Origin of the sequence: Sphingobacterium alimentarium (genome assembly GCF_004342685.1) — a bacterium.
GTDB lineage: Bacteria > Bacteroidota > Bacteroidia > Sphingobacteriales > Sphingobacteriaceae > Sphingobacterium > Sphingobacterium alimentarium.
Window position 1 is genome coordinate 1 of record NZ_SMBZ01000012.1, and the last position, 57671, is coordinate 57671.

The window sequence follows — 57671 nt, forward strand, 5'->3', positions numbered from 1 at the left end:
AAAGTAGCCTAAATAGGCACTTTTAAATGTTTTTTTCCAAAAAAAGGAAAATATATCAAATTCAGGAAATACTCAGGAAAGAAGCTGACGATTAACAAATAAAAAGCCGTATCTAACTTTTGATGTTTTGATACGGCCTCTTTAATTTTTTTAGGCCTCGCCTTTTGGATTAAAATCCAATGGATAAGGAAAATCTTTTGATACCGGCTCTGCATTTTGGTTGTGATTAGCCGCTGCCGCTTTTAATTGTGCTTCAAAACGGCTTAGATTATCTTGAAGCGCACCCAGCAAACGCGCTGCATGCTCTGGTGTAAGAATAATTCTTGATTTTACTTTCGCTTTTGGCACACCTGGTACTACACGGATAAAATCCAATACAAATTCAGTATTAGAATGTGTAATAATAGCTAAGTTTGAATAGATACCCTCTGCTACCTCTTCAGTTAACTCGATACTTAATTCGTTATTTTCCGGGATGTTTTGATTTTTTTCGCTCATCTCAATATCTATTTATTCTGTATTATTTTGTAAATGTTCTAAAATCTTGTCCGTCTTGGATGGTCAATAATGTCTCATAAATAAGACGAATCACATTGTCCACATCTTCTTTGTGAATCATCTCTACGGTGGTATGCATGTAGCGTAAAGGTAAAGAAATTAAAGCAGATGGCACACCGCCATTCGAATACGCAAAGGCATCTGTATCTGTTCCCGTAAATCTAGAAGAAGCCTGACGTTGGAATGGAATATTATTTTTCTGAGCCGTCTCAATGAGTTGTCTATTCAGATTAATTTGCACGGCTGGCGCATAAGACACCACTGGACCTCTACCACATGCCAAATCCCCCTGTGTGATCTTATTGATCATTGGAGTTTGTGTATCATGCGTGACATCCGTGACGATGGCTACATTAGGTTTGATGTAATTAGCAATCATCTCCGCACCGCGTAGACCTATCTCCTCTTGTACCGAATTCACTATATACAATCCAAAAGGAAGTTTCTTTTTATTCTCTTTTAATAAGCGCGCTACTTCAGCAATCATAAAACCTCCGGCACGGTTGTCGAGAGCACGACCGACATAATAACGGTCATTCAACACCATAAACTCATCCTCATAAGTCACTACCGAACCCACATGAATACCTAATTCTTCTACTTCTTCTTTAGATGTGCAACCGCAATCTAAGAAGATGTTTTTCAACGAAGGAGATTCTTCTTTCTCTCCCGAACGTGTATGTATAGCCGGCCATCCGAATACAGCTTTTACTGTCCCCTTATCCGTGTGTATATTTACACGCTTAGATGGAGCGATCTGATGATCAGAGCCGCCATTTCGGATAACATAAATAAGACCATCTTTCGTGATATAATTCACAAACCAAGAAATCTCATCAGCATGTGCTTCAATCACCACTTTATAAGGAGCCGAAGGATTAATAATGCCTACTGCTGTACCATAATTATCGATATAGGTTTCGTCTACAAAGGGTTTTAAATAATCCAACCATAATCGTTGGCCTTCCCACTCAAATCCCGTAGGCGAAGGATTATTAATATATTTCTCCAAGAATTTTAATGATTCTGGGGTAACGACAGCTTGATGATTTGCGTCTTTAGTACTCTTCTTTGCCATGACTCTTTTTGTTTCCCGCACAAAATAAAAAATAATTATTCTAATCCAAAAATTAAGGAGATTCTTATTAGCCGATAATGTATAAACAATTTTTAATTTTATCTTTACAACTCAATAATAATCACTTTATGGATTTTATCATTAATGTTATTCACTGGTCAGGAGCAGAAAATATATTTACTATTGGTTCCTTCGGTATTCGTTACTATTCCATGTGTTGGCTACTTGCTTTTGTTGTGTCTTATATCTTGATGTTGCAAGTCTTTAAGCGCGAAGGCAAAAGCCAAGAGGATCTAGATCAACTTACTCTTTATATATTTTTGGGAACAATATTAGGTGCCCGTCTTGGACATTGTTTATTTTATGAGTTCGATTATTATATACAACGTCCACTCGAAATGTTTTTGCCTTTCCGCAAAGGTAACGACGGATGGGAATTCACAGGATTTGCAGGACTTGCGTCGCATGGTGCCGCGATAGGTATTTTGACGGCTTTGTATTTGTACGCACGCAAAACCAAAACAAATTTTATCTGGATCGCAGATCGCCTTATTTTGGTTGTGCCTATTGCAGGGGCATTTGTACGGATAGGTAATTTCTTCAACTCCGAAATTATCGGAAAAGCAGCTGATCCTACCCTTCCTTGGGCTGTCGTATTCACGCAAGTAGATAATGTCCCCAGACATCCAGGACAGCTGTATGAAGCTGTAGGATACATTCTATTATTTATTCTATTATGGGTATTCTACCAAAAGAATCAACATCCAAAACCGGGATTATTATTTGGTATATTCCTTGTCTGTCTATTTGGGATTCGATTCTTTGTAGAATTTTATAAAGAGAATCAAGAAGCGTTCGAAAACAGTATGTTTATTAATATGGGACAATTGCTAAGTGTACCATTTATTCTCGCTGGATTGTATTTAATATTTCGACAAGCACCGACTAAAAAATTAAAATAAATAATCATATAAGCCTCTTAAAATTTTAAGAGGCTTTTTAAATGCTATGAAAACAGATACACGAATTATTCTGCTAATACTCGGTTTATTATCCGCTATTGGACCATTTTCTATTGATATGTACCTTCCTGCATTCGATACGATCGCCATAGATTTTGATACGAATATAGAAAAGGTACAGCTGTCACTAACCTCATTTTTCATCGGTATTGCTATTGGTCAGATGATCTACGGTCCACTATTGGACAAATATGGCCGTAAAAAGCCCTTGATCGTTGGTCTCTGCATCTATGCTGTGGCCTCTATCCTCTGCGTCTTAACCCGCAATGTCGATAGCCTTATCCTCCTGCGTTTTATCCAAGCTTTAGGCAGTTGTGCTGGAATGGTTGCCTCGCGTGCCATGATACAGGATTATTACCAAGGGAAAGAGGCAGCGCGTGTTTTTAGTCTGCTGATGCTGGTTATTGCCATCTCACCGATATTGGCACCTTCCGCAGGCGCGTTTTTGCTTGAGCATTTTGATTGGCATTACATATTTATCGCGCTCTTTAGCATCGGAACTATCATATTGCTTTTGACTATATTTATCCTGCCGGAAACTTATGCAGGGAACAAAAGTTTTTCTTTAGCGCCTAAAGCTATTATTTCGCAGTATTACCAAGTATTTACGCATAAGACCTTTATATTTTATTGCATGATTGCTTCTACAGCTTCTGCGGGATTATATGCCTACTTGGCAGGATCATCCTTCGTGCTGCAGGAGCTATATGGTCTCACACAAAAACAATACGGCTTAGCTTTTGCGTTTGTAGCCTCGGCTTTAATCCTATCAACCCAGTTGAATCGTCTATTTCTGAAAAGATGGACCATGCAGCAGATATGTATTATTGCTAATATAGGTCAGGTATTGGTTGGACTTTTAATGTTGATCAGCTTGTGGACCAACCAGATTTCCTTGACTGTCGTGCTTGGTCTTACGTTTGGTTATTTGATGTGTCAAGGTTTTATTTTTCCCAATGCCTCAGCTATGGCCATGTCACCGTTTAAAGTCCGGGCCGGCAGCGCTTCGGCTTTGCTGGGTTTCTTGCAGATGGGGTTAGGTGCTTTTAGTTCCGGATTAGTCAGTCTGTTTCACAATAACACAGCCCAACCTATGCTGCTGACTATGGCGATATGCGCCGTATTATCATTGATTCTGCACGTCATCAAACGCAGATTGATGGAAGAAAAAAAAGAGGCTTTTTCATAAAGCCTCTTTTGTATATTTTCGTTTATAATAAACTCTCGATTCCTAATCGATAACTATCCAGTCCAAAACCTAGGATTACACCTTTACAGTTTTTTGATAAAAATGAGTGATGTCTAAATGACTCGCGTTGGTGCACATTGGAAATATGTACTTCGACTACCGGCGTATTAATGGCAGCTATAGCATCAGCTATCGCAACGGAGGTATGTGTATAGGCTCCTGCATTCAATACTATCCCATCATAGCTAAATCCTACTTCATGCAGTTTGTCTATTATTGCTCCTTCGGCATTACTCTGAAAGTAGGAAAATTCAATATTTGGGTATTTCGCATGTAAAGTTTCGAAATATTCTTCGAAAGACTGCCCTCCATATATACTTTTTTCCCGCACGCCTAATAAGTTAAGGTTCGGCCCATTTAATATCAATATCTTCATCCCAATAGATTAACGAATAAATATAGATATTCAAATTTTAAATATCACCATAAAAATTGCGGAAACTTGAACGCAATCCAAAACTCACCACTCCGGATTTCTGTGTAGCGGCTCCCTCAATGGTTCTATAACGTTGGGTATATCCTAATTCTAATCTTAAATTGTATTTTGGATTAAGTACGTATGCCGCTCTGAAATCCGCATAGTACAAGTTATTCTTTACTCCTTGACCAATCGTATTACCATACATATTCGGGATAGTTGTATAAGATTGGAAAATATCGCCACCCATATTTGTATCCGAATCAGGATCCGTACCAAAATTGCTGTATAATGCCTTACTCGAGAAATCAAATCTTCTCCAACTGTAATTCAATATCCCAACAAACTCTTTAAAATTCGCTCCTTGTGGATGGGCCAAAGGCTCTCCATTATTGCTATAATTTGAAATAGAAGTAAAGTGCTGATAAGTATACGGTCGTACCCAGTTGTACTCACCCAAGAAATTAAGATTTTTGATGGCAAATATATCGAAACCTCTTAATCCCAATTGTGCCCCCCATTTATTATGCGCATATCCATTTCCCGCAAAAAATTCTTTAGCGGTAAATTCTCCCAATAGAAACTGTCCATACGCACTCATATTGTTTAGGACTTTATATCGTGCATTTAAGCCCAAAAACATTTTATCGGGTGATGTACGATTATTATTTTCAATAGGACGATATAACACGGCAGGATTAAGATAATTTAAATCAAAACCACGGTGACCTGCTCTATTTCTATTGGCCCATACCACGGATTGGAAAAATCCTACAGACAATCTGTTGGTAGCATTATAATCGATGTACTGAAAAGCACCGAATTTAATTCCATCACCATAGCGTCCACCCGAATTAAGGGAGTCTATTCTTGGATTTTTGGGATCATTCATATAAGCCCAAATAGAAGCATACTTCACATTACCGATTTCACCTGTAAATTTTAGATGCGTATAATTTGACGAAAAGTCGGACAATAATACAGAACGATAACCATCACCGATGTGATTTTTATCATATGCGGCCGTCACTTGGAAGTATGGACTGAAATCGTAAGTCAAACTTGCAGTGGCATACATCCAATCTTTTTTACGTTCTCTCGAATTTTTGGCTGAGGACTGTCCCGGCACGACACCATTTTTCGCAATATAATCGTCTAGATATGCAGGAAAAACAGCTTGGTTTTCAAAAAATGATGAATATAAAGTGAATTTATCTTTGATGGTGAGCCCTACTTGAATACCTCTAGTATTCATCCAGGTTTTGCGCTTATCCTCTCCCATTATTTCCGTACCAATCTGAAAATCGGGAAGAACATCCAAATAAAATGTATGATCCTCTTCCTCTACCCAAACCAAATGCTCATTGAATAGCTTGCGCATAATCCAATTATCGGAATCAACCATATTTGCAGATTCTAAGGAATCTTTACGGTCAAGCAATTCATTTTTAAATAAGAAAGGGCGGATTGAGGTATGAAAACGGGTTTTGGTGTTATAGATAATATCGCTATACTTATCGGACTGCTGGAAAGAATAGGTCTGACTTTCTATCTGCGCATAGACCGGCATGCTTGTAAACAAACATGCAAAAAGTATAAGTTGATTAATTTTATTCATAAGAAAAATAGATTGTCTGTACAATATTATGTATAATAATACATATTTGTATAAATTATTTTGATACAATAATTATACCGAGTGCGGAAATTTTTCTATTTGAAAGTTGAGATGTGTTCTTAGTAATATAGTTTACAAGCTCACTAAATCGTTTTATGAGAATGGGGAAAAAGTGCTAGAGGTATAAGTGTGAATTATAAATAACAGCACATTTTGCTAAAAGCAAAAGAGGGCTAACTAACAAAATATTTTCTTTTAAAGCAAATATTTGTATTTTTTTTATCTTCATAAGAGTCCTCCCTATTTAGCTCTCCCTTTGAGGATTCAAATGGCTTTAAAAAACAACACAACAAGCTTATTTACAGTAGTTTTGCAAAGAATTAAAACTATGTGAATTATTCGTTATAATACATTTGCACATCGGCAATTGTGAACTCACAAACTTGTCTGCGCGTTAGATTTACTTTTAGATCGTAAAATATTATCTGCTGAATTATTTAAAAAATCATGAAAGAAAAGCCATCTTTGCTATAGTAAATAGGAATTATTCCACATTGGAGCAACAACGAATGGAATAGTACTAAGTAGGAATATTTATGGATAAGCAAGGCCCTATTGGGATTTTTGATTCGGGTTACGGCGGACTGACCGTATTCAAGGAGATATATAAGAAATTACCGCAATACGATTATATCTATTTGGGTGATAATGCACGTGTGCCCTATGGTACGCGTTCGTTTGAAACGGTATACGAATTCACCAAAGAATGTGTGTTCAAACTTTTTGACTTGGGCTGCAACCTTGTAATACTGGCGTGTAATACAGCTTCAGCCAAAGCTTTGCGCAGCATTCAACAAAATGACCTGCCCGCAGGCAAGAAAGTTTTGGGAGTGATTCGTCCGACCACCGAATCTATACACGAATACACTAATACGAAAGCTGTAGGTGTCCTTGCGACGAAAGGGACCGTACTTTCTGAGTCATATTTGATTGAGATAAAAAAATTCAACCCCGAAATACAAGTTTACCAGCAAGCTTGTCCATTTTGGGTGCCCTTAGTAGAAAATAATGAGATTAATAGCGAGGGTGCACACTATTTTGTACAAAAAGACATCAATGAATTATTGGGCAAATCCCTAGATATTGATACAATTGTATTAGCGTGTACACACTACCCTATTTTGTATCCAATTATTCGAAAATACACACCGGACCATATACAGATTCTGGCGCAAGGCAAATTAGTAGCCGACAGCTTGGAAAATTATCTTCAACGACATCCGGAAGTGGAAGGAAAATGCAGTAATGGGGGAAATTTGGAATTTTACACCACGGATGATGCTACAGACTTTTCGCAAAAAGCGAAGATATTCTTCGGGAAAGAATTGATGGCCAAACATATAAAGGTAGATAAAAAATAGGCGGTCTTGGGAGAGGGCACTGAAAAAGTCCTCTCAAAAATTTGAGTATCAAACAAAGGGAAAAAGCACATATTTAACCCATTGAGAATCTCTTATTTGAAGAGTTGTTGCTAAATGCATTCAAATAAACAAAGGATAAGGGCTTATGAGTATAAAAATTCATAAGCCCTTTTTTAGTGGATAGTTTTTCAGTGCCCTCTCTTGGGACCGCCTATTTTTTATCTATTTTGCAGCGCTATAGCGTATAATTTCATTTGTTTTACCATGGATAATAAACCATTGGCACGGGTGGGCGATAAATGCTCTTTCAAGCCTATTTGGTCGATAAAGTATAAATCAGCGTCCACGATCTCTTTAGCAGTGTGTCCGGATAATACTTTAACCATCAAACTCACCAATCCCTTTGTGATGACTGCATCCGAATCGGCTTTGAAAAATAATTTTCCTTCGATTACTTCGGGATATAACCAGACTTTGGACTGACATCCTTTAATGATAAATTGATCGGTCTTATATTTTTCATCGATTAAAGGAACTTCTTTTCCCAATTGGATGATGTATTCATATTTTTCCATCCATTCGCCATAAAAAGCAAAATCCTCTATTAATTCGTCTTGTATTTCGTTTATTGTCATTTTATACTAACATATTAACCGCACGATTCAATCCGGCTATAAAATTATCTATATCTTCTTTTGTATTGTATACCGCCAAACTCGCACGCACGGTACCAGGAATGCCAAACTGATCCATCACGGGTTGGGCACAGTGATGTCCTGTACGTACAGCAATACCTAACTTATCCAAAATAACACCTATATCGTAAGGATGTACCCCATCCACCACAAAAGATAGCACAGAGGATTTTTGAGCAGCTTCTCCAATAAGTTGGACGCCTGGAATTTCTATAATTTTGTTGGTCGCATAAGCCAATAGCTCATCTTCATACGCTTTGATGTTGTCTATTCCTAATTCGTTGATGTAATCAATCGCTGCAGACAGACATATACCGGCCTCAATATTGGGTGTTCCAGCTTCAAACTTGAACGGCAATTCATTATATGTGGTTTTCTCAAAAGTAACCTCTTTGATCATATCACCGCCACCTTGGTAAGGGGGCATAGCATTAAGCAAGTCTTTTTTACCGTAAAGCACACCTACACCTGTAGGTGCATACATTTTGTGTCCGGAGAAAGCTAAGAAGTCTACGTCCAATTTTTGTACATCAATGGCCAAATGCTGAATTCCTTGTGCGGCATCTACCAAAACAGGAACATTTATAGCATGCGCTAAATCAATAATTTCCTTTATCGGATTAATGGTACCCAATGCGTTTGAAACATACGTCACGGATACAAGCTTGGTTTTTGCGGATAATAGATTAGCATAAGCACCCATATCCAACTCCCCTTTTGCATTCATGGGAATGACACGCAATACAGCTCCTTTTTCCTCACACAACATTTGCCAAGGCACAATATTCGAGTGGTGCTCCATCGCCGAGATAATGATTTCTTCACCTTCGTGAATGAATGCCTTACCATAACAAGTAGCCACAAGATTAATACTATCTGTGGTGCCTTTGGTAATAATCACTTCAAAATCTTCTTTTGCATTAATAAATTCCTGCACCTTACGGCGTGTCACTTCAAATGCATCGGTGGATATCTGACTTAAATAGTGTACACCACGGTGCACATTTGAATTCATGTCACTGTAATAGTTGGTGATAGCATCTATCACCACTTTTGGTTTCTGTGTCGTAGCGCCATTGTCCAGGTAAACCAAAGGTTTTCCGTTCACTTCTCTTCGCAGAAGAGGGAAATCAGCACGTACTTTTTGTATATCGATTTTTTCCAATTTCAGTTTCAAAAATATTGATACAAAGGTAACACATCTTCAAAACAAATAGATACTTTAAATGTATTCTTTAAGTAAAAGATTGCGCACTACGGAAGTGTTAAAGTTATCATAAATCGATTTTAGAGAATTTTTTCACAAAAGTATTTTAATATAATTTATTTATCTTTGTACTAATTATGCAAGAATTACCATTAAATATTCCGGAAGGATCACGGAAAGAAGTAATGACTTATTTGGAGCCTTATATGCTCAATGAAATGAGTGAGTACTTAAAACCCGTAGAAGAAATGTGGCAACCCGCTGATTTTCTTCCCGATTCTTCTAGAAGTACTTTCTTCGAAGAAGTGCGTGACTTACAAGAAAGTGCGAAAGAGCTTCCTTATGATCTTGTGGCAGTATTAATTGGTGACACCATTACCGAAGAAGCGCTCCCTACTTATGAGTCTTGGTTGACTATGGTAGAAGAAGTAGATAAAAATGAGCAAGGTGGGTGGATGAAATGGGTGCGTGCTTGGACAGCCGAAGAAAATAGACATGGCGACCTATTGAATAAATACCTTTATCTATCGGGCAGAATCAATATGCGTGAATTCGAAATGAGTACGCAATATTTGATTCAGGATGGTTTTGACATAGGTACAGGTGCAGATCCTTATCGCAATTTCATATACACATCCTTTCAAGAATTGGCGACGAATGTTTCCCATAGACGTGTAGCTGGTATTTCGAAAAAAAGCGGGGATAAATTATTAGCTAAAATGTGTGGTGTAATCGCAGCCGATGAAGCGCGTCACGCGAAGGCCTATATGTCCTTTATTTCTAAAGCCTTTGAAGTAGACCCGAGTGAGGTGATGCTAGCCTTTGAAGATATGATGCGTAAAAAAATAGTGATGCCTGCACATTTCTTGAGACAATCAGGAGAAGCACAAGGTGGTACATTTGCACATTTTTCCGATGCCGCACAACGTATGAATGTGTATACCGCATTGGATTACGTCGATATATTAAAAGAATTAATTGCCGAATGGCAAATAGACAAAGTATCCGGATTGAATGAGTCTGGCGAGAAAGCTAGAGATTATTTGATGCGACTACCAGATCGTCTAATCCGACTGGCCGATCGAATTAAAGTTCCGGAATTGGAATACAAATTCAAATGGATATACGGATAATACAAAAATGAAAATATACAGCGCTCTATCACAAAATGATGGAGCGTTTTATTTTCATAACCATCTCTCAGAAATTTTACTCAAAACTGACAACAAACTGTTCATTCCCGCTGTTAATTATTAAAAAATATTTGATCCTATATCGCAAAAGTGTACTATTTACACTAAGATATTGTTAATCAAACAACCAAAAATAGGCTGATAATCCTATTTTGGTGATTTTTAGATAATATAATGAATAAAGTATTGAAAAATTGTTATTGAAATATCTTATTTTTTTAGGATATTTGCATTCAATTTTAGAGAAAAATTAAACAAACTAGCGATATGTTATTGAATCGTTCTGAACGTTCTTTCCCTCGTGTTATCATAATTGGTGGCGGATTCGGAGGTGTTGAAGTAGCAAGAAAATTAAAGGATAAAGAAGTAGAAGTTTTGTTGATAGATCGTAACAACTTCCATACTTTCCAGCCGCTTATGTACCAAGTTGCTACAGGTACCCTTGCAGCGGATTCGATCTCCTTCCCTATTCGCAAGATGTTCAAAAATCAACACAATTTCAAATTCCGTCTAGCGGATGTGTTGCATATTGACAAGGATAAGAAAGAAGTACATACATCTGTCGGAACATATGAATATGACTATCTAGTAGTCGCTTCGGGAGCTACGAGCAACTTCTTCGGAAACCAAGAGGTAGAGAAAAACTCGCTACCGATGAAAAGCATACAAGAAGCATTGAATATCAGAAGCTATGTATTGCAAAATCTAGAAAAAGCAGTTTTATTGAAAAATGCTTCAGATCGTGCTCCATACTTAAATTTCGTAATTGTAGGTGGTGGTCCGACTGGTGTCGAACTTTCAGGCGCAATTGCTGAAATCCAACTTCATGTCTTGAAAAAAGACTATCCGGAGCTTTCGGTGAATGAAATGAAAGTGTACATCGTAGAAGGTACAGGAAAAGTGCTAGGTGCATTATCCGAAAAATCATCCCGCGACGCAGAGAAATATCTGAAAGAATTGGGTGTAACCGTACTAACAAATACACAAGTAACAGGGTACGATGGCGAAACGATCACTTTCAACAATGGCGAGAGCATCAAAACGAAAACAGTAATCTGGGGTGCAGGTGTAAAAGGCCAATTCCCTGGAGGTATTGATGCATCTATTATCGAAAGAGGTAACCGCATCCGTACAAATGGACAATGTCAAGTCGAAGGAATGGAAGGTGTGTATGCTATTGGTGACGTAGCTGCTATGATTACAGAAGACACTCCTAGAGGACTTCCAGGTGTGGCTCCTGCCGCGCAGCAGCAAGGAACTTACGTAGCGAAACATATCATCAACATTCTTTCTAACAAACCAAATACAGAGAATTTCAAATATTTCGACAAAGGTTCGATGGCGACAATCGGTCGTAACAGAGCTGTAGTGGATTTAGGTAAATTACACATGAATGGTTTCGTTGCTTGGATGGTGTGGATGTTTGTTCACTTAATGTCGATATTTGGTTTCCGTAATAAAATGGTAACATTTGTAAACTGGGCGATCAAATTCTGGACTAAAAACTCAGGTGTACGTCTTATCGTAGATAAATACGAGCGTCCTTCTGAAAAGAAACAAGAGCAAGCAATCCTATAAAAACAGCCTGTATTAAAACAAACAATAAATCGTAAATGTCGGTAATGAAAATTGCCGACATTTTTTTATTTAGTACTTTTGGTAATAAAACAATACGATTATGGATAATAAAGCGATAGCACGTGCATTCAAACTTTGTGGACAATTAATGGAATTATTTAATGAAAATCCATTTCGCACCAAAGCCATGGCCAGTGCCTCGTTCAAGATAGATAAGCTTCCTTTTGCGGCAGCTCATGCTTCTTTGGAAGAATTAAGCGCACAACAAGGGATTGGCAAAAGTACAGCCGAACGGATCAAACAGGTCATCAGCACTGGATCCTTTCCAGAATTGGATCAATTGATCGCCAAAACACCTGCTGGCATCTTAGAAATGCTAAAAATAAAAGGTCTCGGTCCTAAGAAAATACAGATTATCTGGAATGACTTAGAAATCGAATCTGTAGGTGAGCTTTATTACGCATGTAATGAAAATAGATTGGTAGAAGCCAAAGGCTTCGGATTGAAAACACAAGAAGACATTAAAAAAGCTATTGAGTTTGCCCTAGATAATCAAGGGTGGTTTCACTATGCCAAAGTACTTCCATTTGCTCAGCAAACTTTCGAAGCTCTGCTCCAGAACATCTCCCCTTTCCAACTCGAATATACCGGTGAATTTAGAAGAAAGTGCGAAGTATTACAACAGGTAGAACTTATTACCGATGCACCCTTGCCTGCATTAGAAAAAGCAATAAGGGATCTTAATTATGAATCCCAAATTGAAACCAGAGATAATCAGGTGTCATTCACCGATGCTAATGCTTGTCCGTTTGTCGTGTACAGTACGGAGCATTTTGCTCAAGACTTGCTGTTGACTACGGGATCTGCTCCGCATCTCGAGCTGTTACAACAAATCTCTTCTCCCCTTCCACATGGAACCGATGAAAAAGATATTTATGCGCAACTCGGATTAGCGTACATCGAAGCCGAACTACGCGAAGGTATGGATGAAGTCCAATTAGCAAAAGAAAACGCGTTGCCGCAGCTGATTACTTTCGAAGACTTAAAAGGCACTTTGCACAATCACTCCACGTATTCTGATGGTGTGCACACATTAGCCGAAATGGCGCGCTATTGTAAAGAAAATCTTGGATTAGAGTATCTGGGTATCTGTGATCACTCAAAAACCGCCGTGTACGCTAATGGATTAAGTATAGATCGCGTAGCTCAGCAATGGTCAGAAATTGACGCTTTAAATCAACAGCTGGCACCATTCAAAATATTTAAAGGAATTGAATCCGACATCATTTCGGACGGCTCATTGGATTATCCAGATGAAATACTAGCCCAATTTGATTTTGTGGTGGCGTCGGTCCATAGCAATCTCAAGATGGACGAACAGAAAGCCACTACACGGCTGATTAAAGCTATTGAAAATCCATATACTACTATTTTGGGCCACCCAACAGGACGTCTGCTGCTTTCCCGAGCAGGATACCCATTGGATTTCAAAAAAATCATTGATGCGTGTGCAGCCAACAAGGTAGTCATAGAGATCAATGCAAATCCACTGCGCTTGGATTTGGACTGGAGGTGGCACCGTTATGCTTTAGAAAAAGGTGTCTTACTTTCCATCAATCCCGATGCCCACCGTACGGAAGGATTACTCGATATGCATTATGGTGTTTTTGTGGGACGCAAAGGAGGTCTTTCTGCGGACAAATGTCTTAATGCCTTTTCATTAGAACAGATAACCGATTATTTCAATAGTAAATAATAAATTCAACGAACGATTGACCATGAAAGTATTTGTATCCCGAAATATCCCAACTGCGGCGATCGATGTATTAAAAGAATACGGTTTAGATGCACATATCAATGTAGATAATAAACATTTAACACAAGACCAACTCATTCAAGAATGTCAAGATGTAGATTTACTATTGAATGTTGGGCATGCAGATTTGGATAAGCATTTTCTCGAATCCTGTAAACACCTCAAAGGTATCGCTCTAGCCTCTGTGGGGTATGACCATGTCGACTTACAGACGGCTACTGCCCTGCGCATTCCAGTATCTAATACGCCCGGTGTGCTAAGTGGTGCCACGGCAGATGTCGCGTTCTTATTGATGCTAGCCGTATCCCGCAAAGCCTTCTCCCGCGCCCATGAAGTGCGTGAAGGCAAGTGGAAAGATTTTGAATTTATGCAGGATTTGGGAATCGAACTCAATGGCAAAACATTGGGAATATACGGACTAGGTCGTATCGGTCTGGAATTAGCGAAAAAGGCTAAGGCAGCGTACAATATGAATATCATATATTACAACCGTAGCCGCAATTTGGAAGCCGAAAAATTAGTAGATGCGCGCTATGTCAATTTTGATGATCTATTATCCCAATCGGATGTAATTTCGCTGCATACCAATCTTTCCGCTGAAACGCAATATAGATTCAATAAGGATGCCTTTAGACGAATGAAAAAATCGGCGATTTTAATCAATACGGCACGAGGAAAAGTAGTTCATGAGAAGGACTTGATAGAAGCCCTACAACTAGGCGAAATTTGGGGAGCAGGACTGGATGTAAGCAATCCCGAACCGATGTCACCAAGCAACCCTTTGTTGGACATGCCTAATGTATGCGTGCTTCCACATATCGGCTCAGCAACCATTGAGACTCGTACCCAGATGGCGGTCATGGCGGCCAATAATCTGATTGCAGCAAAAAATAGTAATCCGATGATGCAAATTGTAAATAAGGAAGTATATTTATAATACATATTTTAACTTTAAACCTTATCCCTTAGGATCCTAAACATTTTGCTGATATGAAGATTATAAATTATATCACTTTATTTCTTATTGTGCTCAACTGTAGCTGTACTTCGCAAAGCACCGAGCCTAATACCCTCTCCGAGAAGGAGAAAAATGACGGCTGGGATTTGTTATTCAACGGCAAAGATCTGAGTGGATGGCATTTGTACAACAGCGACGCTAACAAATCAGCATGGGTTGTCAGCAAGGGTAAACTGTACTGCGATCCCAATAGTGACGAAAATAGACGCGACCTGGTATCTAATGAAGAGTATGAGAATTATGAGCTGAATTTTGAATGGCAATTGGAGAAAGAAGGCAATAGTGGAATATTTATAAATGTAAAAGAAGATACCGCTATCGCACAGACCTATTTCAGTGGGCCTGAATACCAACTATTGGAGGATAGTCATATGGACTTTAATCTTCCTCTGAAAAAGTCGGGCTGTCTCTATAATTTCACACCGCAATTAAATGCTGTTCGCACAAAAATGCGTGGTGAATGGAATGAGTCACGTATAATCCAAAAAGATGGTGTTATCGAATTTTACTTGAATGGACATCAAACAGCGAAAATGGATTTGAAATCCAGCGCATGGAAAGATTTAGTTTCCAAATCGAACTTCAAGCAATATCCTGATTTTGGAAAATATACCAAAGGACATATTGCCTTGCAAGATTGGTCCCGGGGCGTATCCTTTAGGAATATTAAGATAAGAAAGTTGTAATCGTAAAAGCTTATTTTACTTGCGCAATGTATTATTAAAAAAGCTCATCGATATTCGATGAGCCTTTTAATATAAAATGTAAACAGACATTATTCTGTAATACTTGGTACGTTTACGACTTCGTTAGTATCTGCTTCGTAATTTACTTCTGGGAAGTTGAAACCGAATAAATGGAAGAATTCGTCACGGTATCCTTGGATATCTGAAATTTCTTCTAAGTTTTCTGTAGTCGCTTGAGTCCATAGTTTCGCTACTTCCTCTTGTACGTCTTCACGCATTTCCCAATCGTCAACACGGATACGGCCTTTTTCATCTACTGCTACTTGTCCATCTGCAGTGTACAAACGCTCAGCAAATAAACGTTGCATTTGCTCGATAGTACCTTCGTGAATACCTTTTTCTTTCATCACTTTATACAACAATGAAATGTATAAAGGCACTACAGGTATAGCCGATGAAGATTGAGTCACTAACGCCTTATTTACAGATACGTAAGAAACACCATTCAAGTCTTTCAATAATTCATTCAATGCTGGAACTGTTCCTTCCAAATCATCTTTTGCACGACCGATCGTACCATTACGGTAGATTGGGTATGTCAACTCAGGGCCAATATACGAATATGCTACAGTTTTCACACCGTCAGCTAATACACCTCCAGCTTTCAAATCTTCAATCCAGAATTTCCAATCTTCACCACCCATTACCGCCACTGTATTAGCGATATCTTCGTCCGATTCTACCGGATTGATAGAAATGTCCGAAACAACACCCGAGTGAAAATCTACAGTTTTATCCGTGAAAGGCTGACCAATAGGCTTCAATACCGAAGCATGTGCCACACCAGTTTTAGGGTGTGTACGACGTGGAGATGCCAACGAGTACACGACTAAGTCTACTTGACCTAAATCTTGTTTTATCAGTTCAATTGTCTTTGCTTTTACTTCATCAGAGAAAGCGTCACCATTGATACTTTTAGCATAAAGTCCTGCTGCCTGCGCTTCAGCTTCAAATGCTGCAGAATTGTACCAACCTGCAGTACCAGGTTTGCCTGGAGCAGCTGGTTTTTCGAAAAATACACCAATTGTAGCTGCATCAGAACCAAAAGCTGCTGAAATGCGAGATGCTAATCCGAATCCAGTAGATGCACCAATTACTAGCACTTTCTTAGGACCATTAGCAATTTTGCCTTTTGATTTTACATACTCGATTTGGTTTTTAATATTTTGAGCCGTTCCCTCTGGATGCGATGTCAAACATATAAAACCTCTTACACGTGGTTGAATAATCATATTATTTTGTTGTAAGGTTATTTACAATTTTATTAAGCTACAAATTAACGGAATTTTTAGTGGATATCGATATTTTAATTCAATACAAGATTTTATTTGTAAGCCTATTTACTTGGTTCAATGTTTCGAAGGAGAATGTCTTATCAGCATTAGCAGTACATATACAACAAGAGCTAGAAATTTTCTAGCTCTTAGTATTATTTTATTATGCCAAATGCGCTCGCAACATCCACGCTGTCTTTTCGTGCGCTTCCATGATACTGACCAAGAAATCTTCCGTTCCGGCATCACCTGTTTTCTCTATTTTATCAAAATCTTCACGAATGGAAATAATAATACTTTCGAAATCATTCAAAAGTGCTTTGATATAACTTTGGCTATCATTTTTGGCTGGCTTTGCTTCTGACAATTGCGTCAATTCTAAAAATTCTTTCATCGAACCTATAGCAAAATGCCCTATCGAACGAACTCGTTCAGCAATCTCATCGATGGTTTCAGCGAGTGCGTCATAAATGGTTTCGAAGAATAAGTGTTGTGCATGAAAATCCGGTCCCACTACATTCCAATGGGCATTTCTCGTTTTCACATACAATACGTTATGATCGGCTAACAATTTATTCAAAACCTCAGCTACCGCAGCTGTATCCTTATCTTTTAATCCAATGTTTGTTTTCATGTTATATTTATAGTTGTTAATATGAACTTGCGTTATTCAACTTTTGAATATCTTCTCTGCTTAACTTGATATTCATTGCATCCACAAATGCATGTATATGTTCAAATTTGGTCGCGCTTGCGATTGGTGCAGTAATACCAGGCTGAGCAGACAACCAATTAAGTGCAATTGCAGAAGCAGAAACATTATATTCATCGGCCAACTCGAGCTGTGACTTTACAATCATTCGCCCTCTATCATTCCAATATTTGTCTTTGATACCTTTGCCGCGAGTAGTTGAAAAATCTTCTTCGGATTGATATTTTCCACTCAAGAAGCCACTGGCTAATGAATAATACGGAATAACTGCTAATTGTTTTTCCAAGGCAAGTTTTTGGTATAAATTCTCAAATTTCTTCCGGTCAAATAGGTTGTATTCCGGTTGCAAGCTAATGTAAGCGGGAATATTTTTTTCCGCCGCTACATCCAAACTTTCAATTAAACGCGCAGGACTTATATTCGATGCGCCGATATAGCGCACTTTTCCTGCAGTAATCAAATCCTCATACGCGCGCAAGGTTTCCTCTATTTCTGTGTCTTGATCGTCGTAATGCGTTTGGTACACATCGATATAATCCGTCTTTAGACGTCGTAACGAATGTTCTACCTGTTCTTTGATATAAGGCCCTTTGGTATTGAATTTGGATTCATAATCGAATCGTCCGCCCACTTTGGTCATGATAATAAGCTTATCTCTCCCTCCTCGATTAGCAAGCCAATTTCCAATAATCGTTTCGGATTCTCCACCTTTATTTCCTGGTGCCCAGTGTGAATAGTTATTAGATGTATCTATAGCATTAAATCCTTTGTCCACAAAATCATCTAAAATATCAAAAGAAGCCTTTTCATCGAGGGTCCATCCAAACACATTTCCACCAAAAATTAGCGGCACCAACTGTATATCTGAATTTCCAAACTGTATTTTATCCATTGTTATAAGTCGTAAATTATAGTTCTAATTTACACAAAATCGAAGCCAAATCCAATTTAGCGCGACATAATAGTGTCATAATGAAAAGCACGTCAGCATAGCTACGCAATGGATTTTTCTTAGTAATTTTGTCGCTCAACAAGCGACGATAATGGCATCCGACATTCCATTTTTACATAGATTCCAACAAGAAATTTCAGCTATCGCAAAACCTGAAAAGTTTACTTTTCCCTTTTGCTATGATCCTCATCCGTTAAGCATCTTAGCTGCAGAAGAAGTACAGGATTATCTGCTGCATCAACAGGATTTCGAACATAACTTTGGATTAGTGGAAGGTCAAGAAGGATTGGTCATTGGAAAAATGTTTGGTGTCTTGGTGGTAGAAGATGCACAGGGCAAATTGGGCTACCTAGCCGCTTGCTCCGGAAAATTGGCTAGAACCAACCAACATCGCTATATTATTCCACCTATTTTTGATATGCTTGATCCAAATGGATTTTTCCTTCAAGAAGAAGCGACTATCAATGTCTTGAATCGGGAAATTGAAAATTTGGAAAGCAATCCAAGCATTCAACAATTAAAACAGCAAATAACATCCTGCAAAAAAAAGAATGAGCAGAACTTGTCGGAAGCACGGAGCTTGCACAAAAAAAATAAAGCTGAACGCAAGACCATCCGCACCGTACAAAAAGAAATTTTGAGTGCGGAAGATTATCAAGAATTAGAACAGGACTTGATAAAACAAAGTTACCGTGACCAGCACGAATATGATGTATTGAAAGCCGTGTGTAAACAAAGGCTAGATATACTTGAAAATAAGCTCAACGCTATCCTAGCGGAGATAGATAGCAAAAAAGAACTTCGGAAGAGTAAATCTTCCAACTTACAAAACAGACTATTCGACCAATATCATTTTTTGAATGCTGAAGGGGAAAAACGTGCTGTTTTGGATATTTTCGAAAAAGCCATTAATATGCTTCCGCCGGCAGGCGCAGGTGAATGTGCAGCGCCAAAACTGCTGCAATATGCATATCAACATGATTTAAAACCAATCTGTCTGGCAGAGTTTTGGTGGGGGGCTTCTCCATCTTCTGAAGTACGCAAACACAAATACTTCTACCCCTCTTGCCGTGGTAAATGCGAGCCGATTTTAGGACACATGTTACAAGGGTTGGCGGTAGACCCGAATCCCATGATGCAAAATCCGAATCCCGACGTGGATATCAAGATTATATACGAAGATCAAGACATTATTGTCGTCAATAAACCGGCCGAATTTCTTTCAGTTCCCGGTATCAATGTACAGGATAGCGTGCAGACACGGATGCTCACTAAGCGTCCTGAAATCACTGGACCTCTGATCATCCATCGCCTAGATATGTCTACTTCAGGTATCATAGTGCTAGCAAAAAACAAAGAAGCACATCAATTTATTCAAGACCAGTTTATTCGTCATACGGTGCAAAAACGCTACACCGCACTACTCGATGGAGCGCTGACTGAAAAAGAAGGGATTATCGATCTACCATTACGTGTGGATTTAGAGGATAGACCCCGTCAAGTGGTATGCTATCAATATGGTAAACCAGCACAAACAAAATTTAAAGTGCTGGCTATCGAAAATGGCAAAACCCGTATTCATTACTATCCATTGACAGGGCGAACACATCAATTGCGTGTACATTCTGCGCACAGCAAAGGACTAAATACGCCTATCGTGGGTGATGATCTGTACGGTAAGCGCGCAGACAGACTGCATTTGCACGCGGGCTACATTCAGTTTGTGCATCCTACGACTAAGCAATTGATGGAATTTGATGTTGCTGATCCGTTTTAAATTCTCCTAATAATTATTAACTTGCTTGGTAATAATTATATACTTATTTATGGAGGTCCTGAAATACGCTTATCAACATCCTTTATTTGAGTCAAAAGACTACGATTTAATTACAGACGCACATCAAAAAATTCAAAAAAGCAAAGGGGAATTTCTTCTGGAGAAAGGGAAAGTAGAAGATGAATATTACATTGTGGAATCAGGATTGATACGCACCTATGTGTATGACTACGATGGTAATGAAATAACTACCGATTTCAAAGGAAATAATGAGGTGGTTATTGACGTAGCTTCCATTTTTCCGCGTGTGCCCTCTCAAGAATATATCCAATGTCTGACTGATTGTACACTTTACCGCATCACATACGACGATTTTCAGGAGCTATTTCATCAAATCCCGGCAATGCGCGAATGGGGACGTGCATGGATGTCTTTCGAACTCTATCAAAGTAAAAAAAGAGCAACCGAAATCATTACCGAGCCCGCAGCCAAACGTTATTTGCAACTGATTAAGGAAAAACCGCAAATCATCCAACAAGCACCACTAAAATATATTGCCACCTATTTGGGTATTACAGACACATCGCTGAGCCGAATTCGTAAAGAGGTGGCTCATTTATAATTTTTGAATGAATCTAATAGAAGATAAGACTTTTCAGAAGATAGATTTTCAAGCGGACAGCATCGAAGTCGCGGAATATGAATTCTGCAAATTTGAATATTGTAATTTTGAAGGCATACGCTTAAATGGTATCAAATTCATAGATTGTAATTTCGTGGATTGCAACTTGAGCTTGGCAAAAATCGAAAACACCATGTTTCAGGACTGCACATTCCGCAATTGCAAAATGTTGGGCTTGCAGTTTCCCACGGCTAACCTATTTAATATCAGTTTTAGTTTTGCCGATTGCACCCTCGATCATTGTAGTTTTTCAGGATTGAAACTGAATAAAATTAAGTTTGCCGCCTGTCGTATGCATGAGGTAGATTTTGAAGGCACGGAATTGAAAGAAGCTGTATGGGATAATTGTGATTTACAACGCGCAAACTTTTACAAAACTAACTTGGAAAAAGCAGATTTCACAACAGCCTATAACTTTCAAATTGATCCCGATCTTAACCGTGTAACAGGCGCAAAATTTGCTTTGCAAAGTCTTCCGGCTTTGTTGACCAAATATAAATTACGAATTAGCTGATGAAGTTCTTGCACTTCTTTCCTCTCATTTGTTTAATCATGACAAATTGCAACCCCACTCCCACTTCTTCGCACACAGCAGATGAAGACCGCGTGCAGACTGCACTTCAAGACAAAGGAAAAAGTATGCAGCAACACTTAACTTTGCATCAACTGGACTCTACTAATTTGCATCTTCTATTCGTCGCTTACAAGGATATAGATCGACTTGATGTATTTGCTAAATCCACGCGCGATACAGCTTACAAACGTATTCAACAATATAAGATTTGCGCACGCTCAGGACAGTTGGGTCCTAAAAAAGCCGAAGGTGACAAACAGGTGCCCGAAGGCTTTTACCACATCAATCGTTTCAACCCGAAAAGCAAATTTTACCTGTCCTTGGGATTGAATTATCCCAATGCGTATGATCGGGCGCAGCAGTATACGGGCTCCGATATTTTCATTCATGGCAAATGGGAAACCGTCGGTTGTCTACCGATGACAGACGAATTGATGAAAGAAATCTATCTGTATGCGCTCTGGGCAAAAGAATCGGGGCAAGAAAAAATTCCAGTTTATATCTTTCCTTTTGAAATGACTGATGAAAACATGGAAAAATATAAATCCCAAGTAGAGGAATCGACTTTTTCTTTTTGGCAAAACATCCAAGAAGGCTATTTATTATTCCAAAAAAATCATCAGGAACTTTCGACTAAAGTACAAAACCAAAAGTATATTTTTACTTTTTAGGAGGTACAGGTGCCGAAATAGCGCGTTTGATCACTTCATCGCCAAAACGATTGCGCATCGCATCCATGGCTTGATACAACCGTACCGCTTCTTCCGTATCTTCAAAAAGATTAATTTGTTGAGAACCTTGTACCAAATGGCTCAACCGCACGCCGATTAAGCGTACCAACATACGCTTCTCATACAACTTGGCAAATAATTCCTTCGCTTTACGAATCAATACCGCATCCGAAGCGGTGTACGAGATGACCATCTGCTTGCTCACCGTATCAAAATTAGAATAGCGCAACTTCACTGTGATACAACCTGTTAATTTTCCACTTTGACGCAACTGGAACGCTAATTTTTCTGTCATGCGGATGATTTCACTATTCAAAAACTTGATATCAATCGTATCCTGCTGAAAAGTTTCTTCCGTACCCATACTTTTTTGCTCCGAATACGGAATGATGGGTGTCGGGTCGATACCATTGGCTTTGCGCGACAGTTCTACTCCATTCTTCCCCAATAGATTTTGCATCATCGGAACGGGTATTTCGCTCAACACTTTAATCGTTCGCACCCCCATTTGTTGCAACAAAGCAGATGTTTTCTGCCCTATTCCGGGCATACGCTCTATTTTCAAAGGTGCCAAATACGATTTTTCTAATCCATGTGCGATCTCTTTGCGGCCGTCCGGCTTGGCATCATCCGTAGCCACTTTGCTGACCAATTTATTAGAAGCCAAGGCATAACTTATCGGTAGACCCGATTCCTTGCGGATACGATTTTTGAGCTCGACCATGAATTGGCTACAGCCAAAGAAACGATCCACCCCCGTCAAATCCACATAAAACTCATCGATACTAGCCTTTTCCATGACAGGAACGGTATCCGCCACGACATCGGTCACCAACCGCGAATAGTAGCTGTAGCTATCCGAATCTCCGCGCACGACAATGGCATGTGGACAGAGACGTAAAGCCAATTTCATCGGCATAGCGCTATGCACGCCAAATTTCCTAGTCTCATAACTACAAGCAGCCACTACTCCTCTATCACTCAATCCTCCTACAATAAGAGGCCTCCCCACAAATTGACTATTTTTCAATCGTTCTACACTAACGAAAAAAGTATCCAAATCCAAGTGTGCTACAAACCGCTTCGTATCCTGCCAGTCCATTTCCTTTGTTAATTTACTTTCCAAAAATACTAATTTTTTTAGCAAAACAAATATACTTTTTACCATAGAAATTAACGATGTACTCTAAACAATTCGTAAAAGATTGCCTATATTTAATAAGCCAATCCATTACTTGTCGTTCAAGATATAGACACTAAAAACAGACACATGGCATCACAGAAAACATATAGCGACACGGAAGAAAACTGCTGCTCCACACCTACACCAATAGGCCAGCACCGCCATACTCAAGAACATTCAGAACATACGCATACGCACGATGATGACGATGGACACAACCATAGCCACGCCGTCAGTGGTAGCATATGGCGTATGTTCTTACCATCACTGCTATCTCTTCTGCTTTTGCTTACTGCTATCACTTTTGACAATTGGTGGCCACAAGAATGGTTTAGCGGCACTGTCCGTTTTTTATGGTACGTGACGGCCTATGGCATTGTAGGCTTTCCTGTCATTAAAGATGCTTTTGTGAGCATCACCAAAGGCGATATATTTTCCGAATTCCTGTTGATGACTATTGCGACAGTGGGTGCATTTTTCATTGAAGAGTATCCTGAAGCCGTAGCCGTCATGCTGTTTTATTCTGTAGGAGAAGTTTTTCAAAGTATGGCCGTGTCACGTGCAAAAAGAAATATTCAATCGCTATTAGACCAACGTCCGGATGAAGTCACTATTTTGCAAAATGGCCAATCCATTGTCATTCCGGCCATGCAGGCTAATATTGGAGATATTATTCAACTCAAACCCGGGGAAAAATTGGGATTAGATGGCGAATTGGTTTCTGAAAAAGCGATCTTTAATACTTCGGCATTGACGGGAGAAAGCAAACCGGACACCAAAGATAAGGGAGAGTCTGTTCTCGCCGGGATGATTAACCTCAATACCGTAACACATATACGCGTGACTACAGCCTACGCCGATAGCAAATTGAGTAAAATCTTAGAGCTCGTACAAAATGCCTCTTCACAAAAGGCGCCAACCGAACTTTTTATTCGAAAATTCGCTAAGGTCTACACACCCATTGTCGTCCTTTTAGCGATCTGTATTTGTTTATTGCCAGCCTTATTTGTCAGCAACTATATATTTAACGAATGGCTGTACAGAGCCTTGATATTTCTAGTAATCTCGTGTCCCTGTGCTTTGGTCATTTCGATTCCACTGGGGTATTTTGGAGGAATAGGTGCGGCGAGCAAAAACGGTATTTTGTTCAAAGGCTCGAATTATCTCGATACGATTGCCAATATTCAACACATCGTCATGGACAAAACAGGAACCATGACAGAAGGAGTTTTCAAGGTTCAGGAGGTCAATTTTAAAACAGACATTGACAGCAATTTGATGCTACAATACGTCAATGCAGTAGAAAGTCAAAGCACCCATCCTATTGCGACAGCTATACATGATTATGTAGGCGAGGTAGACCCCTATATTCGCTTGGTGAATACGGAAGAGATTCCAGGCCATGGACTTCAATCGACCATTGAAGGCAAAGAATTGCTGGTTGGGAATTTCAAACTGTTAGACAAATTTGGCATCCCTTACGATACAGACCCTACAACTATTGTCTATACGACCCTGGCCATAGCTTATGATCAGGAATACATTGGTTATATAACTATTGCCGACCAAATCAAGGCGGACGCTCAGCAAACTATCAATGAACTAAATCGACTTCAGGTCCAAACTACGATGTTGAGTGGAGACAAAGACACTGTAGTGGCGCATGTTGCAGATCAATTGGGCATCAAAAACTATTACGGCAACTTATTGCCCGAAGACAAAGTCAATAAGGTCAAAGCGATCAAACAAAAGAATCAATCTGTAGCCTTCGTCGGTGATGGCGTGAATGATGCACCTGCCGTGGCGCTAAGCGATGTGGGTATCGCTATGGGAGGATTGGGCTCAGATGCCACGATCGCAACAGCGGATGTCATCATTCAAGATGATAAACCTTCCAAATTGCCTATAGCCATCCGAATTGGTAAGAAAACAAAACAAATCGTTTGGCAAAATATCACTTTAGCATTCGTAGTCAAAGCTATTGTCCTCCTGCTGGGTGCAGGTGGATTAGCTACGATGTGGGAAGCAGTTTTTGCAGATGTTGGCGTATCGCTACTCGCCATTTTGAATGCAGTACGTATTCAGAAAATGAAATTTTAAGCACCCCTAAAAAAATAAAAGCAATCAGAATTGATTGCTTTTATTTTTTATTCTTGTTCGCGAATCCCGAACCAAAAACCTTATCCCAAATAGCTGAACTTACACCAAATCCTTTTTCCGGATCAGAATAATGGTGAAGCATATGATGATCTTTTATTTTCTTAAATAATCCCGATTTGAAATTCGCGTGGTGCATCGCATAATGGCATTCGTCATAGATTAAATAGCCAAATAAAAAACCAGCAAAGAAGCCCGCCAAAGTATATTCCGAGAAAAATAAATAAAACAAAAAGTAAATAATCGTAGCCATCGGAATACTTGCTGACAAAGGCATCACCAGACGTAAGCGATCCTTTGGGTAATCGTGATGTACACCATGAAAAATAAAGTGAATACGCTGTCCCCATTCACTCTTCGGGTGGAAGTGGAACACCCATCGGTGTAATACATATTCCGCTAAAGTCCAAAAGGCCAACCCAAACATAAAATACCCAAAAACGGCTGAAGCACTCATCTCCCCCGCGACATAGGCTTTCCGAATAAAATATAGGATAACGGGAATCCAAAAAATTAAAGGAACCGAATAATGAACTTTGGTTAAAGACTCAAGAAAATCATTCTTGAACATACGTGTACTTTCGGTAGAATTCGATACGTAATTTCGTTTTGCCATATGAATAAGTATTTATAAAAGTAACCTACTTCCACTTTTTACTTAATTGTATTCCTAGATGTAACTACAAAATTAATACCTTATCATCAGTTTGAAAACTATAAATCGTCATTTTTCTGTACTTTTTGACTTTACAAGAGATTAAGTCAGATTTTATTATTCCTTTTAAATAAGTTCCATTAGATAGAAATTTGTAATTTTACCAAATTCAAAAACTTGAATCCGTATAACAATCAAATAAAAATTAAATGATTGACGAAACGATTAATCCTGAAGATAATAGTCAAGATCATAATTTAACACCAGAAAGCGAACATGCGAGCAATACAACTCCCCTCTCGGGATTGTACGAAAATTGGTTTTTAGACTATGCCTCTTATGTAATTTTAGATCGTGCGGTACCGCATATTAACGATGGTTTCAAACCTGTACAACGCCGAATTCTGCATTCTTTCAAAGAGAAAGATGATGGCAGATTCAACAAAATAGCGAACGTCGTGGGGCACACAATGCAATATCACCCACACGGTGATGCTTCTATTGGTGATGCGATCGTACAATTAGGACAAAAAGACTTGTTAATCGATTGTCAGGGTAACTGGGGTGATCCAGTCACCGGTGACTCGGCTGCGGCTTCACGTTATATCGAAGGCCGTCTATCAAAATTTGCTAACGATGTCGTATTCAACCCGGATACTACCGAATGGCAATTGAGTTACGATGGACGTAATAAAGAACCTATTACCTTACCAGTAAAATTCCCTTTGCTATTAGCGCAAGGAGCTGAAGGTATTGCTGTAGGTTTGGCGACGAAGATCATGCCGCACAACTTTACCGAATTAATTGATGGCTCGATACAAGTACTGAAAGGCGAACGACCAAATATTTACCCCGACTTTCCGACAGGAGGATATGCGGATATCTCTAACTACAATGAAGGTCAGCGTGGTGGTAAAATCCGTGTGCGTGCTAAGATTGAAGAACGAGATAAAAAAACGCTCGCTATTACCGAGATTCCATTCGGCACTACCACCGGTAGCTTGATTGAAAGTATCGTCTCAGCAAACGATAAGGGTAAAATCAAAATCAAAAAAATCGAAGACAATACCGCCAAAGATGTAGAAATCATGATACATCTTGCTCCTGGTATTTCGCCTGATGTGACCATTGATGCATTATATGCTTTCACATCCTGTGAATCTTCCATTTCGCCCAACACCTGTGTGATCAAGGATGACAAACCTCATTTTATGAGTGTCAATGATATCTTGACCGAAAACACATTACAAACCAAAGAACTCTTGAAAAGAGAATTGGAGATTCGTCTCAACGAGCTTCAAGAGAAAATATTCTTCAACACCCTACTGAAAATTTTCATCCAAGAAGGGATGTACAAGCACCCGAATTATGAAAATGCCGGTGATTTTGATACAGTAGTACAGGTGCTGAATAATTTGTTTGAACCATTCTTCGAACAATTCTACAGAGAAATTCTGCCGGAAGATTACAAAAAGCTAATCGACAAACCGATGAGTAGCATCACCCGATTTGATGTGAAAAAGGCGGATGAGCAGATGAAGGCGCTGAATGATGAGATCAAAGAAGTTAAGAAAAACTTAAAGCATCTTACAGAATACGCGATAGAATGGTTTGAGTACCTACGCAATAAATACAGCAAAGGCCGCGAACGTAAAACCGAGCTTCGTGTATTCGACAAAGTAGAAGCATCCCAGGTTGCCTTAGCCAATGCAAAACTGTATGTCAATCGCGCCGAAGGATTTATCGGTACGGGCATGAAGAAAGATGAATTTGTAACGGATTGTTCGGACATTGACGACATCATCGTATTCCGTGAAGACGGAAAATACAGTGTAGTAAAAGTGCAGGACAAAGTATTCGTAGGCAAAGACATCATCCATGTGGCGGTATTCAAAAAAGGTGACGAACGCACCATTTACAATGCCATCTACCGCGATGGTACGAATGGCAATACCTATGTCAAACGCTTTGCCGTAACGGGTGTTACACGTGAAAAAGATTACGACGTAACAAAAGAAACAAAAGGTTCCAAAATACTATACTTCACGGCCAACCCTAATGGTGAGGCTGAAGTGGTAAACGTACAGTTGAAACCACACACCAAATTGCGCAAACTAACATTCGATCTTGATTTTGCCGAAATAGCAATCAAAGGTAAAGGCTCGATGGGTAATTTGGTATCCAAATTTCCTGTAAAGAAAATCACATTCAAAAGCGCGGGCGTATCCACGCTTGCAGGTCGAAAAATATGGTATGATGATATCCTAAAAAGACTCAATGCAGATGAGCGTGGTAAATTTTTAGGCGAATTTGACGGGGACGACAAAATACTGATGGTATTTAAAGATGGTACGTACGAGTTGTCCAATTTCGATCTGAGCAATCACTTCGATGAAAAGATGATCCGTATCGAAAAACACTTGCCTAATCACGTATACACAGCTGTACATCAAGATGGTAAATCTGGTGCTTATTATGTAAAACGCTTTGTATTTGATGATATTCCTTTGGGCAAGCGTTTATCCATTATCAATGATGAACCAGGGTCTAAATTGATCTTATTGACCAATAATCTCAATCCAATTGTTAAAATCAAGCAATTGAAAGGCAAATCACAGGTTGAGGAAATTGTAGATCAACCATTAAAAGAATTGATTGACGTCAAAAAAATTAAAGCTCAAGGCAATCGTTTATCCTTCCACAATGTGCAGAAGGTGACGGCGATAACAGAAGAGGTGGATTTGGCCATTCCAGCAAAGGAAGAGACGGCTCCACAGGAAGAGGCCGCAGCAACAGATAATATATCATTGGAAATTACTAACCCCGACGACATCCAAATAAGTGAAGATGGGCAAATGGGATTATTCTAACAAAAAAGGCTTGAAATTTCAAGCCTTTTTTGTTTTATTTTTGGAGAGTTTTTAGGTATTTAGTCAATTTCGGTGCTATCACTGCGGCACAAAATGGATTTTCAGGATTACGATTGAAATAATTTACATGATAATCCTCGGCCGGCCAAAACGTCTCTGCTTCCTCTACAGCTGTCACAATCGGATCAGCATAAACACGAGCTTCCTCCAAGCCTTGGATAAACTGCTCTGTGAACTCGCGCTGTTCATCATTGTGGTAGAATACCACCGAACGATATTGCGTTCCCACATCTTCCCCCTGACGATTTAATGTCGTCGGATCATGCGTCTTGAAAAATACAGCCAATAAGTCTGCGAAAGAGACCTTGCTCTCATCAAAATCCAGATGAACGACCTCCACGTGCCCCGTAGCTCCCGAACATACTTGCTCGTAAGTAGGATGCTCTCTTTTGCCCCCCATATAACCCGGCAATACCGAATTTACACCTTCTGTATTTAAAAATATTATTTCCGTACACCAGAAACAACCTCCACCAAATGTTGCTTTCATAAGTTTATTCGTTATTTTATCAACTATGTTACAAAAAACGCTAAAACATTTAACAAATCACACATATGAATGCCATTTTTTGCATTCTTTATATTAAATTTATGCACTGACAATTAAATTTTATGATGAAAAAACTCAGTTATTTCTATTTACCGCTAGCCTTTTTTTGGGGTAGCGTCAATATGGCTACTGCACAGGTAGATTCGACGATGTATAAATCTATTGTGAAAGCAATAGATGCCGGTAAGCCAAAATTTGCACCTGACAAACGCACCAAGTTATTGGAACTGGTGACTGCGGACGTAAAAAACAACAAGTATACCATTCAAACGACGGAAAAAGAAGTCATTCCTTTCTTACGCCAAGAACTACAAAACTTTAATTCCAATATTCAATATAGACTTTTACCAGATAGCACTGTAGCTGAGAAAACGCACGGCATCATTATCCTATCGGTAGCCAATCTACGTACCAAACCAGGACATAGTGAAGAAATGGCAACTCAGATATTGATGGGTACACAGGTAGACATCCTTCAAAAAGCCCGTGGAGAATATCGCGTACGTACTCCCGAAGGTTATATTGCATGGATTCCTACTGCATCCGTAGCCGAAATGAATGACGCCGAACTAAAAGCTTGGAAAGAAATGCCAAAAGTGATTTATACCAATGAGTTCGGTAGATCATACTCTGAAGCAAATCTAAATAGCTTGCGTGTTTCGGATTTGGTGTATGGAAATATATTAGCACTTCAAAAAACGGATGGAAAATTTCATCAGGTAAAATATCCCGACGGTCGTACGGCGTATATCTTAAAAGAAGAAGCCAAATCCTTTGATGATTGGTTGGCTACGCGTAATCTGACTCCCGAAAACGTATTGAATAGTGCCTTATCGATGCTCGGATTACCTTATCTATGGGGCGGTACATCGGTAAAAGGTGTGGACTGCAGTGGCTTCACCAAAACAGCATTCTATATGAATGGTTATGTCATTCCACGCGACGCTTCGCAACAAGTATTAGCTGGTGAGCCGATTGAAATATTGGGAAAAGACGGAGAATTTGACCTGGAGTTAGCTTTAAACAATCTTAAGGCTGCTGATCTTTTATTTTTTGCTTCAGGTAAAAATTCTAATCCTAATGCACGTATCACACACGTGGCTCTATATTTAGGAAATGGCGAATTTATACATTCTGCAGGCAGAGTGCGTATCAATTCTATGCTCAAAGATTCGCCTAAGTATGACGATTTTCAAACTCGTACAGTGGTATCAGCAAGGAGATATATAGGCGCGTCAGATCCACAAATCCAACCAATCAAAGAAAACAAATCGTATACAAAATAGATAATAATGAGCAGCTGGGAAACGCGAAGGATGGGCAAATTTACGCTCCGCTTCAAACCTTATACTTTAGAAATGCGTCATGTCTTTACTGTCGCTTCTTTTAGTCGCACGACAACTCCGGTTGTATTGACAGAGCTGGAATATGATGGTATCATTGGATATGGTGAAGCGAGTATGCCTCCATACCTTGGAGAATCACAAGAAAGCGTGACAAAATTTTTAAGTCAGTTGGACTTATCTGGATTTGACTCCCCTTTCCAAACCGCCGAGATATTGGGCTACGTAGATCAGATAGCAGCAAAAAATACCGCAGCAAAAGCGGCTGTAGATATTGCATTGCATGATTTATTGGGGAAAATTATGAATCAGCCGTTTTACAAAATCTGGGGGCTTAATCCAGATTTAATCCCGCCGACATCCTATACCATTGGCATCGACAGCGAAGACATGGTTCGTAAGAAGGTGATGGAAGCGGACCAATTCAAAATTTTAAAGGTCAAATTGGGATTGGACACCGATAAGATGATAATCGAAACCATCCGCTCGGTGACGGATGTGCCTTTGTGTGCAGATGTAAACCAAGGATGGAAAAATAAGGAAGAAGCCTTAGAAATGGCGCATTGGTTACACGAAAGGAATGTCGTATTCTTAGAGCAACCGATGCCTAAAGAAATGATCGATGAAAATGCGTGGCTGACAGCACACTCTCCTATTCCTACGATTGCCGATGAAGGCTGCCAACGTCTGCTGGATGTTCCCAAATTGCAAGGGGTCTATACCGGAATCAATATTAAGTTGATGAAATGTACGGGTATGCGTGAGGCAAAGCAAATGGCCGAACTAGCACGATCCTTAGATATGAAGGTTATGTTAGGCTGTATGACCGAAACCTCATGTGCTATTTCTGCTGCTGCTCATTTAGCTCCTTTAGTAGATTGGGCGGATTTGGACGGCGCATTATTAATAGGTAATGATATATATGATGGAATGCGCGTAGAAGATGGCCAATGTATATTACCAAATCGCCCAGGCATTGGAATAATAAAAAAAAAATAATATCATTATAGTGTATAATACTAACTAATATTCAAACTAAATTCTATGAAACATCCTATCCTTACCATGATGTGCTTAGCGGCTTGCGGGGGAATGCAAGTTGTGAATGCGCAACAAATACCTATTGCAGGTAAAGTTACGGATCAAAATGGCGCCCCTTTGGCGGGTGTGACCATCAGTGTAAAAGGCACCAATGTAGCTGCATCGACAAATTCCAGCGGTTTATTCAGCATAAATGCAGATCAGAATGCGACTTTGATAATTTCCTCAGTGGGCTATATTTCGCAAGAGATTACAGTATCTGGTCGCAAAACCATCAACGTAACCTTATCCTCCGGCGATGAAGAACTGGACGAAGTTATCGTAGTAGCCTACGGTACAGCCAAAAGAAGTACGTTTACTGGTTCAGCAGCTACTGTGAAATCCGATGAGATTAAAGATGTTCCTACCACTTCATTTGAAGATGCGTTGCGTGGCAAAGTAGCGGGTATGAATGTCACTTCTACTTCTGGACAAGCTGGATCAACATCTTCTATACGTATACGCGGTATTGGCTCTATGAATGCATCCAATGAACCGCTTTACGTTATCGATGGTGTACCTGTAGTGTCGGGCGATGTATCTCAAATGTCGGGCTACACATACAATACCAACAATGTGATGAGCACATTAAATCCCAATGATATCGAGTCAATCACGGTATTGAAGGATGCTGCAGCTTCATCTTTGTATGGATCTCGCGCAGCCAATGGTGTTGTGATCATCACCACTAAAAAAGGTAAAACCGGCGCAGCTAAAATTAATTTCAAAAGTTCTCTGGCACTGAGTCCTTCTTGGGCTACGGACAATTATAAACCAGCCAGCGTACAGGAGCAAGTCAACATATTATATAGTCTACTCTATGATTCGCGTATCGCCGCAGGTCGTACCCCTGAGCAAGCGAATGAACAAACATTGATGCGTCTAAACTCGCGCAACTGGTCACCGGGAGCTTCATACGGTAATCCAGTGACTTCGTATGGTTTTGGTATGCATGGCTACGAATTTTCGACCGAAGGTACTTCCATGTTTGAGAATGTGACGATCAAAGGCAAGACCGATGGGGTTGAGAATAGAGATGGTAAATATTTTGATTGGAATGATGTACTATTTAGGACTGGAAAGTACAATGTAAATGACCTTTCGGTGAGTGGTGCGACAGAGACAACCAATTATTTCTCATCATTAGGCTATACTTCTGACAAAGGAAGATCTGTTTTAAATGATTACGAAAGATTTAATGGACGTATCAATCTAACACAGAAAATAGGATCATTATTAGAGTTTGGGGCAAATCTTTCATTAGCAAACACGAATCTATCGGGTGTCAATGATACTAGAAATACCTCGACAAACTACCTTTACCAAGTAAGCAACCTTTTATGGCCTTTGTATTGGCCTACGGATTACAAAACAGGTGATACATGGACGAATAGGTATGCAAGTTATGCCCAAAACGTACCGTATTACAACAACGAGTGGGAAAATGGAACCGGCACAAGAAGAATTTCAGCAACTCCTTCCCTATTACTCAAACTATTACCTGAATTATCCGTAAAGACGATATTCTCATTCGACGAGACAAATTCTAAAGATCATCTTTACTATAGTGCGAATCATTATACAGGAGCTACCGACAAAGGTGTTGTCCATGAAATGGTGACCAACTACCGTAAGTTAGTATCATCGACAACAGCAAACTATACCAAATCCGTTGACCTACACAATATAGGACTATTGGTGGGCTGGGAAGCTGAAAAAAACAACACCGATTTTGTTCGTGCAACAGGTCGTGATTTACCAAATTCGACATTGCACACCGTAGCAACAGCGGGTAAATTAGAATCTCAAGCATATAGCTGGGGTAATACAATCTTATCCGGTCTTTCGCGTGCTGAATACAATTTTGATGAAAAATATTTTGCTTCGGCATCCTTCCGTCGTGATGGTTCATCCAAATTGGGACCTGCTGTAAGATGGGGTAATTTTTGGTCTGTTGGTGGTGCATGGAATATAGGTAAAGAAAGTTTTATTGCTAATGTTCCTGCAATCGATGCTTTACGCCTAAGGGCTTCATACGGTATCAATGGTACCCTGCCAAACGAGAACAATGCATGGAGAGAATTGATTACTTACGGAAGTAAGTATATGGAAAATCCAGGAGGAAGCTTAGCGAATTCTGCTAACCCTAATCTTACTTGGGAAACCAACTACAACACCACAGTAGCGTTAGAATTTGGATTATTTAAAAACAAGTTGTTTGGTACATTAGAATATTTCAACCGTGATTCTAAAGACTTAATCCAGAATGTTCCGCAGTCTACGGTGACAGGCTTCAGTTCGACAGTTCAAAACATTGGTCAAATCAATAACAAAGGTGTAGAAATCACTTTGGGATCTGATATCATCAAATCGGAAGACTGGAATTGGACATTGAGTGTGAACGCGGCTACCACGAATTCTAAAATTGTAAAATTAAACAATAAGGAAAATATCATTTGGTCCGACCCTACTGGCGGCGATGGTAGAGCAACATACATTTATCAAGAAGGTGAATCTTATCTTTCATTCTATGGCTTAGAATGGGCGGGCACAGACCTCACCAACGGAAGAAATGTGTGGTTCGTCAACGATAATAACAATCAAGATGGCGACTTTATGTTCAATGGAAAAGGCGCTACGTATGATTACACCAAAGCAAACCGTGTGATTATAGGAAGTGGTATTCCAAAATTATATGGTGGTATTAACTCGAATTTGGATTACAAGAAATTCTCTTTGGGATTGAACTTCAATTACAGAATCGGAGGAAAACTTTATGATTCGGCTAACAAAGATGTAGCGGATGACGGTTACTATTGGGAACGTATGCACTCACAAATCTTTGCTGATGAAACATGGAGTCCAAACAATACTGCAGGTCCATTACCAATGGTTTCAGGCCGTGATTTAGAGGATGTCAACCAACGCAGTAGCAGACACCTGTACGATGCAAGCTTTATCAGACTTAAAAACATTTCTCTTGCCTACACGGTTCCAACGGAATTCTTAAGATCTATTAGAGTGAGCAATGCCAGAGTATATTTCAACGGAACCAACCTATTGACTTTCAGTAAGTTCAAAAATGCAGATCCAGAAGTGAATCAATTCAGCACGCGAGGTTGGGAAACACCGCTTTCGAAGATTTACACATTTGGTATTGACTTTAGTTTTTAACATCATAGAATTGAGATAATGAAAAAAATTATATTAGCGTCTTGTCTTTTTGCTGCAACTGCTGTATCTACATCATGTAGCAATTTTCTGGACGTAAAACCGACTCACGCTGCTGACGCATCTAGCTCTATTGCTACAGCTGCAGATGCCTTGGTGGTTATTAGGGGATTAATGAGTAATATGGCAAGTGGCAGCTATTACGGCCGTAATTTCCCCCTTTATGGTGATGTAAAAGGTGGGGATTTCACGATTGTATCCCAAGGTAGAGGGTATGACTACTTGTATGTATTCAATCACAGCACCAATGCCAACAATTATTCATCCGTATGGACACAAGGGTATTATTGTATAGCGCAGATCAACAATCTTCTAGAACAAATTGAAAAGATAAAAGCAAATGGTTCTACCGAAAATTTTGACTCTTATATAGGCCAAGCTTTGACCGCAAGGGCGATGATTTACTTTGACCTTGTGCGCATGTATGGCGAGCCTTATAATGAGAATAAAACCGCATTAGGTGTGCCTATGACTATAGCTTCGTTAGAGTTTCACGCCAAACCTGTTCGCAATACTGTAGAAGATAACTACAAACAAATACTCCAAGATTTGAAAGCTGCTGAACCGTTACTTAATAAGGCTAAAAGCAATGGTTTCATCAACTATTATGCAAATAAAGCAGTGCAAGCCAGAGTCTATCTATACCAAGAAGATTTTACAAATGCATTAACTGCTGCCGAAGAAGTGATTGGTGCTACTCAATACGAATTATATAATAATACTGGGAATAATTCGTGGCTGACATCTTGGTCTACGCAATTCAGCTCGGAATCTATTTTTGAATTAGCTGTATTACCGGGTGAAGGTGATTTGGGCAACTCCTCTTTAGGTGCATATTATAGAAGAAGAGGACATCCTAACACAACCATCGCTGCGGGATATTTTACAGCTAGTACTGCTTTTATCAATCGTCTAGCACAAGATCCAGACGACGTACGAAAAGCTATCATGTCCTACGACGAAGTATCCAATACACGTTTGGGATCATTATACAAATATTCAGGTAGTACCGATGTATCTGCTAATACAGGTAAAGGTGATGGCAAAGGCAATACAACGGCTGTAAATATCAAAGTTATCCGATTATCAGAAGTCTATTTAATTGCAGCAGAATCTGCTTTACGTCAAGCGTCTCCGAATCTTACTAAAGCCACTACTTATTTGAACGCTATTCGAAAGCGATCTCCTAATTTGGCGGCAGCAACAACAGCAACAATAAATTTGGATATGATTGCGGACGAAAGATCCAAAGAGTTGATTGGCGAAGGCCATAGATTTTTTGACATGATGCGCTGGAATAAATCCATCACCTTTGATGATGATTTAGGAAGTATATCCACTATTCACCGTCAAAAAACAATTGACAGATCTTTCTTCAAAACCATTTTACCAATTCCACTAGCGGAAATAAACGCGAACTCGGAGATTGCGAAGCAGCAAAATCCAGGTTACAACAACTAACATACAAGAAGGCTCCCCAATGGGAGCCTTTTTTATTGAATATCCGTAGCTTATTCTACAGATGAATTTAATTTTCAAATTTTCATCACCTCAAACCTCTCTTTTCAATTATAAATTCTTTTTGTAAACATATCTACCATTTAATTATTATATTTAGTTAATAAATATTTAGAGTTTATTAATTCTTTTAAAATAAACTCGGCAACCAACTAAACCCCAAATGTATGAAAAGCGCTATACTAACACTTTCATGTGTACTTGCGTATGGTATGCAAGTCCTCAATGCACAACAAATTCCTATTGCAGGTAAAGTTACGGACAGTAGTGGGACCCCGCTAGCAGGAGTTACCATCACCGTAAAAGGTACCAACATCGCTGCTACATCCAATCAAAATGGATTATTCACCATCAATGCCAACCAAAATGCTACACTCATCATCTCGTCTGTGGGCTACCAAAGCCAAGAACTAGCTGTAGCAGGTCGCAAAACCATTAACATTATGTTATCTACCAACGATCAAGAGATCGATGAAGTGGTAGTAACAGCCTTAGGTATTGAACGCTCCGAGCGCTCGTTGGGATATGCTGCACAAAAAGTTAGCGCCGAAAATCTGACAGCGAACAAACAGAGCAACGTGGTGAATGCCTTACAAGGAAAAGTAGCAGGTGTGACCATTTCAAGCACCGGAGGTGCACCCGGACAAGGTGCCAACATCCAAATTAGAGGTATCAATTCTGCAGATCCTAATCGAGATAATAGCCCATTATTTGTTATCGATGGTGTTCTTATGGACAACTCCACTTCCACCACCGGCAATAGAGCTACAGAGAGAGGGATAAGTAACCGTGCTGCAGATATTAATCCGGATGACATAGAATCGATAAATATCCTGAAAGGTGGTGCTGCTACCGCGTTATATGGTCTTCGAGGAGCCAATGGTGTTGTAGTCATCACGACCAAATCAGGTAAAGCTGGAGACATTAGAATTAATTATTCGGGGTTAGCAGGTTTTGAAAATGCCAATAAATTTCCCGAACTCCAAGATGTATATACCCAAGGATGGGCCTACGAATATGATCCACAATCTTTTTGGCCTGCTTTCGGACCTACTATAGAAGAAGCTAAAAAATTAGACCCCACCCATCCAGACAAGTTGAAAAATCACTTTAGGGAGGCTTTTGACACCGGAAATCAGTTCAAAAACAGCTTAAGTCTGTCAGGAGGTAATGATAAAGCTAATTTTCTTGCTTCCCTAGCCCAGTTTAGTTCCAAAGGAATTATGCCCGGCACGGACTTTAAAAATTATTCCGGACGTATCAACACTAATTTCAAAGCCAGTGAGAAAGTGAATTTTGGCGCGAGTATGGCGGTCAATAATTCGGGAGGACTAAGAGGACGCGCAGCAAGATATATGGAACAGTTGGTGTATTGGTCACATCGTCATGATGTGCGTCAAGACATTTTCAAACCTGATGGCACGGTAGGCGGATATTCCAATGACAACGTAAATCCCATCGCACAATCATTATCCAACCAATTCAGAGATGATGTCTTGCGCATGGTTGGGTCATTTAACGCTTCTTACAAACCATTAAGTTGGTTAGATTTTAATTATCGTTTGGGATTGGATATGTATAGAGATAACCGCACGGCAAAAGCACCAGGTATGCAAGGCTTGCCTGGAGAATATGAATTGAGTAATAATGGCGTGACGGCCGCACCCGGTAGAGGTTTGATTGGTGTATATGACACAAAATTTCGTGCTATCAACAGCACATTTATAGCAAACATCACCAAACAGTTTAATGATGATTTTACAGCAACATTAAGGCTGGGACATGATTTATACGATAGAGATATCGTAAATGAAAATACAGAAGGTGGAGACTTAACGATTTACAATTGGTATAATTTAAGTAATGCAAAAATCGTAAGCGCTTGGTCCGGAGGGGAGAAATATCGCCTTATGGGTTTTTTTGGTGAGTTAGCCTTAAATTATAAGAATTATTTATTCTTTAATATTACTGGAAGAAATGATGTGACATCCTCCTTGCTAAAACCTAATAATTCATTCTTCTATCCATCGGCAACGGCATCGTGGATTTTCAGTGAACATTTAGATACCGAGGGTGCATTAAGCTATGGTAAACTTAGAGGATCTTTTGCAAAAATTGGTAAAGATGCCTTGGCCTACTCCACAAGTGTGGGTTCTGCCATCTACCAAAATTTGCCTGTAGGATACACGGGCTTCACGCGCGCCAGTTTATTAGGCGACCCCGAGTTAAGACCTGAATTTACGGAAGCTTATGAAGCTGGTCTAGAATTAAAATTTTTCCAAAATAGATTAGGTATTGATGCGACCGTATACCAATCTACAAGTAAAGACCAAATTATAAGGACGCCTGTTACTTCTACGACAGGATATGTAACTGCTGCTATTAATGCGGGAGACATACGCAATCGAGGCTTTGAATTAGCCATTGATGCCACACCTCTACGGAGAGAAGGAATATCATGGAATACCACCTTCAATTTTTCGCTAAATAGAAATAAGGTACTTTCTTTATATGAGGGACTGGACGAAATTTTGGTGGCTGAAGAAAGTGGCTATTTAAGTAGTAATGTGCAGATGAAATTAATTCCAGGAGAATCCTATGGAATACTTTATGGTAGGGCGTGGAGAAGATATTATTCGCCGGAAGAAATCGCTCAAGGACTAGACCAAACCACCGAAATCGATCCTAATCGTCCCTTACTTATTAGTGCCAATGGGTTTCCAGTCTTAGACAATGCCAACAATAAGAAAAAACTAGGTAATGTGCAGCCGGATTGGATTGCCGGATGGAATAATACGTTTACGTATAAAAATATAACCCTTAATATGCTTATTGACGCACGCATTGGACAAGATCGATACAACAAGTTGGATAATCACTTGGCCTCTTTTGCATACCCTAAATATACATTGGATCGCAATGATTATCGTGTTTTCGAAGGTGTATTGGCGGATGGCACAGCCAACACCAAAGAGGTGTGGTTAGGTCAGGGAGTAGATCCTGTAAATGGAGTGAACTACGGCAATGGGTATTATAGAGACTATTACCGCGGAGCCTCCGAATATTTTGTCGAAGATGCATCATGGGTAAGATTACGTTCGGTGTCCATCAACTACAATTTACCGAAAAAATGGTTAGGTGCAGGCAACGTAGTAAAAAATGCTTCTATCGGATTCACAGGAAATAATTTAGCACTCTGGACCAAATACTCTGGACTCGATCCCGAAAGCACGACAACCAATAGCGGTTCGAACATCGAAGCTTTCGCCGGTATGACTTACCCGGCTGTCCGAAGTTTCTTATTTAATATTAATGTAGGCTTCTAACCTTTAAGATTATGAAAACGTACAAAATTAAGAATTTGGTATATATGTCCTTAGCTATGCTAAGTCTAAATACAAGTTGTGGCGATTATTTTGAGGTCACGGATAATCCATCTTTAGTGAATAACCCGAACATCAACGGCATGTTGACAACGGCAACACACAAAGCCGCTCTCAATAGTTATAATGTCGCCTATATTATTTCCAATTATTGTCAGTATACGGCGAGTCCAACTCCGGGAAGTGCCACCGATAATTACGAACCTACGAACAATGCTTCTACTTGGGATGCACTATACTACGCCTTGTCGGATCTCCAAGATTTAATTACCAAATCCGAAGCAGAGGGAGCACAGCATCATTTGGGGATTGGAAAGCTATTAATGGCCTATCAATTGGGATTAGTAGCTGATTTATGGGGATCAGCGCCCTATTCCGAAGCATTTCTGAAGGTAAATACTTTACAACCAAAGTTTGATTCCGAAGAAGAACTTTTTGAAGCACAGAAAAATTTGATAGACGAAGGAATTGCCAATCTACAACAATCCGCTTCAGCCACATTGGGCCAAAATGCAGACCTAATTCATGGCAATAATGTCCAAAAATGGATAAAAACAGGTTATGCCCTGCAAGCGAGATTATTAAATAAAATAAGTAAAAAACCGGCTTACAACGCAGCAACTGTGCTCAGTGCCATAGACAAATCGTATCAGTCCAATGGAGATGATGCCGGGATGCGTGTTTTTAATGGAATCAATCCGTGGGCACAAGTAGCACGTAATAATGAAAATCTATTACTTGATGGCTGGCTTTCCGCCAATTTTATAAATCATCTGAATGGGACTAAATTTGGCTTCGAGGATCCGCGCATCAAATTCATCACGGAAAAAGCGCAAGTCGGAAACGTTTATATAGGTACTGTCAATGGCCAAGGAAATATTGGTTCGAATTCGGCAAAGGATGAGAGTTACATCAGCAGAAAGTCGACCTTAACCGCAGATACCTCGGCAGTCACCATCATTTCTTTTGCGGAGATAAAAATGCTGGAGGCGGAAGCAGCATTAAGAGCGAATAACAGACCTAGAGCTTACCAAGCTTATTTGGCGGGTATACGTGCCAATTTCAATAAAATTGGAGTTAGTACATCAGAACTCAATGATTACATCGCGCGTCCTTCAGTGGCCGTAGGAGAAGGCAATCTACAGCTGAATGATATATTTAGAGAGAAATATATCATTACCTATTTAAATCCAGAAGCCTGGAATGATCTAAGAAGATTTGATTACAAAATCAAAGATTTTAAGATGCCGGTGAATGCTAAGTTGTCCACTTTTATTCGACGACTAGCTTATCCATCTTCAGAGCGTGCAGAGAATGGTAACAATGTACCAGCAGAAGTCTCTCTAGACACCAAATTATGGTGGGATCAATAACGAATAGATAAAAGGTTCCCGTAGTTGGAGGGCACTGAAAAAGTCCTCTTCAAAAATTTGAGTATCAAAAAAAGTGAAAAAGCCCATATTTAACCCACTGAGAATCTCATATTTGAAGAGTTGTTGCTAAATGCATTCAAATAAACAAAGGATAAGGGCTTATGAGTATAAAAATTCATAAGCCCTTTTTTAGTGGATAGTTTTTCAGTGCCCTCCGTAGTTGGGAGCCTTTTTTATTTAAAATAAACTCTTTGCGATTCCACCATCTAAAGGAATACTTGCTCCCGTTAAGAAAGACGCGTATTCCGAAGCCAAAAATGCCACCAAATAACCATATTCTTTGGGATCACCCAGGCGCTTAGCAGGTACGGATTGTATACGATTAGCACGTACCTCATCAAAAGAATTTCCTTCTTTTGATGCTTGATTATCCATCAACGAAGTCAATCGTTCCGTTTCAAAATAACCTGTCAAAATAGAATTAACAGTAATATCATCTTTAGCTACTTCATTGGCTAAGGATTTGGACCAAGATACCAAAGCTGTACGCATTGTATTGGATAGGACCAAATTGTTTTGTGGTTCCTTCACAGTCATTGAAGAAACATTTATAATCCGACCCCCACCATTTTCTCGCATCTTAGCAAGCGCAAGATTAGTTGTATATACGGCATTTTGAAACAAGAGATTAAAGGCTTGCTGATAATCTGCTTTGGTCAGTTGTAAGATAGTACCAGGATTAGGACCTTGCGTATTATTGACCAAAATATCTACGGCATATTTTTCAAAATATTCATCCATGTGGCTTACATATTTTACATGATCCAAATAATCAGTTACGATATAGGTATGATGTTGGTCCACATCTGTACGCAGCTCTTTTAAAGTCTCTTGAAGTTTCTCCTCATTCCTACCGACCAATGTTACATTGGCGCCACAGTTGGCTAATTGCAGTGCGATTGCTTTTCCTATACCGGAGGTGCTTCCTCCAACTAACGAGTTTTTCCCATTCAAGCTTATTTCCATAGTCATATTTTAGAATTCTAAAATACAAATTATCTGCTATTTGTAATCCAAAAGCTTAAAGCTTACATATTGACAATCAACAAGACGCAGGAAAATAGTTAGGGATATTAAAAATCTTTTCCTTATATTTATATAACCACTTATAAACACGCTCTACTATGCAAACTAAAACAGAATTCCTGATTTGGGACAAAATAGTCAATAGTGCTAAACAACGTTTTAATTACGAAGAGTATTTACAGTATTTTTCTGATTCCAAAATTTATGATAAGATAATTCTTCATATAATTGTTGGGTTCGCTTCAGGAGAAAGCCACAATACCATTTCCACCAATTTACATAATGAACTCACGCATATAGGCATTCATGTGTACGAACATGTTGTAGATGAAATCATCAGTGATAAACATGTCGTATTCAGTGCCGAAATTTATGCAGCCTATCTGACCTTTTCTATGTTAGAAGATGGCGACAGCGAAATCGAAATCCTTGGATACGTGACAGATTTGTTAGAAAAACCTAAAGTATATTAGTCCTAATTTAAGGCATTACTTTATACGTCGGATCTTCTTCGATATTCACTTCAATAATTCCTTTAGCATTTTCTAAAAGACTAATACTGTCTTTGCTTAAATGTCTTAGGACAACTTTCTTATTGACTTTAGCATACTTTTCAGTAAGCTTATTTAAAACTTCGATAGCCGACATATCCACTACCCGAGATTCTTTGAAATCGACAATAACAAGGTCAGGATCCTCTTGAATATCGAATTTGTCTATAAAATTAGAGGTCGACCCGAAAAACAACGGACCATATATTTCATAAACCTTATTTCCAAATTCATCAACAGATTTGCGGGCCCGAATACGCTTGGCATTATCCCACGCAAAAACTAAAGCAGAAACTACAACACCAATCAAAACAGCTAATGCTAGATTGTGAAGAAAAACTGTGATAGCAGCGACCAATATTCCTACGAAAATATCTGATTTAGGCATCTTATTGAGAACTTTTAGCGATGCCCATTGAAATGTCCCTATTGAAACCATCATCATCACCCCTACCAAGGCCGCCATGGGGATCTGCTCAATCACAGGACCTCCTAAAAGAATAACTACCAAAATACCCAACGCACCTACGGCCGCCGCTATTCTTGTACGCGCGCCCGCATCCAGGTTGACCAATGTTTGAGCCACCATCGCACAGCCGCCCATTCCACCAAAAAAACCATTTACCATATTGGCTGTGCCTTGTGCCATTGCTTCACGGTTGGAATTTCCTTTGGTATTGGTAATTTCATCCACCATACTAAGCGTCAGCAGCGACTCGACCAGCCCTACTCCTGCCATAATCAGAGCATACGGAAATACAATTTCCAATGTTTCCCAATTCACAGGAACCATAGGAATATGAAAAGTAGGCAGAGAGCCACTAACAGATGCGATGTCCAGCACTTTTTTGGTATCAATGTGAAAGAAAAAGACCAGAGCAGATGTAAGAATAATAGCGACCAAGGATGCCGGTATAGCCTTAGTTAATCGAGAAAATCCCAATACAACAAGAATGGTCAATAAAGTAAGACCTCCCATGATGTACAGATTTGTCCCGGTCATCCAAGAAGATATGCCATTTTCTACGACTTTAAACTGTTGCACCTGAGCCATGAAGATAATGATAGCCAAGCCATTGAGAAAGCCATACATAACAGGCTGAGGTATCAGTCTCACGAATTTGCCTAGCTTGAAGAGGCCTACAAGAATTTGAATCAACCCTGCCAATATAACGGTAGCTAGCAAATACTCTACGCCATGCGATACAATCAAAGCCATCAGGACAACTATTGTTGCTCCCGCCCCACCAGACACCAATCCCGGTCTTCCGCCCAATATCGCTGTTACGATCCCCATCAAAAATGCAGCATATAAGCCCATTAATGGTGTAAGCCCCGCCAGAATTGCAAATGACAATGACTCCGGAATCATAGTCATGGACACCGTCAAGCCTGCTAAAATTTCATTCTTGAAATTGATTTTGGAAATATTTTGTGAATCGAATACCATAGAAAATAATAAAGCCATCAGGATATGATGGCTTTACAAAAATATAAATCTTTTATGGATTAAAATCCTACGGATTTTAAATTTAACCCTGCTCTTTCTTCCAAACCAAACATCAAATTCATATTCTGAACCGCTTGCCCCGAAGCTCCTTTCAATAAATTATCGGTAGCATTGAGAATTAACAGTTTATTACCGTGTTTTTCTAAATGAATAATGGATTTGTTCGTATTTACGACCTGTTTTAAATCTATATTAGCTTTAGAAACCAACGTAAAAGGATGAGAGGCATAATACGAATTATACAATTCATAAGCTTCTTCTTCCGTAAGATCAGAATCTACATAAATGGAAGAAAATATACCTCTTGTAAAATCCCCTCTTTGTGGCACAAAATTGATCTTCTCTGCTGCCCGCTCTAACAAGGATTGGTCTGAATGAGGTAGAAATCCATCTTGCAATTGATCTAGAGATTCGGAAATTTCTTGTAAATGCTGATGTTCAAACGATTTGTAAGCTGACAAGTTATTATTACGCCAAGAGAAATGTGTAGTTGCACCGGGCTTTTGTCCAGCCCCCGTAGAACCCGTCGTCGCATTGATATGAATCTGATCTGGCAACAAACCTTTCGACGCTAATGGTAACAAGGCTAATTGAATATTCGTTGCAAAACAACCCGGATTAGCTATGTAATGCGCTGTTTTGATCGCTTCGCGATTTAATTCCGGTAATCCATACACAAATTCTTGCCCTTGATAGGTTGTATTGGCACGAAGTCGATAGTCTTGTGATAAGTCTATAATCTTTACCGCAGAATCAATTGGATTAGATTCCAAAAATTTGCGTGCGTCACCGTGTCCCACACACAAAAACAACACATCAATATTGGAATGAAAATCTGATGAGAATTCTAATTCTGTATCACCAAATAAATCATTGTGTACGGCATATAATTTATTTCCAGCATTCGAAGCCGAATTAGCAAATACAATTTCTACCGATGGATGAAATATCAAAATACGTAATAATTCGCCTCCCGTATATCCTGCCGAACCGATTATGCCTACTCTTATTTTGCTCATAGTGAAAGTTAAGGTTTATATAAACTTCTTGTAAAGCAGGAATTCTTTATCAGGTTCCTGCAACTCAAAGCCTAAATGTTGATAGAGCTTTTGCGCTACGAAATTATCAACTTGGGTTTCTAACTGTACAAAATTTGCGTCGTTGGATTTAGCAAATTCAATAACTTTATTTATTAACTGAGTAGCTACTCCAGTTTTTCTATATTCTTCTAGCACGAATAAATCATTCAAAATCCAGTTTTTGACCATTCGTGCTGAAGAATATGTTGGGTAGAGCTGTGTGAACCCTACCGCAATATTTTTATCGTAATAGATATAAATAACAGATTCTTGATTTTTGATACGTTCAGATAAGAATTGCTCAGCCCCTTTTAAATCGGAATCTTTCTTATAAAAGATTCTATATTTATCGAATAGGCCTACTAAATCAGGTAAATTATCTAATGTACCAAAAGAAATCATTAACCTTTGCTATTTACTTTGTGCCAGATGATCGTTTGGTTTCCGAAGATTTTTGAGAATCCTTTTACGTCATCTCCTGTGTAACCTTCGTTCATCTCACCGTAGCTACCAAATTTATTATTCATCAAATCGTGCTCCGATTCTATACCTACAATCACAAAACGGTATGGGTGCAATTCCACAATAACGCGACCTGTTACGGTTTCTTGAGATGAAGACAAAAATGCTTCGATATCACGCATTACTGGATCGTGCATTTGACCTTCGTGCATCCAGTTTCCGTAGAAACCAGCGATCTGGTCTTTCCAAGCCAATTGCCATTTCGTAAGTGTATGTTTCTCTAAAGTATGGTGTGCTTTCACTAGGATAATCGGAGCAGCAGCCTCAAAACCTACACGTCCTTTGATACCGATAATCGTATCTCCTACGTGAATGTCACGACCAATACCGTAAGGCTGTGCTAAATCTTGTAATTGCTGAATAACTTTAACGGCACCAATTTTTTCACCATTTAACGCTACAGGTTCACCTTTTTCGAAATCAATAGTTACCGTTTGCGGCTCTGTAGAAGTCGCAGCTGTAGGCCAAGCGGATTCTGGCAAGTATTGGTTGGATGTCAATGTCTCCGCACCACCTACTGAAGTACCCCAAAGTCCTTTATTGATCGAATATTTAGCCTTTTCAGCGCTATATGGAAAACCATGCTGTGCTAAATAGTCAATTTCTGCCTCACGCGATAATTTAAGATCGCGGATTGGCGTAATAATTTCAACACCCGGAATCAAAGTGTTAAAAATCATATCAAAACGAACTTGATCATTACCCGCTCCTGTAGAACCGTGTGCTACAGACTCTGCACCAATTTTCTTCGCATAGTTGGCAATAGCCGTAGCTTGACAAACACGCTCAGCAGATACAGACAATGGATAGGTAGCATTTTTCAATACATTACCAAAGATCAAATATTTAATAGTATCGCGGTAGTAGTTTTCAGTCTCGTCTATTGTAGTATGTGATTTTACACCCAACTCATACGCACGAGCCTCGATATTCTTGATTTCTTCAGCCGAGAAACCACCTGTATTAACGACTACAGAGTGTACTTCTAAGCCCAAATCTTTGGATAGATAAATACAACAAAACGATGTATCTAGACCACCACTAAATGCTAAAACTACTTTTTTCATTCTTTTATGCTATATTTTAGAGTAATAAGCTTTATTCCTAAAGCTTTACAAATGTACTAATTATAATTCTTTGCTGTTTTCACGCTAACTGGAAATACCGTAGCAATAATCTTTTTCGTACTGCCCCACAGTTTTGCTTCAATACGCTTCAGCAAGGATTGTTTTTTCGAAATTCTTTCCAAACGTTCTTTAGCTTCTGCTCTTCGCTTCAATCGCTCTTGTAGTTCTTTGGCCTTTTCCTCCGGATCCCACAGCATAGCCGTACACATACAGTTTTTGCGCTCCTTGCTCACCAAGATATCATAGTTGATACAGCTTTTGCAGCCTGCCCAAAACTCCTCATCTTGTGTCAATTCCGAATACGTAACAGGCTCATAGCCCAATTCGGAGTTAATCTTCATTACCGCCAACCCCGTAGTCAATCCAAAAATCTTAGCCTTCGGATATTTCTCGTGCGAAAGTTCGAAAACACGTTTCTTAATCGCTTTTGCTAGACCGACTTTACGAAATTCAGGACTTACGATAAGACCAGAATTGGCCACATAATCCCCATGCGACCAGGTTTCGATATAGCAAAACCCTGCCCAGCGACCATCCTTGTGTAAAGCAATGACCGCTTTTCCTTCTACGATCTTATTAGCGATATACTCCGGCTTACGTCTGGCAATACCTGTTCCACGTGCCTTTGCAGACTCAAACATTTCGCTACAGATTGCTTCAGCATGTACTACGTGTTCAGCTGTCGCAGGAATAATTAAAAAATCTGAAATTGTCATCTTAAGATGTCGACCTAATAATTAACGCACTGATGTGCAAATAATAAAATAACTAAGGGTAAATAAATTCGTAGAGCTACACGAATTCTAATGAAACGAATGTGCTCTGCCTCTGGAATCAAGCTCGAGGCAGAATAGGTCGTCGAAATCGCAGAATTGGACAATTCAACCTAGTGAAAGAGGCAATTAGCAACTGCACAAGCTTGTTGAAAGCTTGTCTTTGGGTTGTGCTATTGGCTCTTGTACAATACATTGTATTTAATGTTTTCTTTCTTAAAATCTGACAGCGCAAAAGTATTAAATTATTTTTTTGTTTATGCAATTGAATTGTTGTTTTTTTCAAAAAAATAAAACACCCTTTCAGCAATTCCGCTAATATGTCAATAAGACTTACTATTCGTTGAAATGTTTAAAATCATTTTTACCCATCATATTCCTATCACATTTTCATTCAATATACTTACTTGATTTTGTTTATCCTATTAAATACTCTAATTTTGTGGTATTGACAATAAATTAAAAATCATGGTTGGTCCAAGCATTATATTTTACATCATTTTCGCTATTCCCTATATCTTCGTTATGTACTGGTTAGTAAAGCAAGATAAGCGCAAATATGCTTGGGGACTATCTGTAGTCACCGTAATCGCCATAGTAGCGATTTATGTGTCGCAAAAAGCCAGCAAAAACGCCATCGAAAACTACAAGCAACATCAGATCGACGCCCGAGAAGCAGAGAAAGAGCTACAATAGCAATTAAATCGTTAAGTTCTCGACAAGAAGAAGCCCATTATTGGTGTTAAGAAATTGTTACTTATTTAAAATTCTCAAGTTTTTACAGAATGTAAGTATATATTTGTGTTAAGTTAAAATTAAATTTAACAGCATACACTTACAATGAAACAAGTTAGAATATAAACTTAACTATCTAAGATGAAGCTTAACATGGTACATGCTGCAGCTGCAGCATTTATTTTATTTGTATCCAGCTCTGTGCAAGCACAGGAGCGCGATGACCGTGCCACTATTCTGAATTTCAAAGGCATTCAATATACCTCCCAAGACTCCTTATTCTATACCAACTTTAGATTTCGTATGCAAAACCGTCTAGGTTTCAGCAACGTAATAGACAATGAGGATAATGGTAAATTTGACGCACGAATCCGCCGCCTGCGTATGCGGATGGATGGGTACATTTACACACCGAAAATCTCGTACTCCGTACAATTGGCTTTCACACGTGGCGATCAAGATTATGACGATACAGGTATCGCCAATATCGTCCGAGATGCAGTCGTATTTTATAATTTTTCGGATGATTTTTATATTTCATTCGGTCAAAATAAATTACCAGGCAACAGACAACGGGTGAATTCCTCTGGACAGCTCCAATTTGCGGATCGTTCTTTGGTAAACAGCAATTTTACTGTGGATCGTGATTTTGGTGTTACGCTCAATCTAAGCAAGAAAATTGGTAGTATGCCCTTCAATGCCAAAGCAGCTATCTCGACGGGTGAAGGAAGACCTGCCCTATCGACGGACGATGGCCTAGCCTATACCGGAAGAATTGAATTTTTGCCTTTGGGTGAATTTGAAAATTCAGGCGATTATTCGGAAGGAGACCTAGAACGAGAGGAAAAACCTAAACTTTCTATTGGCGGCGGCTACAGCTATAATGACCGGACCATTCGCGAAGGTGGACAATTGGGCAAGTATGTTTTAAATCCCTTCACCCTCAAAACAGGTTTTGCGGACGCCATATTCAAATACCAAGGGTTTGCCTATCAAGTTGAATATATGCGTCGTGATGTAGACAATCCGCTGAATGTCCTGGAAGAGGATCCATCGGAGCAAACCTATGCGTACAAAGGTTGGGGTGTGAATCAACAGACTTCCTACTTACTGAATAAAGGATATGAAGTAGCTGCCCGCTACACGTACGTAAAACCACATCAGCAAATTGCCTCCTTCGAGAATCAAACTGAAGTCCTTGAAATGGGATTGACAAAATACATGAAAGCCCATCGGTTGAAATTTCAGCTAAATGCGAATTATACGGTGAAAGATGGTATCTATTCGAACACGCATAATAAAAACGCTTGGGGCGGGATGTTCCAAGTTGAATTAGGTATCTAGCCAACATAAAAATATTGTTTGCCAAAGGTGATTCTATGAAGGATCACCTTTTTTGATTTTATGTAATTTTTTCCGGGAGCGATTATGGAATGTGTTAGATTTCTGCATCCATCCTTAAAGAATACTTATCTTTAAGGATTCAAAAGGAGATATACATGAAATACTATATTGTAGCAGGAGAAACATCAGGAGATTTGCATGGCGCTAATTTGATCAAAGCATTAAAAATTGAAGATCAGCAGGCTGATTTTAGAATAGTAGGCGGCAATCAGATGCAAGAAGCATCCGGTCAGACTCCTTTGATTCACACTTCTCAAATGGCTTTTATGGGCTTTGTAGAAGTACTCAAAAATCTAAAAACCATCTCTAGAAACCTCAAATCTGTAAAAGAAGATATCTTAAAATATCGTCCTGATACCATAATCTTGATTGATTTCCCGGGCTTCAACCTGAAAATCGCTTCATTCGCTAAGCAACAAGGTATTAAAGTATGCTATTATATTTCTCCCAAAATATGGGCATGGAACCAAAGTCGTGTTCACAAAATCAAAAAAGTAGTCGACCATATGTTTTGCATTCTTCCTTTTGAAGTTGATTTCTACAAGCGTTTCGGAATGAAGGTGGATTATGTCGGCAACCCATTACTGGATGCGATTTCGGATTACAGGTTTAATCCGAATTTCAGGCAGGACAACAACCTTTCAGAGGAACCAATCATTGCTTTACTTCCAGGCAGTCGCAAGATGGAAATCGATGAAATACTTCCCGAAATGGTGGAATTGAGTTTTTCATTTCCAAAACATCAGTTGGTCATCGCGGGTGCCCCTAATTTTGACAAAGCCTACTACGAAAAATATATCGGCAATCTGGATATACCCATTGTTTTTGATCAGACCTATGATTTGCTTCGCAATGCCGAAGTAGCTGTCGTGACAAGCGGCACAGCCACCTTAGAAACGGGAATTTTGAAAGTTCCTCAGGTTGTAGTTTACAAAGCAAACCCGATTTCGGTGTGGATAGCGCGAAAACTTATTAAAGTCAAATTTATTTCCTTAGTAAACCTTATCAATGATTATTTGTCTGTAATTGAGTTGATACAAGAGAATTGTACGACAAGCGATATCAAGGAAGAGGTAGGGAAAATAATAATGGATGCGGAACATCGTGCAAGTATAATGGAGAATTATGATGTTCTTGCAGAAAAACTTGGAGAACCTGGCGCATCCTCCCGTACGGCAAAACTTATCGTACGCTATTTACAAGAATAAAACAAAGGAGCTCATTATGAGATTTAGCACAATAATAGGATTACTGTTTTCATGGATTGCAATGACAGCCTCTGTACATGCTCAGAGCAACGAGATAAAAATATCAAAATTAGTCTTGGACAAAAAGCAAAAAGAAGTTTTTGACAGTAGAGATTCATCGGTAGTTATTCACATTGACACCTTAATCATGAAAGACCGTTCTTCGTTGCAGTTTTATGGTAAAAAAGATGTGAAAATCACTGTTAATCACGCTGAAATAGGCGATAGAGCATTTATTAGCGGGGTAGCGGGTAAGAACAATGCTTCTAATTTTGATTTAGATTTCAACTTCCAAAAATTAGGATCACTTTTTATTGTTGCCAAGGGAATGGATGCGACGAATGGATTTAGAACTCATCCCAATGGTGATGCCGGTGATATCAATTTAAAATACGACGGTAATGGTATTCATCCCCAGACCACCGACAAAAAAGCAAAAAATTATTTACATACAGACACCACCCCGGGCGGCTTGAGAGTGGTGGCAGCATCTGATTTGAGAAATATTTATGATCAAATCCGCAGCAGTGCTCCGGGACTCCGAGGTGTACCACAAGGTCAGATCTATTCAGGATCTCCAGGGCGTGAGGGCAAAGTCAGCATCTCAGCAAAATAAACACAAAAACCTTCCGATTGGAAGGTTTTTGTGTTTTTAGCATCGCCTATTAGAACTCATATGTGTATATCGCTATCAGCGGTAAATGGTCAGAAGCATACTCTCCTTCCATAGCGGTAGCATATTGAAACTTAAATTGACTTGTAGCCAATTTATTATGTGCCACAAAATCAATCGCTCGTGCCGGATTTTTCACTGGGATAGTAAGGGGACACTCTTCCATACATGACAAGGTAAACTCTTTTTTCAAAGTGAGCATTTCAGCGGAATGAGGTTGTGCATTATAATCTCCTCCTATAAATAAGGGTTTATTGAGCTTTTGACTTAATTCATTCAAATGTATCACCTGTGCCATGCGGTTTTCGGCGTTCAGGTCCAGATGCGTTGAAGCAAATTCTATAGATTTATCTCCCGGCAAATTTACCGTTGCTAATGCTATACTTCGTTGCTCTCCAGAAGTCGGCATAGGAAGAAGTTCATTGCGCGTATTACTCAAAGGGTACTTACTTAATATTGCTACACCATATTCTCCCCCACTATAATCGATAGATTTGGAAAAATAAAAATGCATATCTAGCAATTTAGCGAGTTCTTCGGCTTGATGCGTATTTCCCGAACGGGGTACATTTACATCTATTTCTTGCAAAGCCACGAGTGCAGCACCGCTTTTTTTGATTACATCGGCTATATCTTGTAGATTCACCACATCCGATTTGTCAGGCGCACCGTGATGAATATTATACGTCAAAGTGATTAAACTTTTAGTCGAAGATTTCGGTTTTTCAGACTTCGTCTGCATACTACTCAGCATGACTATAGATAACATACAGAGCAAAAAATTAAAAAAACGGTAATGCATAATACAACAGATTATAGTGTTTCAATTATTTAAATCGCTTAACCAAACTTACAAAGTCTAATGTTAACTTAAAAACACAAAATAGATTGTACGAAAGATAATACAATGCTTAATTTTGTAGCTCAAAATCAACACCGTTAATGCTTGACCCTATACTAAAAAGAATTGCTTCCTCGCCTGTATTAATTTATATCCTTCGATGTTGTATCGGTTTTTTAATTGGGTATAAACTATACATTACATATCCTGATTTCGAGTTGTTCTGGACATTATTATCCATCATATTGGTTATTTCACCGGAAGAAAAAGACACCAGAAGACTGTCTATTGAACGATTCAAATCCAATTTTATCGGCTCTGCAGTTGCAATGGTCATGCTTTTATTCTTGGAGCCCAATGTGTACACCATCATTGCCGGTATTTTCGTTACTATTATTGTTTGTCGCTTGTTCAATGTATTGAATATGGCTCGCGTAGCTTTAGTGGCGTTATTGATTATCATGGTTCAACCGCATCAAACCGGATTTGTTGAAGCCCCTATTTATCGATTCGGTTCGGTGGCAGTAGGCTGTATTATCGGCTTGTTGATTGTCGTATTGACTTCTATAATTTTTAGACCCCTAAAAAGAAAATTCGGAATACCTTATTAGGCATTCCGAATCCACATTTTTCTATAAGTTACTTTCGATAGCTTTCACTTCTTCTTTGTGTAACTCTATCGGTTTATCTAATAGCACTGCGATAACAGTCATGTGCTCATCTAAACGATCTGCGGGCACATCGATATAGATAATTCCAGGTCTATCAGACCAATACAACTTATTATAAATTTTGTGATTAATCATGAACCCATCTCCTACAATACGTATTCTAGATATGGCGTTTTTTATTCCTTTCAAGGCAATAGGACCTGTTGGTTTACCCTCTACAAATAAGTAAAGCGTCTGCTTATCCGGTGACAATGCTGAGTAACCTGCATAGTGATTTTTATCTATGCCTTTATTGGCATTATGAAACACTTCCGCGTGCTTCTTAATCCAATCCTTTGATTGTTCTGACTTAAATTCATAATCTTCATGTATCTGACTACCATCCTCGTTAATAACAAATTGTAGCAAATTATCACCAAAGTAAGTGCGCTGAACTAAAAGTGGAATTAGCTTATTGATATCTTGCATGTTCAAAATAGTGTAACGATCAATAGGAAGCGACATTCTTCGTACATCAAAAGAAGGTTTATCTTCAAAATCTATCGCTAATACAGTGACATCCTTATCAAAATCTGAGTCAGACAAAGGCACCTTCAAATCATATCCGTTGTAGTCAAAATCAAGATTAGATAATGTATTCAAATTTCGAATAGCCGTAGGTTTAGATCCTAAACTAAATAAATTAAAACTGTTTTTCTCCGCATCAAGATATACAAACATCGTCTTACCATCTTTGGAGAAAGCTGTTTTTTCATTGGTATACCTAAATGCTACTCATGCTCTTGTTCCATATACAGCTTCTTTATATTTACTTGTCCATGTACCCAGTTCTTTGAGAATAGCCACTTGCTCTTCGGGAATTGTTCCGTCAGCTTTGGGACCAATGTCAAGCAATAAATTACCCCCCATAGAAATACAATCCACCAATGTTCGAATTATCATATTTGGTGTTTTATATTTCCTATCGAATGGGTGATATCCCCACGAATCATTCATCGTATAACACAACTCCCAATAACGACTTTGCGGACGCACCACAGGAATTCCCTGCTCGGGAGTTTCATAGTCCCCATGATGATTGAGTCGCGAGTTAATAATAATATTTGGATTGTATTTGCGTAATAAAGCCAGACTTTGTTCAGCTTTCCATTCTTCGGATGAATGTTCCCAATCACCGTCAAACCATAATAAATCAGGCTTAAATTGTTGAGATAGCTCTTTTAATTGGGTTTGGTAAAAATCAACAAATGCCCCCCAACGTTTTGTATCTTCTTGTACAATATATCGCTTTTGCGTACGTGTTTTAATATTATAATCTGGATGACTCCAATCGGGTAATGAATAGTATAACCCTGTTTTCAAACCTTGTTTTTTGATTGCAGCGACAAATGGTGATAAAACATCTTGCTTAGCCATAGCATCCTTCACTGTCGTCAAGCCACTTTTCCCTTTGCTATCCCAAAGCGCGATACCATCATGATGCTTTGACGTAATTACTGTATATTTTGCACCAGATTCTTTGATTAAAGAAGCCCATTCTTGTGGATTATATTTCTCTGCAGTAAAACCATCCAGTTGTTTTAGGTAATTATCATGGCTAATATAATTATTGAAAAATGACCAAGATTCAGATATGCCATCTACGGCATAAATTCTCCAATGAATGAAAATACCCAACTTGGCATCATCAAACCATTCCATCTTTTTTGATTCGGCAGGTTTCACGTCTTGTGCTAACGTAGGAAGGGCAAATAAGCAGGACAAAACTGCCAAAAGTTTCTTTTTCATAACATGATATTGGTTATTGTTTAAAAATAAGGATTTCGAGAGGACAAACAGCAATAATGAATACAAAATCGTAGTTTTGTAGTCAATGATTGAATTATATACTGACGGCGCTTCGAGTGGAAATCCAGGACCAGGTGGGTATGGAACTATATTGCGAACTATATACACGGGGACGAATCCAGAATTTCAAGGCAAACTTATCGAAAAAGAATTTTCAGGCGGTTACCGCAGAACGACCAACAACCGCATGGAATTGATGGCTGTTATCGTCGGCTTGGAAGCCTTAAAGAATATAAAACAAAAAGTAACTATCTATTCGGATTCAAAATATTTCATTGATGCTATTGACAAAAAATGGATCAACGGCTGGATTCAGAAAGGTTTTGCTGGCAAGAAAAACAAAGACTTGTGGATGCGATTGATGCAGTCCTACAAATTGCACGATGTGAAGTTGGTTTGGGTGAAAGGTCATGCGGGACATGCTTTAAATGAGCGCTGCGATAAATTAGCCGTAGCAGCATCAAAAGATCCTCTGAAGTGGCAAATTGACTCCGTTTTTGAAATGGAAGAGAAGCAGGGATTGTTGTAAAATTTAGTATATTTAAGTTTCAAAGGTTACACTTTATGAGACCTTTTATATATTTATATTTGATTTTATCTCTTTACAGTTGCAGTCCCTCGCAAAAGACAAATCAACAGAAATCAAGCGATGCTCTTGCAAGCCACGATAGTGCATTGACAAAGTTGAGATTACATTATGTACATCTCTCTACCATCGACTCTAGTGTTTATTTATTTGATATATCGCAAAATTATATCGGCATTCGACGTCAGCATCAAAATCTTCTCTCTCTCCACGAATCTATAGAAAAGCTAAAAGACCTACTACCAAAATATTTCAGTGCTTATCATTCATCCACATTTAATCTTGGATTTCGGGGTGGTATATTATCGCAATACAATTTTAAATTTAATCAAAAAGAAGTGAGCGATTTTTTAGGAAGGAACCAAAGTCATGAATTATCACTGAATGCACTATTAAATCAAGTTTTATTTATTCCAACTTCAAAGATGAGATAAATCCCATATTTAAACCTTATGGTTATATGATTCATCAATTTTCCAATGAAAAAGTTGATTTCGATTTTAAAGCAGAAGAAAGTTCATCCACAGATTCCATTACTTTTTCACCAAAGTTTTTCATAGGATTCCTGAATATTACGATGATAAATACACAGCTTAAAACTTTAAAACCAGAGGATCATCAGTGTCTGGACAAAGTCGACGACCTTTCCTATGAATCTGAGGTACGGGAAATGAGGGACAATTCCACAAATCCTGGTAGAATTAGATGCGTGTATGAACCATTTTATGTCCTTAATTTTTCAGGTATTGAAATGAATCCTTTTTGTAAATAACTAAGAAATCATGCTCAAACAATCTTTTGCCCCTATCCTTCCTCTAAAGCCTAGAATCTTAATATTGGGATCTTTGCCCGGTGATTTATCAATCGCAAAAAACCAATATTATGCCCATCCACAAAATCGTTTCTGGAAAATATTGTTTGCTCTATTCGGAAAGGAATTTTCAACGGATTACGCACAAAGAATAGCACTGATAAAAGAAAACCAAATTGCGCTGTGGGATGTCTGTGCTTCGGCAATACGTCCCGGAAGCATGGATACAGCGATTTCGGAAGTGATTCCTAACCCCATCCCTCTATTATTAACACAACATCCCACTATTACAAAAATTATATTCAACGGTCAGAAGGCTCAAAAACTTTTTGATAAGTATTTTCAAAAGCAAGATAACCTCAGCTATATCACCTTACCGAGTAGCAGTCCTGCCAATGCACAATTCTCTATAGATAAACTCTTGCAACATTGGGAAATTATCAAAATTTAGTCCTGGAAAACTGCCTGACAGTGTTTGTAAAAAA

49 protein-coding genes are annotated in these 57671 nt (G+C 39.0%); 28 read left to right on the top strand and 21 right to left on the bottom strand.

Annotated elements, in window-relative coordinates:
- Positions 1-150: 150 nt before the first annotated feature.
- On the bottom strand, positions 151-498 hold the full coding sequence (locus EDC17_RS06120) for a DUF3467 domain-containing protein (protein ID WP_132777264.1): 348 nt from the start codon (positions 496-498) through the stop codon (positions 151-153).
- 22 nt (positions 499-520) lie between these two features.
- A complete protein-coding gene (locus EDC17_RS06125; protein WP_132777265.1) occupies positions 521-1636 on the bottom strand; it encodes a M42 family metallopeptidase in 1116 nt (371 codons plus the stop codon).
- Between the two features lie 128 nt (positions 1637-1764).
- Here EDC17_RS06125 and lgt point away from each other — a divergent pair, with 128 nt between their 5' ends.
- Complete coding sequence (lgt, locus tag EDC17_RS06130) at positions 1765-2598, top strand: prolipoprotein diacylglyceryl transferase (RefSeq protein WP_132777266.1); 834 nt, start codon at positions 1765-1767, stop codon at positions 2596-2598.
- A 46-nt stretch (positions 2599-2644) separates the two neighbouring features.
- The gene (locus EDC17_RS06135) at positions 2645-3847 is read left to right on the top strand and encodes a multidrug effflux MFS transporter (protein ID WP_132777267.1); all 1203 of its coding nucleotides are present in this window, start codon (positions 2645-2647) and stop codon (positions 3845-3847) included.
- A 22-nt stretch (positions 3848-3869) separates the two neighbouring features.
- Here the strand turns inward: EDC17_RS06135 and aroQ are convergent, their stop codons facing one another.
- Positions 3870-4283: a type II 3-dehydroquinate dehydratase gene (gene aroQ / locus EDC17_RS06140; protein WP_132777268.1), complete on the bottom strand. Its 414-nt coding sequence runs from the start codon at positions 4281-4283 to the stop codon at positions 3870-3872.
- Between the two features lie 37 nt (positions 4284-4320).
- Positions 4321-5943, bottom strand: coding sequence for a gliding motility protein RemB (locus EDC17_RS06145; protein ID WP_132777269.1), 1623 nt, complete (start codon positions 5941-5943; stop codon positions 4321-4323).
- A 596-nt stretch (positions 5944-6539) separates the two neighbouring features.
- Between EDC17_RS06145 and murI the strand changes: the two genes are divergently transcribed.
- The gene (gene murI / locus EDC17_RS06150) at positions 6540-7364 is read left to right on the top strand and encodes a glutamate racemase (RefSeq protein WP_132777270.1); all 825 of its coding nucleotides are present in this window, start codon (positions 6540-6542) and stop codon (positions 7362-7364) included.
- A gap of 218 nt (positions 7365-7582) precedes the next feature.
- Here the strand turns inward: murI and EDC17_RS06155 are convergent, their stop codons facing one another.
- Both EDC17_RS06155 and EDC17_RS06160 read right to left on the bottom strand, forming a co-directional pair.
- On the bottom strand, positions 7583-7999 hold the full coding sequence (locus EDC17_RS06155; protein ID WP_132777271.1) for a SufE family protein: 417 nt from the start codon (positions 7997-7999) through the stop codon (positions 7583-7585).
- A 1-nt stretch (position 8000) separates the two neighbouring features.
- Positions 8001-9236 carry a cysteine desulfurase gene (locus EDC17_RS06160; RefSeq protein ID WP_317126035.1) on the bottom strand — a complete coding sequence of 412 codons (1236 nt, stop codon included), beginning with the start codon at positions 9234-9236 and terminating at the stop codon, positions 8001-8003.
- A 167-nt stretch (positions 9237-9403) separates the two neighbouring features.
- On the opposite strand from EDC17_RS06160, the gene EDC17_RS06165 reads away from it, so the two are divergent.
- The 5 genes from EDC17_RS06165 (at position 9404) to EDC17_RS06185 (ending at position 15557) form a co-directional block, all read left to right on the top strand.
- Positions 9404-10399 (top strand): acyl-ACP desaturase, encoded by a 996-nt coding sequence (locus tag EDC17_RS06165; protein ID WP_132777273.1) that lies wholly within the window; start codon positions 9404-9406, stop codon positions 10397-10399.
- A gap of 327 nt (positions 10400-10726) precedes the next feature.
- Positions 10727-12037, top strand: a complete 1311-nt coding sequence (locus EDC17_RS06170) for an NAD(P)/FAD-dependent oxidoreductase (RefSeq protein WP_132777274.1) — start codon at positions 10727-10729, stop codon at positions 12035-12037.
- Positions 12038-12137: 100 nt separating this feature from the next.
- Positions 12138-13793: a DNA polymerase/3'-5' exonuclease PolX gene (locus tag EDC17_RS06175; RefSeq protein ID WP_132777275.1), complete on the top strand. Its 1656-nt coding sequence runs from the start codon at positions 12138-12140 to the stop codon at positions 13791-13793.
- A gap of 22 nt (positions 13794-13815) precedes the next feature.
- Entirely contained in the window at positions 13816-14790 is a 975-nt protein-coding gene (locus EDC17_RS06180; RefSeq protein ID WP_132777276.1) for a 2-hydroxyacid dehydrogenase, read from the top strand.
- Positions 14791-14843: 53 nt separating this feature from the next.
- On the top strand, positions 14844-15557 hold the full coding sequence (locus EDC17_RS06185; protein WP_132777277.1) for a 3-keto-disaccharide hydrolase: 714 nt from the start codon (positions 14844-14846) through the stop codon (positions 15555-15557).
- An 89-nt stretch (positions 15558-15646) separates the two neighbouring features.
- Here the strand turns inward: EDC17_RS06185 and fabV are convergent, their stop codons facing one another.
- From fabV to EDC17_RS06200, 3 genes are all read right to left on the bottom strand, one after another.
- The gene (fabV, locus tag EDC17_RS06190; RefSeq protein ID WP_132777278.1) at positions 15647-16849 is read right to left on the bottom strand and encodes an enoyl-ACP reductase FabV; all 1203 of its coding nucleotides are present in this window, start codon (positions 16847-16849) and stop codon (positions 15647-15649) included.
- Between the two features lie 205 nt (positions 16850-17054).
- The gene (locus tag EDC17_RS06195; RefSeq protein WP_132777279.1) at positions 17055-17525 is read right to left on the bottom strand and encodes a Dps family protein; all 471 of its coding nucleotides are present in this window, start codon (positions 17523-17525) and stop codon (positions 17055-17057) included.
- Between the two features lie 16 nt (positions 17526-17541).
- Entirely contained in the window at positions 17542-18495 is a 954-nt protein-coding gene (locus EDC17_RS06200; protein WP_132777280.1) for an aldo/keto reductase, read from the bottom strand.
- Between the two features lie 151 nt (positions 18496-18646).
- On the opposite strand from EDC17_RS06200, the gene EDC17_RS06205 reads away from it, so the two are divergent.
- Genes EDC17_RS06205 through EDC17_RS06220 form a run of 4 tightly spaced genes read left to right on the top strand, consistent with a single transcriptional unit; the run spans position 18647 to position 22259 of the window.
- Positions 18647-20332, top strand: a complete 1686-nt coding sequence (locus tag EDC17_RS06205; protein ID WP_207895702.1) for an RluA family pseudouridine synthase — start codon at positions 18647-18649, stop codon at positions 20330-20332.
- A 49-nt stretch (positions 20333-20381) separates the two neighbouring features.
- A complete protein-coding gene (locus EDC17_RS06210) occupies positions 20382-20954 on the top strand; it encodes a Crp/Fnr family transcriptional regulator (RefSeq protein ID WP_132777282.1) in 573 nt (190 codons plus the stop codon).
- Positions 20955-20961: 7 nt separating this feature from the next.
- Positions 20962-21528, top strand: a complete 567-nt coding sequence (locus EDC17_RS06215; protein WP_132777283.1) for a pentapeptide repeat-containing protein — start codon at positions 20962-20964, stop codon at positions 21526-21528.
- Positions 21529-21566: 38 nt separating this feature from the next.
- On the top strand, positions 21567-22259 hold the full coding sequence (locus EDC17_RS06220; RefSeq protein WP_132777284.1) for a L,D-transpeptidase family protein: 693 nt from the start codon (positions 21567-21569) through the stop codon (positions 22257-22259).
- On the opposite strand, the gene dinB is transcribed toward EDC17_RS06220, so the two are convergent.
- Positions 22249-23445: a DNA polymerase IV gene (dinB, locus tag EDC17_RS06225; RefSeq protein WP_243646060.1), complete on the bottom strand. Its 1197-nt coding sequence runs from the start codon at positions 23443-23445 to the stop codon at positions 22249-22251. The genes EDC17_RS06220 and dinB overlap by 11 nt on opposite strands.
- A 144-nt stretch (positions 23446-23589) precedes the next feature.
- Here dinB and EDC17_RS06230 point away from each other — a divergent pair, with 144 nt between their 5' ends.
- Positions 23590-25602 carry a heavy metal translocating P-type ATPase gene (locus tag EDC17_RS06230; RefSeq protein WP_132777285.1) on the top strand — a complete coding sequence of 671 codons (2013 nt, stop codon included), beginning with the start codon at positions 23590-23592 and terminating at the stop codon, positions 25600-25602.
- Between the two features lie 40 nt (positions 25603-25642).
- Here the strand turns inward: EDC17_RS06230 and EDC17_RS06235 are convergent, their stop codons facing one another.
- Complete coding sequence (locus EDC17_RS06235) at positions 25643-26275, bottom strand: sterol desaturase family protein (RefSeq protein WP_243646061.1); 633 nt, start codon at positions 26273-26275, stop codon at positions 25643-25645.
- A gap of 248 nt (positions 26276-26523) precedes the next feature.
- Here EDC17_RS06235 and EDC17_RS06240 point away from each other — a divergent pair, with 248 nt between their 5' ends.
- Entirely contained in the window at positions 26524-29184 is a 2661-nt protein-coding gene (locus EDC17_RS06240) for a DNA gyrase/topoisomerase IV subunit A (RefSeq protein WP_132777286.1), read from the top strand.
- A 34-nt stretch (positions 29185-29218) separates the two neighbouring features.
- Here the strand turns inward: EDC17_RS06240 and msrA are convergent, their stop codons facing one another.
- Positions 29219-29734, bottom strand: a complete 516-nt coding sequence (msrA, locus tag EDC17_RS06245; protein ID WP_132777287.1) for a peptide-methionine (S)-S-oxide reductase MsrA — start codon at positions 29732-29734, stop codon at positions 29219-29221.
- A gap of 122 nt (positions 29735-29856) precedes the next feature.
- On the opposite strand from msrA, the gene EDC17_RS06250 reads away from it, so the two are divergent.
- From EDC17_RS06250 to EDC17_RS06275, 6 genes are all read left to right on the top strand, one after another.
- Positions 29857-31080: a C40 family peptidase gene (locus EDC17_RS06250; protein ID WP_132777288.1), complete on the top strand. Its 1224-nt coding sequence runs from the start codon at positions 29857-29859 to the stop codon at positions 31078-31080.
- 6 nt (positions 31081-31086) lie between these two features.
- The gene (locus EDC17_RS06255; RefSeq protein ID WP_132777289.1) at positions 31087-32136 is read left to right on the top strand and encodes a dipeptide epimerase; all 1050 of its coding nucleotides are present in this window, start codon (positions 31087-31089) and stop codon (positions 32134-32136) included.
- Positions 32137-32181: 45 nt separating this feature from the next.
- Entirely contained in the window at positions 32182-35391 is a 3210-nt protein-coding gene (locus tag EDC17_RS06260) for a SusC/RagA family TonB-linked outer membrane protein (protein WP_132777290.1), read from the top strand.
- Between the two features lie 18 nt (positions 35392-35409).
- Entirely contained in the window at positions 35410-36909 is a 1500-nt protein-coding gene (locus EDC17_RS06265; protein ID WP_132777291.1) for a RagB/SusD family nutrient uptake outer membrane protein, read from the top strand.
- Between the two features lie 224 nt (positions 36910-37133).
- Positions 37134-40292 carry a SusC/RagA family TonB-linked outer membrane protein gene (locus tag EDC17_RS06270; protein ID WP_132777292.1) on the top strand — a complete coding sequence of 1053 codons (3159 nt, stop codon included), beginning with the start codon at positions 37134-37136 and terminating at the stop codon, positions 40290-40292.
- An 11-nt stretch (positions 40293-40303) separates the two neighbouring features.
- Positions 40304-41722 carry a SusD/RagB family nutrient-binding outer membrane lipoprotein gene (locus EDC17_RS06275; protein WP_132777293.1) on the top strand — a complete coding sequence of 473 codons (1419 nt, stop codon included), beginning with the start codon at positions 40304-40306 and terminating at the stop codon, positions 41720-41722.
- 237 nt (positions 41723-41959) lie between these two features.
- On the opposite strand, the gene EDC17_RS06280 is transcribed toward EDC17_RS06275, so the two are convergent.
- Complete coding sequence (locus EDC17_RS06280; protein WP_132777294.1) at positions 41960-42748, bottom strand: SDR family oxidoreductase; 789 nt, start codon at positions 42746-42748, stop codon at positions 41960-41962.
- Positions 42749-42906: 158 nt separating this feature from the next.
- Here EDC17_RS06280 and EDC17_RS06285 point away from each other — a divergent pair, with 158 nt between their 5' ends.
- Positions 42907-43281: a hypothetical protein gene (locus tag EDC17_RS06285; RefSeq protein ID WP_132777295.1), complete on the top strand. Its 375-nt coding sequence runs from the start codon at positions 42907-42909 to the stop codon at positions 43279-43281.
- A gap of 7 nt (positions 43282-43288) precedes the next feature.
- Here EDC17_RS06285 and EDC17_RS06290 read toward each other — a convergent pair whose 3' ends face one another.
- Genes EDC17_RS06290 through EDC17_RS06310 form a run of 5 tightly spaced genes read right to left on the bottom strand, consistent with a single transcriptional unit; the run spans position 43289 to position 48313 of the window.
- Positions 43289-44827, bottom strand: a complete 1539-nt coding sequence (locus tag EDC17_RS06290) for a SulP family inorganic anion transporter (RefSeq protein WP_207895704.1) — start codon at positions 44825-44827, stop codon at positions 43289-43291.
- A gap of 41 nt (positions 44828-44868) precedes the next feature.
- A complete protein-coding gene (argC, locus tag EDC17_RS06295) occupies positions 44869-45888 on the bottom strand; it encodes an N-acetyl-gamma-glutamyl-phosphate reductase (protein WP_132777296.1) in 1020 nt (339 codons plus the stop codon).
- A 15-nt stretch (positions 45889-45903) separates the two neighbouring features.
- Positions 45904-46350, bottom strand: coding sequence for a GNAT family N-acetyltransferase (locus EDC17_RS06300; RefSeq protein WP_132777297.1), 447 nt, complete (start codon positions 46348-46350; stop codon positions 45904-45906).
- Complete coding sequence (gene argG / locus EDC17_RS06305) at positions 46350-47537, bottom strand: argininosuccinate synthase (RefSeq protein WP_132777298.1); 1188 nt, start codon at positions 47535-47537, stop codon at positions 46350-46352. Before argG ends, EDC17_RS06300 begins: the two co-directional genes overlap by 1 nt.
- Before the next feature lie 56 nt (positions 47538-47593).
- Positions 47594-48313 carry a GNAT family N-acetyltransferase gene (locus EDC17_RS06310; RefSeq protein WP_132777299.1) on the bottom strand — a complete coding sequence of 240 codons (720 nt, stop codon included), beginning with the start codon at positions 48311-48313 and terminating at the stop codon, positions 47594-47596.
- Between the two features lie 582 nt (positions 48314-48895).
- Here EDC17_RS06310 and EDC17_RS06315 point away from each other — a divergent pair.
- The 4 genes from EDC17_RS06315 (at position 48896) to EDC17_RS06330 (ending at position 52372) form a co-directional block, all read left to right on the top strand.
- Positions 48896-49066 (top strand): hypothetical protein, encoded by a 171-nt coding sequence (locus EDC17_RS06315; protein ID WP_243646062.1) that lies wholly within the window; start codon positions 48896-48898, stop codon positions 49064-49066.
- Between the two features lie 180 nt (positions 49067-49246).
- Positions 49247-50449: a porin gene (locus tag EDC17_RS06320; protein ID WP_132777301.1), complete on the top strand. Its 1203-nt coding sequence runs from the start codon at positions 49247-49249 to the stop codon at positions 50447-50449.
- 155 nt (positions 50450-50604) lie between these two features.
- Positions 50605-51717: a lipid-A-disaccharide synthase gene (gene lpxB, locus EDC17_RS06325; protein ID WP_132777302.1), complete on the top strand. Its 1113-nt coding sequence runs from the start codon at positions 50605-50607 to the stop codon at positions 51715-51717.
- Between the two features lie 16 nt (positions 51718-51733).
- Positions 51734-52372, top strand: a complete 639-nt coding sequence (locus EDC17_RS06330; RefSeq protein WP_132777303.1) for a hypothetical protein — start codon at positions 51734-51736, stop codon at positions 52370-52372.
- A 49-nt stretch (positions 52373-52421) separates the two neighbouring features.
- Here the strand turns inward: EDC17_RS06330 and EDC17_RS06335 are convergent, their stop codons facing one another.
- Entirely contained in the window at positions 52422-53171 is a 750-nt protein-coding gene (locus EDC17_RS06335; RefSeq protein WP_243646063.1) for an endonuclease/exonuclease/phosphatase family protein, read from the bottom strand.
- A 200-nt stretch (positions 53172-53371) separates the two neighbouring features.
- Here EDC17_RS06335 and EDC17_RS06340 point away from each other — a divergent pair, with 200 nt between their 5' ends.
- Positions 53372-53881, top strand: coding sequence for an FUSC family protein (locus EDC17_RS06340; RefSeq protein ID WP_132777305.1), 510 nt, complete (start codon positions 53372-53374; stop codon positions 53879-53881).
- 21 nt (positions 53882-53902) lie between these two features.
- Here EDC17_RS06340 and EDC17_RS17210 read toward each other — a convergent pair whose 3' ends face one another.
- Both EDC17_RS17210 and EDC17_RS17215 read right to left on the bottom strand, forming a co-directional pair.
- Positions 53903-54661: a hypothetical protein gene (locus EDC17_RS17210; RefSeq protein ID WP_132777306.1), complete on the bottom strand. Its 759-nt coding sequence runs from the start codon at positions 54659-54661 to the stop codon at positions 53903-53905.
- 54 nt (positions 54662-54715) lie between these two features.
- A complete protein-coding gene (locus tag EDC17_RS17215) occupies positions 54716-55729 on the bottom strand; it encodes an alpha-L-fucosidase (RefSeq protein ID WP_132777307.1) in 1014 nt (337 codons plus the stop codon).
- An 85-nt stretch (positions 55730-55814) separates the two neighbouring features.
- On the opposite strand from EDC17_RS17215, the gene rnhA reads away from it, so the two are divergent.
- Positions 55815-56318, top strand: a complete 504-nt coding sequence (rnhA, locus tag EDC17_RS06355; protein WP_132777308.1) for a ribonuclease HI — start codon at positions 55815-55817, stop codon at positions 56316-56318.
- An 839-nt stretch (positions 56319-57157) separates the two neighbouring features.
- Positions 57158-57637, top strand: a complete 480-nt coding sequence (locus EDC17_RS06365) for a DNA-deoxyinosine glycosylase (RefSeq protein WP_132777310.1) — start codon at positions 57158-57160, stop codon at positions 57635-57637.
- The last annotated feature ends 34 nt before the right edge of the window (positions 57638-57671 follow it).

Coding starts and splice junctions, on each gene's coding strand:
- argG (WP_132777298.1), bottom strand. CDS start 47,537: ATGAAAAAAGTAGTTTTAGCATTTAGTGGTGGTCTAGATACATCGTTT.
- EDC17_RS06335 (WP_243646063.1), bottom strand. CDS start 53,171: ATGCAGACGAAGTCTGAAAAACCGAAATCTTCGACTAAAAGTTTAATC.
- EDC17_RS06285 (WP_132777295.1), top strand. CDS start 42,907: ATGCAAACTAAAACAGAATTCCTGATTTGGGACAAAATAGTCAATAGT.
- EDC17_RS06215 (WP_132777283.1), top strand. CDS start 20,962: ATGAATCTAATAGAAGATAAGACTTTTCAGAAGATAGATTTTCAAGCG.
- EDC17_RS06330 (WP_132777303.1), top strand. CDS start 51,734: ATGAGATTTAGCACAATAATAGGATTACTGTTTTCATGGATTGCAATG.
- lgt (WP_132777266.1), top strand. CDS start 1,765: ATGGATTTTATCATTAATGTTATTCACTGGTCAGGAGCAGAAAATATA.
- argC (WP_132777296.1), bottom strand. CDS start 45,888: ATGAGCAAAATAAGAGTAGGCATAATCGGTTCGGCAGGATATACGGGA.
- EDC17_RS06180 (WP_132777276.1), top strand. CDS start 13,816: ATGAAAGTATTTGTATCCCGAAATATCCCAACTGCGGCGATCGATGTA.
- EDC17_RS06300 (WP_132777297.1), bottom strand. CDS start 46,350: ATGATTTCTTTTGGTACATTAGATAATTTACCTGATTTAGTAGGCCTA.
- EDC17_RS06135 (WP_132777267.1), top strand. CDS start 2,645: ATGAAAACAGATACACGAATTATTCTGCTAATACTCGGTTTATTATCC.
- lpxB (WP_132777302.1), top strand. CDS start 50,605: ATGAAATACTATATTGTAGCAGGAGAAACATCAGGAGATTTGCATGGC.
- msrA (WP_132777287.1), bottom strand. CDS start 29,734: ATGAAAGCAACATTTGGTGGAGGTTGTTTCTGGTGTACGGAAATAATA.
- EDC17_RS06230 (WP_132777285.1), top strand. CDS start 23,590: ATGGCATCACAGAAAACATATAGCGACACGGAAGAAAACTGCTGCTCC.
- EDC17_RS06120 (WP_132777264.1), bottom strand. CDS start 498: ATGAGCGAAAAAAATCAAAACATCCCGGAAAATAACGAATTAAGTATC.
- EDC17_RS06290 (WP_207895704.1), bottom strand. CDS start 44,827: ATGGCTTTATTATTTTCTATGGTATTCGATTCACAAAATATTTCCAAA.
- EDC17_RS06250 (WP_132777288.1), top strand. CDS start 29,857: ATGATGAAAAAACTCAGTTATTTCTATTTACCGCTAGCCTTTTTTTGG.
- EDC17_RS06200 (WP_132777280.1), bottom strand. CDS start 18,495: ATGGATAAAATACAGTTTGGAAATTCAGATATACAGTTGGTGCCGCTA.
- EDC17_RS06235 (WP_243646061.1), bottom strand. CDS start 26,275: ATGGCAAAACGAAATTACGTATCGAATTCTACCGAAAGTACACGTATG.
- EDC17_RS06270 (WP_132777292.1), top strand. CDS start 37,134: ATGAAAAGCGCTATACTAACACTTTCATGTGTACTTGCGTATGGTATG.
- EDC17_RS06145 (WP_132777269.1), bottom strand. CDS start 5,943: ATGAATAAAATTAATCAACTTATACTTTTTGCATGTTTGTTTACAAGC.
- EDC17_RS06315 (WP_243646062.1), top strand. CDS start 48,896: ATGTACTGGTTAGTAAAGCAAGATAAGCGCAAATATGCTTGGGGACTA.
- aroQ (WP_132777268.1), bottom strand. CDS start 4,283: ATGAAGATATTGATATTAAATGGGCCGAACCTTAACTTATTAGGCGTG.
- rnhA (WP_132777308.1), top strand. CDS start 55,815: ATGATTGAATTATATACTGACGGCGCTTCGAGTGGAAATCCAGGACCA.
- EDC17_RS06175 (WP_132777275.1), top strand. CDS start 12,138: ATGGATAATAAAGCGATAGCACGTGCATTCAAACTTTGTGGACAATTA.
- EDC17_RS06125 (WP_132777265.1), bottom strand. CDS start 1,636: ATGGCAAAGAAGAGTACTAAAGACGCAAATCATCAAGCTGTCGTTACC.
- EDC17_RS06155 (WP_132777271.1), bottom strand. CDS start 7,999: ATGACAATAAACGAAATACAAGACGAATTAATAGAGGATTTTGCTTTT.
- EDC17_RS06165 (WP_132777273.1), top strand. CDS start 9,404: ATGCAAGAATTACCATTAAATATTCCGGAAGGATCACGGAAAGAAGTA.
- EDC17_RS06220 (WP_132777284.1), top strand. CDS start 21,567: ATGACAAATTGCAACCCCACTCCCACTTCTTCGCACACAGCAGATGAA.
- EDC17_RS17215 (WP_132777307.1), bottom strand. CDS start 55,729: ATGAAAAAGAAACTTTTGGCAGTTTTGTCCTGCTTATTTGCCCTTCCT.
- EDC17_RS06275 (WP_132777293.1), top strand. CDS start 40,304: ATGAAAACGTACAAAATTAAGAATTTGGTATATATGTCCTTAGCTATG.
- EDC17_RS06240 (WP_132777286.1), top strand. CDS start 26,524: ATGATTGACGAAACGATTAATCCTGAAGATAATAGTCAAGATCATAAT.
- EDC17_RS06310 (WP_132777299.1), bottom strand. CDS start 48,313: ATGACAATTTCAGATTTTTTAATTATTCCTGCGACAGCTGAACACGTA.
- fabV (WP_132777278.1), bottom strand. CDS start 16,849: ATGATTATTCAACCACGTGTAAGAGGTTTTATATGTTTGACATCGCAT.
- EDC17_RS06255 (WP_132777289.1), top strand. CDS start 31,087: ATGAGCAGCTGGGAAACGCGAAGGATGGGCAAATTTACGCTCCGCTTC.
- EDC17_RS06260 (WP_132777290.1), top strand. CDS start 32,182: ATGAAACATCCTATCCTTACCATGATGTGCTTAGCGGCTTGCGGGGGA.
- EDC17_RS06195 (WP_132777279.1), bottom strand. CDS start 17,525: ATGAAAACAAACATTGGATTAAAAGATAAGGATACAGCTGCGGTAGCT.
- EDC17_RS06170 (WP_132777274.1), top strand. CDS start 10,727: ATGTTATTGAATCGTTCTGAACGTTCTTTCCCTCGTGTTATCATAATT.
- EDC17_RS06210 (WP_132777282.1), top strand. CDS start 20,382: ATGGAGGTCCTGAAATACGCTTATCAACATCCTTTATTTGAGTCAAAA.
- EDC17_RS06205 (WP_207895702.1), top strand. CDS start 18,647: ATGGCATCCGACATTCCATTTTTACATAGATTCCAACAAGAAATTTCA.
- EDC17_RS06365 (WP_132777310.1), top strand. CDS start 57,158: ATGCTCAAACAATCTTTTGCCCCTATCCTTCCTCTAAAGCCTAGAATC.
- murI (WP_132777270.1), top strand. CDS start 6,540: ATGGATAAGCAAGGCCCTATTGGGATTTTTGATTCGGGTTACGGCGGA.
- EDC17_RS06185 (WP_132777277.1), top strand. CDS start 14,844: ATGAAGATTATAAATTATATCACTTTATTTCTTATTGTGCTCAACTGT.
- EDC17_RS17210 (WP_132777306.1), bottom strand. CDS start 54,661: ATGTTTGTATATCTTGATGCGGAGAAAAACAGTTTTAATTTATTTAGT.
- EDC17_RS06320 (WP_132777301.1), top strand. CDS start 49,247: ATGAAGCTTAACATGGTACATGCTGCAGCTGCAGCATTTATTTTATTT.
- EDC17_RS06340 (WP_132777305.1), top strand. CDS start 53,372: ATGCTTGACCCTATACTAAAAAGAATTGCTTCCTCGCCTGTATTAATT.
- EDC17_RS06265 (WP_132777291.1), top strand. CDS start 35,410: ATGAAAAAAATTATATTAGCGTCTTGTCTTTTTGCTGCAACTGCTGTA.
- EDC17_RS06280 (WP_132777294.1), bottom strand. CDS start 42,748: ATGGAAATAAGCTTGAATGGGAAAAACTCGTTAGTTGGAGGAAGCACC.